Origin of the sequence: Streptomyces sp. ATCC 21386 (assembly GCF_018728545.1) — a bacterium.
In the GTDB taxonomy this organism is placed as follows: domain Bacteria; phylum Actinomycetota; class Actinomycetes; order Streptomycetales; family Streptomycetaceae; genus Streptomyces.
On the sequence record NZ_JAAVVL010000001.1, the window covers coordinates 1,655,448 to 1,711,740 of the forward strand.

A 56,293-nucleotide genomic window follows, 5' to 3' on the forward strand; every position below is an offset into this window, starting at 1 on the left:
GCCGGGACGCTGCTGATGTCGTCCGCGAGCGCGGCCGGCGCCGACAGCACCTCTACACCGGACGAGGCGGATGTACGGATCGCCAGGGCGATGGCGGCGGACGACACCGTGGCCGTGACGCGGGAGCCGTCCTCGACCGAGAGCGCGGACACCGACAGCGACAGCGGCCTGAAGCCGTCCGCCCAGATCATCGGCGGCTCGGAGACGACCATCGCCAACGCGCCCTGGATGGCGCAGCTCTGGTACTACGACGAGACGCAGGACCTCGGCTTCTTCTGCGGCGGCACGGTCGTCTCGCCGACGAAGATCCTCACCGCCGCGCACTGCGTCGACAAGAACCACTTCGACTGGGTCAAGTACGGCGAGGTCGTCACCGGCACCGACCAGCTGCCCACGAGCGTCTACAAGCCCGACGGCAGCTTCGACCACCTCGACTACCACGGCGGCACCCCCAGCAAGGTCTCGCGGCAGTGGAACCACTCCTCGTGGGACGAGGAGGCGATCGACAACGACGTCGCGGTCCTCACGCTGTCCGCGCCCGTCAAGGCCACGCCGATCAAGATGACGACGTCCGGCGACACGGCCTCGTACACGGCGGGCACCAGCGCCAAGGCCTACGGCTGGGGCCGTACCAGCTCCACCAACCAGAACATCTCGCAGACGCTGAAGACGGCCACGCTGCCGATCGTCAGCGACACGACCTGCGCGAACACCTGGAGCCCCTGGTTCGTCAAGGGCCACATGGTCTGCGCGGGCAAGCCCGCCGGCGGCACCGACGCCACGACCACCGCCACCTGCAACGGTGACTCCGGTGGCCCGCTCGTCGTCAACAACAAGCTCATCGGCGTCGTCTCGTGGGGCGTCGAGGACTGTGTGTACAAGGGCGCCTACCCGGTCTTCGCCAAGGTCAGCACCTACGTCGGCGCGATCCAGCCGAGGGTCGACGACGCCGCCATCACCCGGGACGGCAAGGCCGACGTCTTCCTGCGCAACAAGGAGACCGGCACGGGCTACGTCCGCGCCTCCACGGGCTCCGCGCTCGGTGACCGTCAGGCCCTGACCGCCGAGGGCAGCTGGAAGGGCTACAACCTGGTCCAGCAGACCGACCTGAACCGGGACGGCTACCAGGACTACATCCTGCGCCGCTCCTCCGACGGTGACGTCTTCTGGCGGCGGCGCTCGGCCTCGTCCAGCACCTGGACGACCACGCAGATCTTCGACAACTGGGCGACCCGCACCCGGATCCTCACCCCCGGCGACGTCACCGGGGACGCCCTGCCCGACCTGCTCTCGGTCGACTCGGCGGGCGCCCTGTGGATCTACCCGGGCAAGGGCAACGGGACGTTCTCGACCCGCGTGAAGGTCGGCACGGGCTGGAACACGTACAACGCGGTGCTCGGGCACGGCGACTTCACCGGCGACGGCAAGGCCGACCTGATCGCGCGCACCAAGACCGGCTCGGACGTCTACCTCTACAAGGGCGCCGGCAAGTCCGGCACGGGCGCCTTCGGCACCCGGATCAAGGTCCGCTCGGACTGGAGCGCCTACAACACGCTCATCACTCCCGGTGACGTGAGCGGCGACGGCAGGGCGGACCTGCTGGCCCGTACGCCGGCCGGCACGCTGTACCTCTACAAGGGCACCGGCAAGGCCACGAGCGAGATCTTCAGCACACGTATCTCGGTCGGCACCAGCTACGCCCAGTACGACCTGCTCGGCTGAAACACCAGGTGAGCCCGGTCCCGCCGGGCTCATCCGTCACACACGGTGCCCATCGCGCTTTGCGCGATGGGCACCGTTCGTTGTGCAACCCTTTCCCGGCATATCCCGTCTGACCGGGCGGAGCGGCCATGGAGCGGCGACGTCGTGTCATGGCCGTGTCCGACCTGACAGGCCTGGGCCTGAGCGCAGGGGGTAACCGACCGGAGAGAGAACGAGGAGCAGATGTCCGCCGAGAGCACGCCGGACGCCGGCATATCGGGGAAGACCGGCACCACAGGTCCGCGCCACCGCGCGGCCAAGGGCCGCCGCCGCAAGTCACGCGACGGGCACAGCAGAGCGGCGCTCGCCGTCGTCTGGACCGCCGCGGGAGTCCTGGTGCTGGGCGGCACCGGCATCGGCTACCTCTACTTCAAGCTCAACGGCAACATCAAGAGCGTCGACATCAACCAGGCCCTCGGCACCGACCGGCCCCTCGACGTCGACAACGGCTCGCAGGACATCCTGGTCCTCGGCTCCGACACCCGTTCGGGCAGCAACAAGAAGCTCGGCGGCGGCGTCGACGACGGCAGCGCCCGCTCCGACACGGCGATGGTCGTGCACGTCTACGAGGGCCACAAGCGGGCCAGCGTGGTCTCCATCCCCCGCGACACCCTCGTCGAGCGGCCCGAGTGCACGGACACGAACGGCACGACGCACCCGGCGGCCCCGTACGCGATGTTCAACTCCGCGTACTCGACGGGCGGCGCGGCGTGTGCGGTGAAGACCGTCGAGTCCATGACCGGGATCCGGATGGACCACTACATCGAGGTGGACTTCGCGGGCTTCGAGAAGCTGATCGACGTCCTCGGTGGGGTGCCCGTCACCACCACGAAGGACATCAAGGACCCCGACAGCCATCTGAACCTCAAGGCCGGGGAGCACACGCTCACGGGCAAGCAGGCGCTCGGGCTCGTGCGGACGCGGCACGGGGTGGGCGACGGGTCGGACCTGGGACGTATCCAGCTCCAGCAGGCGTTCATCAAGGCGCTGATCGAGCAGGTCAAGTCGGTCGGGATCTTCAGCAACCCGACGAAGCTCTACGATCTCGCCGACACCGCGACCGATGCCGTGACCACCGACTCCGAGCTGAAGGACGTCAAGGACCTCGCGTCGTTCGCGAACGGTCTGAAGGGCATCGGCTCCAAGAACATGACCATGGTCACGATGCCGGTGCAGTACGACCCCGACGACCTGAACCGGGTGCTGGTGGACGAGGCCAAGGCCAAGCGGGTCTGGGCCGCGCTGAAGGCCGACAAGACCATCCCGAAGTCGGCGACGAAGGGGACGGCCACGGGGGCCGCCGAGGGCGTGGTGACCGCCGGTACCTGAAGGCGCGCGGGGAACTGCGCGACCGGCCCCGTACGGCCCTGCGGTCGCGTATGGCGCTGACGGGACACCCCGTGGCGCAGCCGGCCGGACCCAGGAGGCGCGTACCGGCGCTGACAGGGTGCCGCCTGCGCCCAACCGTGCCGCCCCGGCGGCACGATTGCCCGCAGCTCGGGGGAGGGGAGCGGAGGGGGCGCCCCGGCTGCAGCGAGGCTGTCGAGGGCTGGGGAATACCTGGGGCCACCCCCTGGTTTTGGGAGATGACGCCAGTGCTGGCAGACTGGTACGTCGGCTCCGGTTCACGCGCTCGCACCCCGCGGACGCGACCCGGCGCCCTCCCGAAACTAGGAGACACCTTGAAGCGCGACATCCACCCCGAGTACGTCGAGACGCAGGTCAGCTGCACCTGTGGCGCGTCGTTCACCACCCGCAGCACGATCGAGAGCGGCACCATCCGTGCCGAGGTCTGCTCCGAGTGCCACCCGTTCTACACGGGCAAGCAGAAGATCCTCGACACCGGTGGCCGCGTGGCCCGCTTCGAGGCCCGCTTCGGCAAGGCTGCCGCTGCCAAGAAGTAGCGAGCCCCCAGCGCCGGTCCGCGGCGCCCCCATCGGGGGCGTCGGGACCGGCGCTTTGCGGTGCGGCACACAGCTGCGCAGCCCAGGAGTGCAGCCCACTCACAACGTCGTACGTCGTACAGGGAGCCGGAGAAGATGTTCGAGGCGGTCGAGGAACTGGTCGGGGAGCACGCCGACCTGGAGAAGAAGCTCGCCGACCCGTCGGTCCACGCGGACCAGGCCAACGCGCGCAAGCTCAACAAGCGCTACGCGGAGCTGACCCCGATCGTCGGCACGTACCGCTCCTGGAAGCAGACCGGCGACGACATCGACACGGCCCGTGAATTCGCCGCGGACGACCCGGACTTCGCCGCCGAGGTCAAGGACCTGGAGAAGCAGCGCGAGGAGCTGACGGAGAAGCTGCGGCTGCTGCTCGTGCCCCGGGACCCGTCCGACGACAAGGACGTCATCCTGGAGATCAAGGCCGGGGCCGGGGGAGACGAGTCCGCGCTGTTCGCCGGCGACCTGCTCCGGATGTATCTGCGGTACGCCGAGCGCGTCGGCTGGAAGACCGAGATCATCGACTCCACCGAGTCCGAGCTCGGCGGCTACAAGGACGTCCAGGTCGCCGTGAAGACCAAGGGTGGCCAGGGCGCCACCGAGCCCGGCCAGGGCGTCTGGGCCCGGCTGAAGTACGAGGGCGGCGTGCACCGCGTCCAGCGCGTGCCGGCCACCGAGTCCCAGGGCCGTATCCACACCTCCGCCGCCGGTGTGCTGGTCACGCCCGAGGCCGAGGAGGTCGACGTCGAGATCAACATGAACGACCTGCGGATCGACGTCTACCGCTCCTCCGGGCCCGGCGGCCAGTCCGTCAACACCACCGACTCCGCCGTGCGCATCACGCACATTCCCACCGGAGTCGTCGCCTCCTGCCAGAACGAGAAGAGTCAGCTGCAGAACAAGGAGCAGGCGATGCGTATCCTGCGCTCCAGGCTGCTCGCCGCGGCACAGGAGGAGGCGGAGAAGGAAGCCGCCGACGCCCGCCGCAGCCAGGTCCGTACCGTCGACCGCTCCGAGAAGATCCGCACGTACAACTTCCCGGAGAACCGCATCTCGGACCACCGTGTCGGCTTCAAGGCCTACAACCTGGACCAGGTGCTGGACGGTGAACTCGACGCGGTGATCCAGGCCTGTGTCGACGCGGACTCGGCCGCGAAGCTGGCAGCCGCGTAAGGCCGTTACGGGCACGAAGAGTACGACGGAGGACTTGCGTGAACCTGCTGCTCGCGGAAGTGGCCCAGGCCACCCAGCGCCTGGCCGACGCCGGCGTGCCCTCGCCGCGCAACGACGCGGAGGAGCTCGCCGCGTTCGTGCACGGCGTCAAGCGGGGCGAGCTGCACACCGTCAAGGACGCCGACTTCGACGCCCGGTACTGGGAGGTCATCGCCCGGCGCGAGCAGCGTGAGCCGCTCCAGCACATCACCGGGCGCGCCTACTTCCGCTACCTCGAACTTCAGGTCGGGCCCGGGGTGTTCGTGCCCCGGCCCGAGACCGAGTCGGTGGTCGGCTGGGCCATAGACGCCGTGCGCGCGATGGACGTCGTCGAGCCCCTGATCGTCGACCTGTGCACCGGCTCCGGTGCCATCGCCCTCGCCCTGGCCCAGGAGGTGCCGCGCTCGCGCGTGCACGCCGTGGAGCTGTCCGAGGAGGCGCTGACGTGGACCCGCAAGAACATGGCGGGCTCCCGTGTCGACCTGCGCCAGGGCAACGCCCTGGACGCCTTCCGCGACCTCGACGGCCAGGTCGACCTCGTCGTCTCCAACCCGCCGTACATCCCGCTCACCGAGTGGGAGTACGTGGCGCCCGAGGCACGCGACTACGATCCCCAACTCGCCCTGTTCTCGGGGGAGGACGGCCTGGATCTGATCCGCGGTCTGGAGCGCACCGCACACCGGCTCCTGCGCCCGGGCGGTGTCGTCGTCATCGAGCACGCCGACACCCAGGGCGGCCAGGTGCCCTGGATCTTCACCGAGGAGCGGGGCTGGGCCGACGCGGCCGACCACCCGGACCTCAACAACCGGCCGCGGTTCGCGACCGCCCGCAAGGCGCTGCCGTGAGCACGCGCCCGACGACAACCCCCCAGCAGCAGTACGTGTACGAGGAGGCCCGCTAGATGGCACGGCGATACGACACCAACGACGCGACCGACCGCGCCACCGGTCTGCGCGAGGCCGCGTCCGCCATTCGCCGGGGCGAGCTCGTCGTGCTGCCGACGGACACCGTGTACGGCATCGGCGCTGACGCGTTCACGTCGGAGGCCGTGGCCGACCTGCTGGAGGCCAAGGGCCGGGGGCGCAACATGCCCACGCCCGTGCTCATCGGCTCCCCGAACACCCTGCACGGCCTCGTCACTGACTTCTCCGAGATGGCCTGGGAACTCGTCGACGCGTTCTGGCCGGGCGCGCTCACGCTCGTCGCCAAGCACCAGCCGTCGCTGCAGTGGGACCTCGGCGACACCCGGGGCACCGTTGCCGTGCGCATGCCGCTGCACCCGGTCGCGATCGAGCTGCTGACCGAGGTCGGCCCCATGGCGGTCTCCTCGGCCAACCTGACCGGCCACCCGGCGCCGGAGAACTGCGACGCCGCCGAGGCGATGCTCGGCGACTCCGTCTCCGTCTACCTGGACGGCGGCCCGACCCCGAGCAACGAGCCGTCGTCGATCGTCGACGTCACGGGCAAGGTGCCGGTGCTGCTGCGTGCCGGGGCCCTGTCGGCGGAGGAGCTCCGCAAGGTCGTACCCGACCTTGAGGTGGCGAATTGACGGCCCCTGACGCGGGGCGTGGCATATGGGACGGGGAAGAGACGCGGACCTTCACGGGGCTGCCGCGGGACACCTTCCGCATCCTCCACGTCAGCACCGGCAACGTGTGCCGCTCGCCGATCACCGAGCGGCTGACCCGGCACGCCCTGGCGGACCGGCTCGGGGACCCGCTGTGGGGCGGTCTGATCGTCGAGAGCGCGGGGACGTGGGGGCACGAGGGGGCGCCGATGGAGGCGAACGCGGAGGCCGTCCTCGCGGACTTCGGCGCGGACGCCTCCGGCTTCACGGGGCGTGAGCTGCTGGACGAGCACGTCATCCGAGCAGACCTGGTGCTGACGGCCACCCGCGACCACCGGGCGCAGGTCATCTCCATGGGGCACTCCGCGGGGCTGCGCACCTTCACCCTGAAGGAGTTCACCCGCCTGGTCCGCGCGATCGACCCGACCACGCTGCCCCCGCTGGAGGAGGGCATGGTCGTCCGCGCGCGTGCGCTGGTCCGTGCGGCGGCGGCTCTACGCGGGTGGCTCCTCGCCCCGACCGCCGAGGCCGACGAGGTCTACGACCCGTACGGCGCCCCCCTGCCGTTCTTCCGGTCGGTCGGCGACGAGATACACCAGGCCCTGGACCCGGTGGTGACGGCACTGACGGGGGTGCCGGCTCGGGCTTAGCCGCCGCCGGGCCTTGGTGATTCGGCACCCGGCGCTGTCCGCTGTGCCCACCCTCCCCCACTCTCGGCTTCGCTCGAGCGGGAGGTGCCCCCATCGCCCCGCGGAACGATTGCCCACAGCACAAGGGGCACATCACGCGCACCCTCGGCGTACCGGGCCTACATTGGTGCTACGTCATCGTCGACGCCCCGGAGCGCATCATGTCGGTCACCCCTGTCCTCGAGGCCGATGTCCTGCGGCGGCAGGACCCCGAGCTGGCCGACATCCTGCTCGGTGAGTTCGATCGGCAGTCGACGACGCTGCAGCTCGTCGCCGCGGAGAACTTCACCTCGCCCGCGGTGCTGGCCGCGCTCGGGTCACCGCTCGCGAACAAGTACGCCGAGGGGTATCCGGGGGCCCGGTACCACGGCGGCTGCGAGATGGTGGACGTCGCCGAGCGGCTCGCCGTGGAGCGCGCCAAGGCCCTGTTCGGGGCCGAGCACGCCAACGTCCAGTCGCACTCCGGTTCCTCGGCCGTACTGGCCGCCTACGCCGCCCTGTTGCGCCCCGGCGACACCGTCCTCGCGATGGGCCTGCACTTCGGCGGCCATCTCACCCACGGCTCACCCGCCAACTTCTCCGGCCGCTGGTTCGACTTCGTCGGGTACGGCGTGGAGGCCGAGTCGGGGCTGGTCGACCGTGAGCAGGTGCGCACCCTGGCCCGCACCCACCGGCCCAAGGCCATCGTGTGCGGGTCCATCTCCTACCCCCGGCATCTCGACTACGCCTTCTTCCGCGAGGTCGCCGACGAGGTGGGCGCCTATCTCATCGCCGACGCGGCTCATCCGATCGGGCTGGTCGCCGGGGGAGCGGCGCCCAACCCGGTGCCGTACGCCGACATCGTGTGCGCCACCACGCACAAGGTGCTGCGGGGCCCGCGCGGCGGGATGCTGCTGTGCGGGAGCGAGCTGGCCGAGCGGGTGGACCGGGCGGTGTTCCCGTTCACCCAGGGCGGCGCGCAGATGCACACCATCGCCGCGAAGGCCGTGGCGTTCGGGGAGGCGGCAACCCCGGCGTTCACCGCGTACGCCCATCAGGTGGTCGCGAACGCCCGCGTGCTGGCCCGGGGGCTGGCCGAGGAGGGGCTCGTGGTCGTCACCGGCGGCACCGACACGCACCTGCTGACTGTCGATCCCGCGCCATTCGGTGTCGACGGCCGCACGGCCAAGGGGCTGCTCGCGGCTGCCGGGATGGTCCTGGACTGCTGCGCGCTTCCGCACGGCGACGCCCGTGGCCTGCGGCTCGGTACGGCCGCGTTGACCACGCAGGGCATGGGCGAGGCGGAGATGGCGCGGCTCGCGGCGCTGTTCGCCGGGGCCCTGCGGGACGGCGGCGACGGCAAGCGGACCCGTGAAGAAGTGCGGGACCTGGCCGGAAGATTTCCGCCGTATCCGCGCTGAGGTGGGGTAGACGCACCACCAGGCACAGCATCACGTGCAACCATCGTCGCTACCCGGATGTCCTCCACCGTATGCGTGCACCGTCGCGCGCATCGCTAGGGTGTGAGGCTGTGATGGCCAGCGAGACCTGTGGGGAAGCCCGTGCGTGAATACCTCCTGACGCTCTGCATCACGGCCGCGGTGACGTACCTGCTGACAGGGCCGGTGCGGAAGTTCGCGATCGTGGCCGGAGCCATGCCGGAGATCCGTGCGCGCGATGTCCACCGTGAACCCACGCCCCGCCTCGGCGGCATCGCGATGTTCTTCGGGCTGTGCGCCGGTCTGCTGGTCGCCGACCATCTGACCAACCTCAGCGAGGTCTTCGCCGAGTCCAACGAACCGCGCGCGCTGCTCTCCGGGGCCGCGCTGATCTGGCTCATCGGCGTCCTGGACGACAAGTTCGAGATCGACGCCCTGATCAAGCTCGGCGGCCAGATGATCGCCGCCGGTGTGATGGTGATGCAGGGTCTGACGATCCTGTGGCTGCCCATCCCCAGCGTGGGGATCGTCGCGCTGACCCAGTGGCAGGGCACCCTCCTCACGGTCGCCCTGGTCGTCATCACCATCAACGCGGTGAACTTCGTCGACGGTCTCGACGGTCTCGCGGCCGGCATGGTCTGCATCGCCTCCGCCGCGTTCTTCATGTACGCCTACCGCCTCTGGTACAGCTACGGCATCGAGGCCGCGGCCCCCGCCACCCTGTTCGCGGCCGTCCTGATGGGCATGTGCCTGGGCTTCCTGCCGCACAACATGCATCCGGCGCGGATCTTCATGGGCGACTCGGGGTCGATGATGATCGGCCTGGTGCTGGCGGCCGGCGCGATCTCCATCACGGGGCAGGTCGACCCGGACGTGATGAACCTGTACGGCTCGGAGCGCAACACGGTCTACTCGATGGTGCCCGTCTACATCCCGCTGCTGATGCCGCTGAGCATCCTGGCGATCCCGGCGGCCGACCTGATCCTCGCGATCGTGCGCCGCACCTGGCGAGGCCAGTCGCCGTTCGCCGCCGACCGGGGGCATCTGCACCACCGGCTCCTGGAGGTCGGGCACTCGCACAGCCGGGCCGTGCTGATCATGTACTTCTGGTCCGCGGTGATCGCGTTCGGCACCCTGGCGTACACGGTGAACTCCGCGTCCATGTGGATCGTCCTCGCCATCGCCATGTTCAGCGGGGTCGGTCTCTTCCTCCTGCTGCTGCCCCGCTTCACGCCGCGCGCGCCGCGCTGGGCGGAGCGTTTCGTACCGCCCCGCTACCGTCGCCGTGCGGTCCCGGCGCCCGCGCCGGAGCCCGTCGCCGACTGGGCGCCCTCCCTCAACGGCGCGACGGCGATCGGCGGCCGCAGCCACGAACCGGAACGCAGCCCGGCGGGCGCGCGCCACTGAGCGACGGCTCCGCGCGGCGCCGTCCTCGCCCCCTTCGCAGAACCGGCCGGAGGCCGTGCGCGACCCCTCGCGCACGGCCTCCGGCCGTCCGTCGTGCGGGCGGAGGGCCGCGGCGTCGCGCTGACGGCAAGGTAAGAATCTGACTAACACTTTGCCGACGCCATGCGAGGCCGTGACGCCGCAAAACGGCCTTATACCAGACAAGTCGGCGTGGATTTTGCACAGACGGGCAGCTTCACCCTCATGTGTGACACCTGGCACAGCATTCAGGTAAAGACCTCATCAAATAGTTTGTGATACGGTTCACGAGAACCCGGGACAGAGTCGAAGGACCGCACTGCGACGGTCCGTTGGCGCGAGATTCTCGCTCGCCCCCGGGGTCTACGCTCGTCCATGACGACACCCTGCCCCCTTAGCAAGCGGAGTTGCCGCCATGCCGTCCAATGACGTCCGGACCCTCCTTCAGGCCGCCGTACCCACGGCAGCCGCCGGCGCGATCGCCGCTGTCGTCAGCGGTGTGGTCGTCGGAGGCAAGGGGGCTCTCGGCGCCGTCGTGGCGGCGGTGATCACGATCCTCTTCATGGGAATCGGGCTCTACGTTCTGCAGCGCACTGCCAAATCGCTTCCTCATCTGTTCCAGATGATGGGCCTCATGCTTTACGCGGCACAGATCCTGCTCTTGTTCATCTTTCTGTCCGCGTTCAAGAACACCACTCTGTTCCACCCCAAGGCCTTCGCGTTCACGCTTGTCGCCACCACCCTCGTGTGGATCGCCGCACAGACGCGCGCGCACATGAAGGCCAAGATCCTCTATGTCGAACCCGATGCGCCGACGGGCAGCAAGCCCGAAAAATCGGGGCACTCGTCGTGAGGAGTAGGGCCGGGATAAGGGCGTGTGCGAACTCCTGCTATCGTCCGGTGCCAACTGCGGCATCGCGGGCGCGGGCATCTGAGCTGACGCCTGCTCAATCGCGAGGCTTGATGCCCCCCAGCCGCCCCCACATCCGTAACACCAGTCCAGTGCCGACCCGCGGCTGCGCGCCGCGCCGACACAACGAGGTTGCCGTACCCATGCGTCACGCCGAAGGAGCCCGTGGTGAGTGCTGACCAGACCCAGCTCGCCTTTGACTGGAGCTGTCGGATCATGTCCGACAACGGCTGTGGCTTCCCGGCTCCGGGCCTGCACTCGTTCCTCTTCAAGCCGATCGCCACGGTCGGCGGGTTCGAGTTCAACAAGGTGATGCTGCTCGCCCTGATCACCACCCTCCTGGTGATCACCTTCTTCACCCTCGCCTTCGGCAAGGCCAAGGTGGTCCCGGGCAAGCTGCAGATGATCGGCGAGGCGGGCTACGACTTCGTACGCCGCGGCATCGTCTACGAGACCATCGGCAAGAAGGACGGGGAGAAGTTCGTCCCCTTCATGGTCTCCCTGTTCTTCTTCGTCTGGATCATGAACATCTGGTCCGTGATCCCGCTGGCCCAGTTCCCGGTGTCCTCGATCATCGCCTACCCGATGGTGCTGGCCGCTGTCGTGTACGTGGTGTGGGTCTCGGTGACCTTCAAGAAGCACGGTTTCGTCGGCTTCTTCAAGAACGTCACCGGCTACGACAAGTCGCTCGGCCCGGTGCTGCCGCTGGTCATGGTCATCGAGTTCTTCTCGAACCTGCTGGTCCGCCCCTTCACGCACGCGGTGCGACTGTTCGCCAACATGTTCGCCGGGCACCTGATGCTGGTCATGTTCACCATCGCCTCCTGGTACCTGCTCAACAGCTGGATGATTCCGGCCGCCGGCGTCTCCTTCGTGATGACCGTGGCCATGATCGGCTTCGAGCTCTTCGTCCAGGCGGTCCAGGCGTACGTGTTCGTGCTGCTGGCCTGCACCTACGTTCAGGGCGCTCTCGCCGAGCACCACTGAGCCCTGCCGCTTCACAACCCCCAGAACGTCCGGTGGCCAACCCCCGCCGGTCCATGAAAGAGAAGGAAGAATCAGCATGGCTGCCATGGAGACCCTCGCCGCCCTCGAAGGCAACATCGGTTCCGTCGGCTACGGCCTCGCCGCCATCGGCCCCGGCGTCGGCGTCGGCATCATCTTCGGCAACGGCACCCAGGCGCTCGCCCGCCAGCCTGAGGCGGCCGGCCTGATCCGTGCCAACCAGATCCTCGGTTTCGCGTTCTGTGAGGCGCTCGCCCTCATCGGCATCGTCATGCCGTTCGTCTACTAGGCCGACGCACTGACGATCGAAACCTTTCAAGGAAAGGCACTGATGTGATCGCCAACCTGGTACAGCTGGCGGCCGGGGAAGAGCAGAACCCGCTCGTCCCGCCGGGCCCCGAGCTGCTCGTGGGCGCCATCGCCTTCGCCATCGTGTTCTTCTTCTTCTGGAAGAAGCTCCTCCCGAACATCAACAAGGTTCTGGAAGAGCGCCGCGACGCGATCGAGGGCGGTATCGAAGAGGCCGACCGTATGAAGGTCGAGGCCCAGAGCGTGCTGGAGCAGTACAAGGCTCAGCTCGCCGAGGCTCGGCACGAGGCCGCGCGGCTGCGCCAGGAGGCGCAGGAGCAGGGTGCCACGCTCATCGCCGAGATGCGGGCCGAGGGCCAGCGTCAGCGCGAGGAGATCATCGCCGCCGGTCACTCGCAGCTCGAGGCCGACCGCAAGGCCGCCGCTTCGGCGCTGCGTCAGGACGTGGGCAAGCTCGCCACCGACCTGGCCGGCAAGCTCGTCGGCGAGTCCCTCGAGGACCACGCCCGCCAGAGCCGTGTGATCGACCGCTTCCTCGACGACCTCGAGGAGAAGGCCGAGGCCACGCGATGAACGGAGCGAGCCGCGAGGCCCTGGCAGCCGCACGTGAGCGTCTCGACGCGCTGACGGACTCCACGTCCGTGGACGCGGCGCGGCTCGCCGACGAGCTGGCCGCCGTCACCGCTCTGCTCCACCGCGAGGTGTCGCTGCGTCGGGTCCTGACCGACCCGGCGCAGTCCGGCGAGGCCAAGGCCGAGCTGGTCGTCCGCATCCTCGGCGGGCAGGTCGGCTCGACCACCGCCGACCTGGTGTCGGGCCTGGTGCGTTCCCGCTGGTCGCAGCCCCGCGACCTGGTGGACGCACTGGAGCAGCTGGCCGATGTCGCCGACCTCACGGCCGCGCAGCAGTCGGCCACGCTCGACGACGTCGAGGACGAGCTGTTCCGCTTCGGCCGGATCGTCGCCTCGAACACCGAGCTGCGGTCCGCGCTGACCGACCGGGCCGCCGGCGCCTCGGCCAAGGGTGAGCTGCTGCGCAGCCTGCTCGGCGGCCGCGCCAAGGCCACCACCGAGCGTCTGGTGACGCGCCTCGTGACCGCGCCGCGTGGACGTAGCCTGGAGGGGGGACTCGAGTCCCTGTCCAAGCTCGCCGCCGAGCGCCGGGACCGCATGGTCGCCGTCGTCACCTCCGCGGTCCCGCTGAGCGACCCCCAGAAGCGACGCCTCGGCGCCGCCCTGGCGAAGCTCTACGGCCGTTCCATGCACCTCAACCTCGACGTGGACCCCGGCGTCCTCGGCGGGATCCGGGTGCAGGTCGGCGACGAGATCATCAACGGCTCGATCGCGGACCGACTCGAGGACGCCGGCCGCCGCCTGGCGAGCTAGCTCAAACTTCATAGCAGTACGTACGTATTCCTACGGCCCGGTTGGGCCGTGCAGAGGATTCACCTCGTTCAGGGGGGAGTCCGGGAGTTTACGCATTCCCCCCAAGTGAAACTTCGGGCCCAACAAGGAGAGCAGGGAACCCAGATGGCGGAGCTCACGATCCGGCCGGAGGAGATCCGGGACGCGCTGGAGAACTTCGTCCAGTCGTACAAGCCGGACGCGGCCTCGCGCGAGGAGGTCGGTACGGTCACCCTTGCCGGCGACGGCATCGCGAAGGTCGAGGGTCTTCCCTCGGCCATGGCCAACGAACTGCTGAAGTTCGAGGACGGCACCCTCGGCCTCGCGCTCAACCTGGAAGAGCGCGAGATCGGCGCCATCGTCCTCGGTGAGTTCAGCGGCATCGAGGAGGGTCAGCCGGTCACCCGTACCGGCGAGGTCCTGTCGGTCGCCGTGGGCGAGGGCTACCTCGGCCGCGTCGTCGACCCGCTCGGCAACCCGATCGACGGCCTCGGCGAGATCGAGACCAGCGGTCGTCGTGCCCTGGAGCTGCAGGCCCCGGGCGTCATGGCCCGTAAGTCGGTGCACGAGCCGATGGAGACCGGCTACAAGGCCGTCGACGCGATGACCCCGATCGGCCGTGGTCAGCGTCAGCTGATCATCGGTGACCGCCAGACCGGCAAGACCGCCCTGGCCGTCGACACGATCATCAACCAGCGCGACAACTGGCGCTCGGGCGACCCGAAGAAGCAGGTCCGCTGCGTCTACGTCGCCATCGGCCAGAAGGGCTCGACCATCGCGTCGGTCCGCCGCGCGCTGGAGGAGAACGGCGCGCTGGAGTACACGACCATCGTCGCCGCCCCGGCGTCCGACCCGGCCGGCTTCAAGTACCTGGCGCCCTACACCGGTTCGGCCATCGGTCAGCAGTGGATGTACGAGGGCAAGCACGTCCTCATCATCTTCGACGACCTCTCGAAGCAGGCCGACGCCTACCGCGCCGTGTCCCTGCTGCTGCGCCGCCCGCCGGGCCGTGAGGCCTACCCGGGTGACGTCTTCTACCTGCACTCCCGTCTGCTGGAGCGCTGCGCGAAGCTCTCCGACGAGCTGGGCGCGGGCTCGATGACCGGTCTGCCGATCGTCGAGACGAAGGCCAACGACGTCTCGGCGTTCATCCCGACCAACGTCATCTCCATCACCGACGGCCAGTGCTTCCTGGAGTCGGACCTCTTCAACGCCGGTCAGCGCCCCGCGCTGAACGTCGGTATCTCCGTCTCCCGAGTCGGTGGTTCCGCCCAGCACAAGGCGATGAAGCAGGTCTCCGGCCGTCTGCGCGTGGACCTCGCCCAGTTCCGTGAGCTGGAGGCGTTCGCCGCCTTCGGTTCCGACCTGGACGCCGCGTCGAAGGCGCAGCTGGAGCGCGGCCAGCGCATGGTCGAGCTGCTGAAGCAGGCCCAGTACGAGCCGATGTCCACCGAGGACCAGGTCGTCTCCGTGTGGGCCGGCACCACCGGCAAGATGGACGACGTCCCGGTCGCCGACATCCGCCGCTTCGAGAAGGAGCTGCTGGAGTACCTGCACCGCAAGGAGCAGGGCCTCATGACCTCCATCAAGGAGGGCGGCAAGCTCTCGGACGACACGCTGACCGCTGTCGCCGACGCGATCGCCGACTTCAAGAAGCAGTTCGAGACCGCGGACGGCAAGCTGCTCGGCGAGGACGCTCCGGCCGTCAACGTCTCCAAGTGACGTAAGGAAGGGACCTGACTCATGGGAGCTCAGCTCCGGGTCTACAAGCGTCGCATCCGATCCGTCACCGCGACCAAGAAGATCACCAAGGCGATGGAGATGATCGCCGCCTCGCGCGTCGTCAAGGCGCAGCGCAAGGTGGCGGCCTCCACGCCCTACGCGACCGAGCTCACCCGCGCGGTCACGGCGGTGGGCACTGGTTCGAACACCAAGCACCCGCTGACCACGCAGGCCGAGAAGGTCACGCGTTCCGCAGTGCTGCTGCTGACGAGTGACCGCGGTCTCGCCGGTGCCTTCAACTCCAACGCCATCAAGGCCGCGGAGCAGCTGACGGCACGCCTCGAGGCCGAGGGCAAGCAGGTCGACACGTACATCGTCGGCCGCCGCGGTGTCGCCCACTACAACTTCCGCGAGCGCAAGGTCGTGGAGCAGTGGACCGGCTTCACCGACGAGCCCACGTACGCGGACGCCAAGAAGGTCGCGGGCCCGCTGATCGAGGCCATCGAGAAGGACACGGCGGACGGCGGGGTGGACGAACTCCACATCGTCTACACCGACTTCGTCTCGATGATGACGCAGCAGGCGCTCGACGCGCGTCTGCTGCCGCTCAGCCTCGAAGAGGTCGCGGAGGAGGCGCCCAAGGGCGAGATCCTCCCGCTGTACGACTTCGAGCCGTCGGCGGAGGACGTCCTCGACGCCCTGCTGCCGCGCTACGTCGAGAGCCGCATCTACAACGCGCTGCTGCAGTCGGCTGCCTCCAAGCACGCCGCCACCCGCCGCGCGATGAAGTCGGCGACCGACAACGCGGGTGAGCTGATCAACACGCTCTCCCGCCTTGCCAACGCGGCCCGCCAGGCCGAAATCACCCAGGAAATCAGCGAGATCGTCGGTGGCTCCGCAGCCCTTTCCGACGCGACCGCGGGGAGTGACAAGTAATGACGACGACTTCTGAGACGGCCGTTGCCACGGGCCGCGTCGCCCGGGTCATCGGCCCGGTCGTCGACGTGGAGTTCCCCGTCGACGCGATGCCGGAGATCTACAACGCCCTTCACGTCGAGGTGGCCGACCCGGCCAACGCCGGCGAGCTGAAGACGCTGACCCTGGAGGTCGCCCAGCACCTGGGTGACGGCCTGGTCCGCACCATCTCCATGCAGCCCACCGACGGTCTGGTCCGCCAGGCCCCGGTCACCGACACCGGCGCCTCCATCACCGTGCCGGTCGGCGACTTCACCAAGGGCAAGGTGTTCAACACCCTCGGTGAGGTGCTGAACGTCGACGAGCAGTACACGGGCGAGCGCTGGGGCATCCACCGCCAGGCCCCGAACTTCGACGAGCTCGAGTCGAAGACCGAGATGTTCGAGACCGGCGTCAAGGTCATCGACCTTCTCACCCCGTACGTCAAGGGTGGAAAGATCGGTCTGTTCGGTGGTGCCGGCGTCGGCAAGACGGTGCTCATCCAGGAGATGATCTACCGCGTCGCCAACAACCACGACGGTGTGTCGGTGTTCGCCGGTGTCGGTGAGCGCACCCGTGAGGGCAACGACCTCATCGAGGAGATGTCCGACTCGGGCGTCATCGACAAGACCGCGCTGGTCTTCGGCCAGATGGACGAGCCCCCGGGCACCCGTCTGCGTGTGGCCCTGGCCGGTCTGACCATGGCGGAGTACTTCCGCGATGTGCAGAAGCAGGACGTGCTGTTCTTCATCGACAACATCTTCCGCTTCACCCAGGCCGGTTCCGAGGTGTCGACCCTGCTCGGCCGTATGCCCTCCGCGGTGGGTTACCAGCCGAACCTGGCCGACGAGATGGGTCTCCTCCAGGAGCGCATCACCTCGACCCGTGGTCACTCGATCACCTCGATGCAGGCGATCTACGTCCCCGCGGACGACCTGACCGACCCGGCCCCGGCCACCACCTTCGCCCACCTCGACGCGACGACGGTGCTCTCCCGTCCGATCTCCGAGAAGGGCATCTACCCGGCCGTGGACCCGCTGGACTCGACGTCCCGCATCCTCGACCCGCGGTACATCGCGGCGGACCACTACACGGCCGCGATGCGCGTGAAGAGCATCCTGCAGAAGTACAAGGACCTGCAGGACATCATCGCGATCCTCGGTATCGACGAGCTCGGCGAGGAGGACAAGCTCGTCGTCCACCGTGCCCGTCGCGTGGAGCGCTTCCTGTCCCAGAACACCCACGTCGCCAAGCAGTTCACCGGCGTCGACGGGTCGGACGTGCCGCTGGACGAGTCGATCGCCGCGTTCAACGCGATCATCGACGGTGAGTACGACCACTTCCCGGAGCAGGCGTTCTTCATGTGCGGTGGTATCGAGGACCTGAAGAAGAACGCGAAGGAGCTCGGCGTCAGCTGACGTCAGGCACATCGTGATCAGTGGGGGGCGAGGCCACACCTCATGGGGTGCGTCCCGCCCCCCTCTGTACTCCCTCTAGAATTGACCCAACACCCGGCCGAGGCGCCGGGTGGTGACCCGAGGAGCCACCTTGGCTGCTGAGCTGCACGTCGCGCTGGTCGCGGCCGACCGAGAGGTCTGGTCGGGCCAGGCCACCCTGGTCGTCGCGCGGACCACGTCCGGCGACATCGGCGTCATGCCCGGTCACCAGCCGCTGCTCGGTGTGCTGGAGTCGGGCCCGGTGACCATCCGTACGAGTGAGGGCGGCACCGTCGTCGTCGCTGTGCACGGCGGTTTCATCTCGTTCGCGGACAACAAGCTGTCCCTGCTGGCCGAGGTCGCCGAGCTGGCCGACGAGATCGACGTCCAGGGCGCCCAGCGGGAGCTGGAGCGCGCGAAGGCGGAGGGCGACGCCGCCGCCGAGCGCCGCGCGGATGTACGACTGCGTACGGCGGGTGCGCGCTGAGCGCAGACGCCGTGTGATGCTGTACCCCAGCCGCGGCCGGGTCCGGATGACTTCATCCCGACCCGGCCGCGGCTGAGGCGAATATGGGTGTTTTTTACGTTCCGTTACCTAGGAGACGAGGAGGTCGGTGTCGATGGTCCTCGCTCTGACTGTGTGCGGTTCGGTGATCGCGCTCGTGGTGGTCGGGCTCTTCGTCTTCGGACTGCGCCGCCGGCTCATCCAGCGCTCCGGGGGCACCTTCGACTGCAGCCTCCGCTGGGACGCCCCGGAGAAACCCGGCAGCGACGAGAACGGCAAGGGCTGGGGGTACGGCGTCGCCCGCTACAACGGCGACCGCGTCGAGTGGTACCGCGTCTTCTCGTACTCGTTCCGCCCCCGCCGCGTCCTGGAGCGCGCCTCGATCGAGGTGGCCGGCCGCCGCACCCCCGAGGGCGAGGAGGAGCTGGCGCTTCTCTCCGACGCCGTGATCCTCGCGTGTCTGCACCGCGGGACCCGGCTGGAACTGGCGATGAGCGAGGACGCGCTGACCGGTTTCCTCGCGTGGCTGGAGGCCGCCCCGCCCGGACAGCGAGTGAACGTGGCGTAGCCGCGTTCACTCGCCGGGTGGGGTCCCCCGGGGCGCGAGCCCCGCTTACTTCAGCCCGTTGCTGATCGCGTTCACCAGCTCTCCGTTGCTCGTGTCGCCGCTGAACTCCCAGAAGAACGCGCCGCCCAGGCCCTGGTTCTTCGCCCAGGTCATCTTTCCGGCGATGGTGGACGGGGTGTCGTAGCTCCACCAGTTGCTGCCGCAGTGGGCGTACGCCGTGCCCGCGATGGTGCCGGTGACCGGGCATGAGTTCTTGAGGATCTTGTAGTCCTCGATGCCCGCCTCATAGGTGCCGGGGGCCGCCCCGGTCGCCGTGCCGCCGGGGGCGGACTGGGTGACGCCGGTCCAGCCGCGGCCGTAGAAGCCGATGCCGAGCAGCAGCTTGGCGGACGGGACGCCCTTCGACTTCAGCTTGGCGACGGCGTCGGCCGAGTTGAAGCCGGCCTGCGGGATCCCCGAGTACGAGGTGAGCGGGGAGTGCGGGGCGGTCGGGCCGTCCTTGTCGAAGGCGCCGAAGTAGTCGTACGTCATCACGTTGTACCAGTCGAGGTACTGGGCGGCGCCGCCGTAGTCGGCCGCGTCGATCTTGCCGCCGGAGGAGCCGTCCGCGGTGATGGCCGCGGTGACCAGGTAGTTCGAGCCGAACTCGGCACGCAGTGCCTGCGAGAGGGTGCGGAAGGCCGCCGGGCCCGAGGTGTCGCAGGTCAGACCGCAGGCGTTCGGGTACTCCCAGTCGATGTCGATGCCGTCGAAGACGTCGGCCCAGCGCGGGTCCTCCACGACGGCCTTGCAGGACTTGGCGAACGCGGCCGGGTTCTGCGCGGCCTGGCCGAAGCCGCCGGAGTAGGTCCAGCCGCCGAAGGAGTACAGCACCTTGATGTGGGGGTACTTGGCCTTGAGCTGTCGGAGCTGGTTGAAGTTGCCGCGCAGCGGCTGGTCCCAGGTGTCGGCGACGCCGCTGACGGACTGGTCGGCGGTGTACGCCTTGTCGTAGGCGGCGTAGGTGTCGTCGACGGTGCACTGACCGTTCTTGACGTTGCCGAACGCGTAGTTGATGTGGGTGATCTTGGCGGCGGAGCCCGAGGTGACCAGGTTCTTCACGTGGTAGTTGCGGCCGTAGACGCCCCACTCGGTGAAGTAGCCGAGGTTGATCTTCGAGCCGGGGTTCGGGTTCGTGCCGCCCCCGGTCGTCCGCACGGCCGCCGCGCCGCTGACCGGGCCGGTCTGGTCGGCGGTGTCACGGGCCTGGACGGTGTACGAGTAGTCGGTGCCGGCGGTCAGGCCGGTGTCCGTGTAGGTGGTGCCGGTGACGGTGGCGACCTTGGTGCCGCCGCGCAGGACGTCGTAGTTCTTGACGCCCTTGTCGTCGGTGGCGGCGCGCCAGCTCAGCTTCACCGAGGTGTCGGTGACGTCCGAGGCGGTCGGCGTGCCGGGGGCGGAGGGTGCCGCGTCGCCGGGGACGGTGGGGCCGCCGTCACAACTTCCGCCGTTGAGCTTGCAGTTGGCCGGGGAGCCTGAGCCGCTCCCGTTGAAACCGAAGGAGACGGAGGCGCCGGGGGCGAGGGTGCCGTTCCAGGACTTGTTCCTGGCGGTCCAGTGGGTCCCGGACGAGGTGACGTCCGCGTCCCAGGCGGAGGTGACCGACGTGCCGGAGGGGAAGTCCCACTCGACGGTCCAGGAGCTGATGGTGGTGGTGCCGGTGTTCTTCACCGTCCACTTGCCTTCGAAGCCGGAGCCCCAGTCCTGGGGCTTGGCGTAGGTGGCGGTCGCCTCCGTGGCCGCCTGGGCGGGGGTGGCGAGACCGACCAGGCCGGCGAGGGGGAGCAGCAGGGTCGCGAGACCCGCTATGGCTCTGTGCCTGAAGCGCATGTGCGCCTCCTTGTGGGGTGTCTTGTTGCATGAGCATGACGTGGCGCAGTGGGCCGAGAATAGAAAGGTCTGGACCATAGGTCAATGGGTCTGGACCACTGCGCCCGCGCCGACACCCCTGGGCGAGGCAGACCGGGGTCAGACACCCAACTCCTGCGCCAGTACCGCCGCTTGCACGCGACTGCGCAGATCGAGCTTCCCCAGCAGTCGGCTGACGTGCGTCTTCACCGTCGCCTCGGCCATGTCCAGCCGCCCGGCGATCTCCGCGTTCGACAGCCCCTCGCCCAGACAGGAGAGGACCTCCCGCTCCCGCCGGGTGAGGGAGTCGAGGACGGACGGATCGACCGCCGGCTCCCGTACGGGCTTGGCGGCGAACTCCGCGATCAGCCGCCGGGTGACCGCCGGGGCGATCAGACCCTCGCCGCGCCCCACCGCCCGCACGGCCTCGATCAGGTCCCTCGCCTCCGTGTTCTTCAGCAGGAACCCGGCGGCCCCGGCCCGCAGCGCCCCGAACACGTACTCGTCGAGGTCGAAGGTGGTCAGCACGAGGACGTCGGCCAGTCCCTCGGCGACCACCTGCCGGGTTGCCGACACCCCGTCCAGGCGCGGCATCTGCACATCCATCAGCACCAGGTCGGGCCGCAGTTCACGGGCGAGCGCCACCGCCCGTTCGCCGTCCGCCGCCTCGGCCACCACCTCGATGTCCGGCGCGCTGCGCAGGATGAGCACCAGCCCGGCCCGTACGGCGGACTGGTCCTCGGCGACGAGCACACGGATCATGCGGGTTCTCCTTGGGTGACGGGCAGGGTGGCGCGGACGCTCCAGATCTTGCCGTGCACCAAGCTCTCGGGGCCCGCCTCGAAGGTGCCGCCCAGCAGGGCGACCCGCTCCCGCATCCCGACCAGACCAGCGCCGGAACCGGGTGCGCTCGGCCCGTCGCGGTCGCCGTACGGGCTGGTCACGGAGATGGCGAGGGAGCCGTCCGGCTGCCGCAGCACCACGCAGACCCGGCCGGGGGAGGCGTGTTTGAGGGCGTTGGTGAGTGACTCCTGGACGATGCGGTAGGCCGCCAGCTCTACGGGGGCGGGGAGGGCGGCGGCGTGGTCGGCGTCAAGGGTGACGTCGAGACCGTTGGTGCGGGCGCCCTCGACGAGGGAGCCGAGGCCGTCGAGCGTGGGTGCGGCGGACGGCTCGGTGTCGTCGCTCGAATCCCGCAGGATGCCGATCAGCCGGCGCATCTCGGCGAGCCCCGCGACGCTGTTCTCACGGATGACCCCGAGGGCCTCCTTGGAGGTGCCGGGGTCGTCGAGGGAGAGCGCGGCGGTGGAGTGGATCGCGATCGCCGAGAGGTGGTTGGCGACCATGTCGTGCAACTCCCTCGCCATGCGCGCCCGTTCGGAGACGACGGCCTGGGCCCGGTCCATCTCCGCCAGCAGGGCCGTCTGCTCGGCACGCAGCCGGGCCGCCTCGGCGGCATCGCGGTGGTTGCGCACGATCCAGCCGGTGGCGGCGGGCATGAGGGAGACCAGGCCGACGACCACCCCGATCAGCAGCGCCTCCGGTTTCCGGAAGGCCGCGATCGGGACCACGGTGAAGGCGATGGTCACCAGTCCGGAGACCCAGGGCACCCGGCGGGCCGTGCTGGGCGGGCCGTACAGCACGGCCGCGTAGACCAGGTCCGTGAACATCAGGACCGTGATCAGGCTGCCCTGGGTGATGGTGTCCAGGGTCAGCGCGGCCCAGCCCACCAGCAGGGCCGTGCGGGGCATCACGCGGCGCAGTGCCTCGCAGCCGGCGGTCACGACGAGGGGCGGCAGGACCCACCAGGGGCTCTCGAGCACCACGATGCCGTCGCGGGGCGTGCGGGTGTCGAGGCCGAGGCCCCACAGCAGCAGGCCGCCGAGGAGTCCGGCGGCGGCGATGTACAGGTCCACGCGGTGCGGGCGGGGCGGTCGTACGGCCATGCCCTCCATCCAACACGGGACGGGAGCCCGTCGCCTGGTGCCCGGGAACGGTCCCGCACTGCATCTTTCGATGTACCGCGACTTCGTCACCGCCGACGACGATTCCGGGGGCGACGGCCGGGAGCCTGGAAGGGTGAACGAGAGGAGCGCATCGTGATCGTCGCGTTGATCATCGCCTGCGAGGTCGGCTTCTGGGTGCTGCTGGCCCTGGCCCTGGCCGTCCGCTACCTGTTGAAGAAGCGCCGGGCCAGTGTCGTGCTGCTGCTCTGCGAGCCCGTGCTGGAGCTGGTGCTGTTCGTCGTGACCGCGATCGACCTGAAGAACGGGGCCGAGCCGAGCTGGGAGCACGGGGTGGCGGCGCTCTACATCGGCTTCACCGTGGGCTACGGCCACTACATGATCCGGTGGCTGGACGGCCACGCGGCACATCGCCTGGCCGGCGGGCCCAAGCCGACCGGGCCGCCCAAGTACGGCCTGGCCAGGGCCCGCCACGAGGGCAGGCTCTGGGTCCGGACGCTGGTGGCGACCGGAGTGGCGCTGGCCCTGCTCCAGCTGGCCGTCTGGTACGTCGGCGACGACGGGAACGTCGAATCGCTGAGGTCGTTCCAGTGGGTCGCCCTGCGGGCCGCCGGCATCCACGGTCTGGTCGCGCTCGCCTACACGATCTGGCCGAAGAAGGAGCCGGACGGGCGGGGGGACGGGGACCGGGACTCCGGGTACGCGAAGGAGCGGATCGGACGATGAGCGGCGCGCGGGGCGGGACGGTCGGCCGGGCGGCGAGGAACCTGGTGGAGAGGGCCGCCACCTTCGCGATCAGCCTGGTGCTGTGCGCGTGGGGACCGCTGCCGCTCCGCGAGAGCCGTTGCCGCTTCGCGTGAGCGCGACAAGGAGTGGCTACCGGTCGCCGCCCGGGACCCACAGCACGTCCCCGACCTCCTTGTTCGCCGTCCTCGCGAGGATGAACAGGAGGTCGGAGAGACGGTTGAGGTAGGTCGCGGTGAGAGGGTTCATCGCGTCGGCGTGATCCTCCAGCGCGGCCCAGGTCGAGCGCTCGGCGCGCCGGACCACCGTGCAGGCCTGGTGCAGCAGGGCCGCGCCGGGGGTGCCGCCGGGCAGGATGAAGGAGCGCAGCTTCTCCAGCTCCCCGTTGAAGCGGTCGCAGTCCGCCTCCAGCTTGTCGATGTAGAACTGCTCCACCCGCAGGGGCGGGAACTCGGGGTTCTCGACGACGGGCGTGGAAAGGTCGGCGCCCACGTCGAAGAGATCGTTCTGCACCCGCACGAGGACCTTGACGACCTCCTGGTCCAGGCCGCCCAGTGCGATCGCCGTCCCGATCGCCGCGTTGGCCTCGTTGGTGTCCGCGTACGCCGAGATCCGCGGATCGCTCTTGGGCACCCGGCTCATGTCGCCGAGGTTGGTGGTGCCCTGGTCGCCGGTCCTGGTGTAGATGCGCGTCAGATTGACCATGTGACCAGCGTAGTTACGACGGGCCCGTCCGGACGACCCGTGTGCCCACCGTCACGGGGTGCGGTGGGGGAGCGGCCGCCGGGACGCCGTCCGGCCGGCGACCGGGGGCCAGGGGCGCGGCGGGACCCGCGGGACATCGGTGAGCCGTGAGCCGGGGAGAAGCCACAGGGCCTCCTGGAGTGCGGCGTCGGTCGAGCCGCCGTGCCGCGGCGGGAGCGCACTCGGGATGTCGTCCGCCGTGCCCGCCCCACCGGCCACCATGTCCGGACCCCCGCGGACGGCGATCCGGTCAGGTGCCCCGCCCCGCGGCAAGAGCCCGCGCCGCCGACTCCCCTCCCTCGCTGATCGCCGGTCAGATCGCCTGGATCAGCCGGACGGTGACGGCCGTCATAGGGCGTGCCACGCTCTCCCGGTGCAATCCGGACGAAGTGTGACGAGGGGTGCTTCTTCTCCTGTGTGGCGGGGAGGGCCTGTTGGGCGGGCGGATGCCCAACTGGGCCGTACAACCCTTCGAGTGAGTGTCGCCGGTGTGATGTCCGTCTGTTGAGACGTGACTCGCGTTACTAAGCGGTCACACGGCCCCTCACGGGCGCTAGTGTCCGCCGGAGAGGCAACACATCAACAGCGCGTACCAGGGGAGTCGCACAGTGGCACGGAAGCTCGCCGTGATCGGAGCCGGACTCATGGGGTCCGGGATCGCCCAGGTGTCCGCGCAGGCGGGCTGGGACGTCGTCCTGCGTGACGTCACCGACGAGGCGCTCGACCGTGGCATCGGCGGCATCGAGGCGTCGTACGACAAGTTCGTGAGCAAGGGGAAGTTGGCGGCCGGGGACGCCGAGGCGGCGCTGGGGCGGATCACCGCCACCACCGACCTCGACGCGGCGGCCGACGCGGACATCGTCGTCGAGGCCGTCTTCGAGAAGCTGGAGGTGAAGCACGAGATCTTCCGGGCCCTCGACAAGGTCGTCCGCGAGGACACCGTGCTCGCCTCGAACACCTCCGCCATCCCGATCACCAAGATCGCGGCGGCCACCGAGCGGCCCGAGCGGGTCGTCGGCGTCCACTTCTTCTCGCCGGTGCCGATGATGCAGCTCTGCGAACTGGTGCGCGGCTACAAGACGAGTGACGAGACGCTCACCACCGCGCGGGAGTTCGCCGAGTCGGTCGGCAAGACCTGCATCGTCGTCAACCGTGACGTCGCCGGGTTCGTGACGACCCGTCTCATCTCCGCCCTCGTCGTCGAGGCGGCGAAGCTGTACGAGTCGGGCGTCGCCACCGCCGAGGACATCGACCTCGCCTGCAAGCTGGGCTTCGGCCATGCGATGGGGCCCCTGGCCACGGCCGATCTGACGGGCGTCGACATCCTGTTGCACGCCACGAGCAACATCTACACCGAGTCGCAGGACGAGAAGTTCGCCCCTCCGGAGCTGATGCGCCGGATGGTGGACGCCGGTGACATCGGACGCAAGAGCGGGCAGGGCTTCTACACCTACTGACGCAGGTCCGGCCGACGCCGGCCCACGCTTCACGGGCGGCCCCTCCCACGCATGTGAACGCATGAGCCTCTCCGGCTTCACCCCTTGAGGTGAATTCGGTATCGGTTCGCTCACAGACGGCAACCTCTCGGTGTCAAACGCCGTCAGACGTTGCATCACCCACATCACGGAGTACGAGACGCACTCACGGGGAGCGCTTATGTACATCAGGGGCGACCACGCCGAGCTGGTCGTCGGGGGCCGCCTCGACGTACGCAGCGCGGCGGACGCCCGTACGGTCCTGCACTCGGCCGTCGACGACGGAGCCGGCGACCTGGTGCTCGACCTGTCAGAGCTGGACTCCTGGGACGCCACCGGACTCGGGGTGATCATGGGAGCCCACCGGCGGGCGGGACGGTGCGGACGGCGGCTCGTGCTGCGCGATGTGCCGCCGCAGATGCAGCGGCTGCTCGTGGCCACCCGGCTGCACCGCATCCTCGCGATCGAGGGCGGAATCGGTCTGGAGTCACTGCCCCGCGTGTGAACGCGTGTGCGGGTTCGTACGTATGGCTCCGTGTGTGCGGGACACCCGGTCGGCATGACCCTCCGGTCGGCCTGACCCCTCCGGTCGTCATGGGGGTCATGAGACCTCGTGGACCAGTGCGGACCATGAGGGCGAAACGCACCACGTTCGCAATCCTCACGAGACTGTGATGTCTCGGACGGCGCGGGACCCCGGACTGTCGGAGATACTGTGCGAAGGTTTAGGGTTCGGCTGCCCGCTGCCAGCTACCCTCGAGCGGGTTCCGGACCAGAAGCGACAGCGCGGTGTGCGACACGGCCGGGAGGGGCTCCAGCACACGAGACGCTTTTGGGGGGCTAGGACCGATGGACCCGAACAACCCGGGACCCGAAGAGTACGGCCATGACGACGGACAGGCGCCGAGCAAGCGTCCGCCACGCGACGCGCTGACACAGGACTTCGACCGGCACGCCCCGGCGCTCGCCCGCACCGTCCAGCTCGTCTCCGGCGACTTCCTGCTGACCGTCAACCCCGTCGACGGCAGCGAGATAGAGAACTGCCCACCGGGCGAACTGCCTGGTCAGCCCGTGAAGCACGCACCCGCCGAGCGTGCCGCCGTCGACCGCGCCGCCCGGCCGCCGGTGCCCCCGGGCCCCTCGCTGCCCCGGCTGCCCCTGCTCCGGCGCGACGAGGAGAGAGCACGCCTCGTACGGCTGCTCGCGCGCGGCCGCTCCGTGCGCCTGACCGGAGCACGCGGCTCCGGTCGCACCACACTCCTCGACGCGGTCGCCGAGGACTGCGCGGATCTGGCCCCCGACGGTGTCGTCCGGCTGAGCGGTTTCCGGCGCACGGTCGACGACCTGCTGTACGAACTGTTCGCAGCCGTGTACAGCACACCCCTGTACCGGCCCGCCCGGCAGCAGATCCTCGACATCGTGAAGGACATCGGCGCGGTCGTCGTCCTGGACGACCTGGAGTTCGGTGGGATCGCGCTCGACGAACTGCTCGACGCCACCCCCGAGTGCGCCTTCCTGATCGCCGCCACCCCCGACATCCCGCTGCCCTCCAACGACGCGCCCCTGGAGGAGATCCTCCTCGGCGGCTTCGACCGGGCCGGCAGCGAACAGCTTCTGGAGCGTGCCGTCGGGCGGCCCCTCACCGAGGACGAGTCGAACTGGGCCGGTGACCTCTGGTTCGAGTCCGAAGGCCTGCCCCTGCGCTTCACCCAGGCCGGGGCGCTGCTCAGGCAGCGGGACCGGCAGCGGGCCGGTGCCGACGCCGTCGACGAGTTCGGGGTCTTCCAGGAGGCACCGCCCGTCGACATGCCCGTCGACGCCGTCCCGGACGGGCACGACCTGCCCCTGCCCTCGCTCGCCGAGGGTGCCGCGCCCGCCGCGCTGCTCGCCTCCCGGCTGAGCGCCTCGGCCCGCGAGACCCTCAGGTTCGCCGTCGCGCTCGATGGCGAGATCCCGCACCAGGCCCACCTGCCCGCCCTGGTGGGTGACACCCACGCCGACGCCGCCCTCGGCGAGCTGGTCGGCTGCGCCCTGGTGACACCTGTCGGCGCCCGCTACCGGCTCGCCGCCGGGGTGCGGACGCAGCTGGAGGCCGCCGGGTACGCCGACGACACGGAGGCGCGCGCCCACACCGCCGCCCAGCACTACGCCTGGTGGGCCGGGCACCCCTCGGTCACCCCCGAGCGGGTCTCGGCCGAGGCGGACGCCGTCCTGGCCGCCCTCACCGCGCTCGTGCCGACGACGGTCCCGGTCGGCGAGGACGACGAGAGCGCCGCCGTGGTGCTGGCCCGCCAGGCGGCGCCCGCGTTCGCCGCCGGGCTGCGCTGGAACGCCTGGGAGCGTTCGCTGCGGGCAGGCGCCGAGGCGGCCGGTCTCGCCGGTGAGACCGGCGAGCAGGCCTACTTCCACCACGAGCTGGGCGTCCTCGCGCTCTGCTCCGGGCAGCTGGAGCGGGCCCGGGCGGAGCTGGAGGCCTCCATCGGGCTGCGCAACGTCCTCGCCGACAAGCGCGGCACCGTCGCCGGACGCCGGGCCCTCGCCCTGGTCGCCGACCGCTCCGGGGCGACACCGCCCGGCGGGCGCACGGCGGCGGGGGAGGAGGTGCCGAACGCCCGGCACGAGGAGTCGGCCTCACCGCCCGGGGGCGTGCCGTCCGCGTACCCGCCGGCCGGCTCGACCGGCGCGGGACTCGGTACGGCGGGCCTCGGCGCGGTCGGCTACGGGGCCACGGCGTCGCACGGTGCCGGTCTCGGTACGCCGACCGGATCGGGGGCGTGGGGATCGGGCGCGGCCGGGTACGGCGGAGCCGCCTCCGCCCCTGCGGCCAAGGAAACGACGCTCGTCACCCAGCGGATCGGCTCCACGTCGCCCGCGCACCGGCTGAGCAGCCTCAAGAGCCTCGTCGGCGGTGCCCGGCGCAACATGGTCGCGGCGGGTGCGGGTGCGCTCCTCGCGGCCGTCCTGGGCACCGTCGTGACCCTCGGCGCGACCTCCGACCGCAACGGCGACACCCCGGCCGAGCGGGTCGGCGTCAACCCGTCCGCCAGCGAGGGCACCGACGACGGCGGCCTCGTCGCGGACCGCCCCAAGGCCGGGGACGAGGACGACACCCCGGGCGCCCTGCCCGAACCGACGGACCCGGGCCCCGACGGCACCTACGGCACCTCGGACGACCCGACACCGACCGACACGGCGGGGCCGTCGGACGACCCGAGCGGCACGAAGGGGCCGTCGGGCAAGCCGACGCCGTCCCCGTCGAAGACCTCGCCGAAGCCGACGCCGTCCGACGACCCGACGACGGACCCCACGGGCGATCCGACGGACGACCCCACGGGCGATCCGACCGACGATCCCACCGGTGACCCGACGGACGATCCCACGGACGACCCGACGGACGATCCGACCGACGACCCGCCGCCGCCCGGCACCACCGACACCGCGACCGCCCCCACGGGGACGGGCACCTCGGCAAGCGCACCCGTGCCGCCGGCCGACACGGTGGCCTGACGGCTACGGATGCGGCCGTCTCCCACGTGCACGAGATGCCCTCGTGGGAGACGGAGGGCCGGTGGCCGGGCGGAGCGTCGACGCGGACCGCGCATGCCCCGGAGCAGGGGTCGACGTGCCGGCCACCGCGCCTCGCGGGGAGGGCTGTTGGGCCTGGCGGGGACGGCGGCCTGCGCCACGGAGTCGACCTGGCCCGCTGGGACTGCGGCCGCCCGCAGTGCTCGGCGCCCGAGCGCGACACGCGTGGATGGACGGCCTGGGTCTCGCGGGCACGGCGTCCGGGCCCCGCGGGGTCGCCCGTCGGCCTCGCCGGGTCGGCTCAGTCGCCGTCGGGCGATGTCGTCGCGGGCGGGCGCGGGTGGCGGGGGATGGCGAGGGCGCACAGGGCGCCGCCGAGGACGACGGCCACGCCGACCCACACCGCGGGCTGCAGGCCGTCGACGAACGCGTGCGGGGTGCGCATGCTGCCGTGCGCCACGAACACGGTGCTGAGCACGGCGATACCGAGCGCGCCGCCGATCTCGCGGACGGTGCTGTTGGCGCCGGACGCCTTCCCCGCGTGCTCCTTGGCGACCGAGCCGAGGACGACCGCGGCGGTGGGGGCGAAGACGAAGCCCATGCCGATGCCCGCCACGATCATCGGGCCGACCAGGGCGGCGTAGGCCGTGTCGGTCTCCGCGACCAGGTTGATCCAGCCCAGCCCCACGCCTTGGAGGAACAGGCCGAGCGCCATCAGACGGCCGCCGCCGACCTTGTCGGTGAGGAGCCCGGCGACGGGGGCGACGAACATCGGCATGAGGGTCCAGGCGAGGGTGCGGACACCGGCCTCCAGCGGGGTGCGCTCAGGCACCAGCTGGAGGTACTGGGCCAGCAGGAACAGGGAGCCGAAGACGCCGAAGTACATCGTCGCCGAGACGATGTTGGTGAGGGTGAAGGCACGCACCCGGTAGAAGGACAGCGGCAGCATGGGATCGGCGGACCGGGCCTCCCAGGCGACGAAGGCGACCAGCAGCACGCCGCCGCCCGCGAAGGCGCCCAAAACCCTCGTCGAGGTCCAGCCGTCCGGCTCGCCGTGCACGATCGCCCACACCACGGCGCACAGTCCGGCCGCCGCCAGCAGCATGCCGACCAGGTCGAGGCGCGAGCCGGGCAGCGAACTCTCCCGCAGGGTCACCAGGACGAGCGGTACGGCGACCAGGCACACCGGCACGTTGATCCAGAAGATCCACCGCCAGTCGAGGCCGTCGACCACCGCGCCGCCCACCACGGGGCCCATGGCCACGGCCAGGCCGCTCACGCCGGACCAGATGCCGAGCGCCATCCCGCGCAGGCGCTCGGGGACAGCCTGGGAGAGCAGGGTCAGCGACAGCGGCATGACCGCGGCCGCCCCGAAGCCCTGGAGGGTGCGGAAGGTGATCAGCTGGGCGCTGGTGTCGGACAGGCCGCAGCCGATGGAGGCCAGCGTGAACGCGACGATGCCGGCGACGAAGACCGTGCGGCGGCCGAACCGGTCGCCGAGCGCAGCGCCGGTCATCAACAGGCAGGCGAAGCTCAGGACGTAGGCGTTGACGAACCACTGGAGCTGCTGGGTGTTCGCCTCCAGGTCGACCGCCAGGGTCCGCAGGGCCGTGGAGACGACGAGGTTGTCGAGCGCGACCATGAACATGGGCAGGCTGCACGCGACGACGGCGAGCCACAGGGGTGCGCGCCGCTCGCCGGGGGCGGCCGGTTCCGGGGCGGGACTGTCGAGAACCGCCTGTTCCTCGGACAACGTCATGGTGGGTCTCTCCTCATGGAAGGGGCGCGGAAGGCGTGGCCGGTGAGGATCAGGAAGCGCTCCGCGCCTGCTCCTCGGCGAGGCGGCGGCGGGCTTCCGACCAGGCGATGGGCAGCTCGGCCGCGGGGGCCTGCCAGAAGGTGAAGACCGAGTCCTTCACCGTGGACCGCAGGCCGCTCATGATCGACCGGTGCGGTTCGGTCCTCGCGTACGCGTAGAGCGCGTCCTTGTCCTCCCACGCCGACAGGGTCCAGAACGTGCGCTTCAGGGGCTCGGCGATCAAGGAGGCGCCGTAGGCCCCGGGGGCGCGGGAGACCTGCTTCCACGCGGACAGGGACTGGAGGAAGAAGCGCGGTACGTCCTGGAACGAGCGGACCTCCAGCCGGGAGGCCATGACGAACGCCTCGGTGTCCGGTGCGGGGGTGCTGATCGTGGTCCAGCGCAAGGTGGGCATGGCTGTGTCCCTCTCCGGAGAGATGTTGGATACCTTCACTATCTATGTTAGACAGTGAAGGTATCCAACTTCTAGTGCGGGGGACGACCGATGCGAATCTCCGAGCTGAGCCGCCGCAGCGGTGTCTCTGTCGCGACGATCAAGTACTACCTGCGCGAGGGGTTGCTCCCGGCCGGACGGCAGATCTCCGCGACACAGGCCGAGTACGACGAGAGCCATGTCCGCAGGCTCCGGCTGATCCGTGCGCTGATCGGTGTGCGGGGGCTGTCCGTGAGCACCACCCGGGAGCTGTTGGGCGCCCTGGCGGAGCACGCCGGGGACACCCACGTCCAGTTGGGCTTCGCCCTGGGGGCCATCCGGCTTACCGAGGAACCCGCCGAGGCCCCCTCGGAGACGGGGAAGGTCGACGCCCTGGTCGAGGAGCTGGGGTGGAACGTGCATGAGGCGGCGCCCGCGCGCGCGGTGCTGGCCGAGACCCTGTCCACGCTGCGCACCCTGGGCGCCCCGCTCGACTGGCAGGTGCTGCTGCCGTACGCCCGGCTCGCGGAGCGCACCGCGACCCTCGACCTCGACCAACTCGACGGGATCGAGGACCCGTTGGAGGCCGCCGAGCGCGCCCTGCTGCTGACCGTCCTCTTGGAGCCCGCGCTGCTGGCACTGCGGCGCATGGCCCAGGAGAACGAGTCCGCCCGCCGGTACGCCGGCGACTAGCCCCCCAGCTGGCGGCGCGGTTGTGCGGCGACCTCGCGGCCGGAGGGGGCCACGATGCCGACGTCGAGCTCGTGGATCGTCTGTCGCGCCATGAGGCCCCGGGGGGAGGGCGCCGCCGGGGAACGGGGCCTCCATGCCCACCGGTCGTTCCCGGGCGGCCCCGGTGACCGCCCCTAGAACAGGCGCAGTTTGTCGTCCTCGATGCCGCGCAGGGCGTCGTAGTCGAGGACCGCGCAGCCGATGCCGCGGTCGGTGGCGAGGACCCGCGCCTGGGGCTTGATCTCCTGGGCGGCGAAGATGCCGCGGACCGGCGCGAGATGCGGGTCGCGGTTCAACAGCTCCAGGTAACGCGTGAGTTGCTCCACGCCGTCGATCTCACCGCGCCGCTTGATCTCCACCGCCACGGTCGCGCCGTCGGCGTCGCGGCACAGGATGTCGACGGGGCCGATCGCCGTCATGTACTCGCGGCGGATCAGGGTGTAGCCCTCGCCCAGGGTCTCGATGCGGTCGGCGAGGAGCTCCTGCAGATGCGCCTCGACGCCGTCCTTGATCAGCCCGGGGTCCACACCCAGCTCGTGCGAGGAGTCGTGGAGGACCTCCTCCATCGTGATGATGAGCTTCTCGCCCGCCTTGTTGATGACGGTCCAGACGCCCTGCTCGTCCCCGGAACCCTCCTTCAGGGTGCAGGGCGGCGACATCCAGTTGAGGGGCTTGTAGGCCCGGTCGTCCGCGTGGATCGAGACGCTGCCGTCCGCCTTCACCAGGATCAGGCGGGGGGCCGAGGGGAGATGGGCGGTGAGCCGGCCCGCGTAGTCGACGGAGCAGCGGGCAATGACGAGACGCATGGTCGGCAACGCTACTCGACGCCGAGGGGTGCGCGCGATTCGACCGCCGCGACGGCCGACGCCCGAGCCCCCTCCTTTGCCGGCGCGCCCCGGCGGGCGCCGTGCGACGGACCCGGCGCCCCCGCCCGGCGCCTGTCGCACTCCGTCACGTTCTCCCGCCTCTCACGTGGGCCTTCGTCGTCCCCCGGCATGTGCCGCTGTCAACTCCTGTTCGGCATTGGCTGATTGTGTGCGTCACACGCCCTGTCGGTGCGCGCAATCTCCTGGTGCGGTCACGTTCGGTTGCTTACCGTAGAAACTGGAGGTCGCGAAGCGTGCACTCTGCGTGTTCGCCGACCCGATCTCCGCCCTTGTCCGTCAACCCCTGTTGTCGTGGGGGTGCGAGAGGAGTACCCATGTCGCTCGACGTCTCACCGGCCCTACTCGAACAGGCCGAGCGAGGCGAGGTCGACGAAGCCGCCTTCGTCGACTGCGTCCGGACCTCCCTTCCTTACGCGTGGGAGATGATCAGCTCTCTGGTGGCACAGCTGAAGGTCGACGGCGGAGAGTTCGCCGACAACCAGACGCCCCCGCCGGACGAGCAGGCGCGCGGGCAGTTGCTGCGCGCGCTCGCCAGTGACGCGATTCGCGGCGCGCTGCAGCGGCACTTCGGTGTACGGCTGGCCTTCCAGAACTGCCACCGGGTGGCGGTGTTCCCACTGGACCCGTCGGTGGACGACAGGCTGGCCCGCTTCACCTCGATCCGCGGCCAGCTCCTCAACCAGTCCCCGGAACTCCGGGACTGCTGAGGGCATGACGCGCCACAGCTTGCCGCTCCCATCGCGGGAGGTGCATCGGTAACCGGGGCGGCAAGCTCCTCGCAGTGGCTCAGCCGAGGTGAGGCAGCACCTCGGCACCGAGTCGCCGTACGTTCTCCTCCGTCGCCGCCAGATCGCCGGAGCCCTCGACGAGCAGGGCGAAGCGGGAGATGCCCGTCCGCTCGCTCGTCGCCGCCAGCCGGTCGGCGCACAGCCGCGGAGTGCCCACCGGGTGCAGCCCGCAGAGGAGTTCGGTGTAGGCCAGCGGGTCCCGCATCGCGCGGGCGCGGCCGTCGACGGTCACATGCGCGTCGAGGCCCTGCTTCAGCCAGCCCGGCATCGCCTTGGTGAGCGCCTCCACGGCGTCGGTGCGCCGGTCCGCGATCTGGCAGACGCCGGCCGAGACATGGGCCGCGCCGGAGATCTCCTCCGGCGAACGGCCCGCCGCCCGGGCGCAGTTGCGCCACAGCGCGACCATCTCCGCCTTCTCCTCGTCCCCGACGTGCATGCCGAGGAGCATCGAAAGACCGCGCTCGGCCGCCAGTTTCACACTCGTCGGTGAGGTGCAGGCGACGACGACCTCCGGGCCCGGGGTCTCGTCCAGGTCCTCCGCCGGCCTCGGGACGACCGTCACCTCGCGGAAGCTGAATCGTTCCCCCGAGGCCGACACCGAGGGCTCACGCAGCCAGCGCATGAGCAGATCGAGTGATTCCGGGAAGCCCTTCTCGTACGCCCCGAGACCGGAGCCGAACACCTCCAGATCGACCCACGGCCCACCGCGCCCCACGCCCAGGGAGAAGCGTCCCCCGGAGGTCACGTGGAGCAGCGCGGCCTGTTCGCCCAGGGCCACGGGGTGCGTCGTGGGCAGCACGCTGACCGCGGTGCCGACCCGGATGCGCCGGGTGCGCCCCAGCAGTAACGCGGCGAGGGTGATCGCCGACGGACAGGTGCCGTACGGCACGAAGTGGTGCTCGGCCAGCCAGACCGCGTCCAGGCCCGCCTCGTCGGCCACTTCCGCGGTCCGTACCGCCCGGTGGAGCGCCTCCCCCTGGCCCTGGCCGGGGAACTGGGCGCCCAGTACAAATGTTCCTACGTGCATCGCTCTTCCTGCTTCCTCGGCTCCGACTCGGGAGCTCCCCCACCGGCATAACCCCGTGACACGTGCCGAAGACACGGCCTGGCGACGAGATTTGCGGATTGTCTGCAGAATGCGCCGGGCGGAGGGCGTTCTGAGGGGATTGGCGACGTACGCGTACCCCCACCGGGCCCGCGTAGGCTGGACACCAACCCTGCTCCCTGTATAGCCCCGTGAGGTGTCCCGTGTCCCCGCGTCGCAACCGCCCCAAGGACAATGCCTCGTCGGGGCAGTCGGGTCCGTCAGGCCGCAGCGCGGAGGAGGACCGGTCGGACCGGTACGGCGGCTGGCAGACCAGCGAGCCCTGGCGGGGCGAGGAGTGGAGCGTGCGCCATGTGGCGGGCGCCAGTGCGGCCGGCAAGACCTACCGCTGCCCCGGTTGCGACCAGATGATCGCCTCCGGGGTGCCGCATGTCGTCGCCTGGCCCGAGCACTCGGGCGTCGACGAGCGCCGGCACTGGCACAAGGCCTGCTGGAACGCGAAGGACCGCCGCACCTCGCGGGTGCAGCGGTCCCGTAACGCGCCGAGGTTCTGACACCTCGCGGACTTCCGTCGTCGTCCTCGGTCAGACGTCCCGCTTCTCCAGCAGGGCGTACGCGCCGACGAACGCGGCCGTCACCAGGACGAGCATGATCCACAGCGGGTCCCAGCCCGACGGGCCGGACTGGCTGAGCTCCGCACCGTAGAAGACGCTGAGCTGACTCGGGATCGAGTACTCCAGCAGGAACTCCTGCACGTCCTTCAGCGACTCCGAGAACATGAAGATCGCGATGACCAGCGGCGCGAGGAAGACTCCGAGCATGATGGTGATCGCGCCGGCGGAGTGCCGGATCAACGAGCCCATCAGCAGCGACAGCAGCCCGAAGAGCGCGAGGAAGAGACTCACGCCGACCGTGGCCTTGAACCACTCCTCGCCGTCGGGGCTCACCGCGCCGCTGTCCTCCAGGATCGCCACCTGGACGAAGCCGACGAACGCGGTGGTGACCAGGGTGACCGTGAAGGTGAGCGCGAAGAACACGATGGCCTTCGCGAGCAGCACCCGGCCCCGGCTCGGGCAGGCCGTCATCGTCGTCCGGATCATTCCCGTGCCGTACTCGGACGCGGTGGTCAGCACCCCGAGCGTGATGATGCAGACGCTGCCGATCATCAGCCCGAACAGACCGAGACCCAGCGGCGACTCGCCCTCCAGGTTCATGTCCGTGGAGGCGGCGATCAGGGCGAAGAGCAGACCGAGGCCGATCACCAGGACGACGAAGACGCCCAGCGTCCACATCGTCGAGCGGACCGACTTGATCTTCGTCCACTCGGAGGAGATCGCGTGCCCCAGGTGGGTGCGCACGATCGGGATCGGCGAGGTGTACGACGTGCCCGGCGCGCCCTGCCAGGCGGGGGCGGGCGGCTGCTGCGCGAGGTGCGGCTGGGGCGTGCTCATCGGGCGTCCTCGGACTTCGTCAGGTCGGCGGCGGGCGCGGGGGCCGCGGGTGCGGGGGAGGGGGCGGGCGCCGGCGCGGCGGCGGGCTGCGCGGGGGCCGGGGGCGCGACCGGGGGCGCGGACTGGGCGTACGGGTTCGGCTGGGGCTGCGCGGGCGCCTGAGCGGGCGCCCCGGGCGCCGGAGCGCCGTACGGACCGGCCGGCGGCTGGCCCTGCGGCGCCGGCTGGCCCTGCGGCGCGTAAGGCTGACCGCCCTGCTGCGGTGCCGGAGGCGCGTACCAGCCCGGCTGGCCCTGTCCGGGCACCGGCATCGGCGGCTGCGCGCCGGGCGGCAGGGGCTGCTGGAGACCGGCCTTCTGGTCGGTCGTCGAGCGGTAGTCGACGGCGCCCTGCGTCATCCGCATGTACGCCTCCTCCAGCGAGGCCTGGTGCGGCGACAGCTCCCACAGCCGCACGTCGGCGCCGTGCGCGAGGTCGCTGATCCGGGGCAGCGGCAGACCCATGACACGCAGTGCCCCGTCCTGCTCGGGCAGCACCTGGCCCCCCGCCTCGGTCAGCGCCGCCGTCAGCTTCTCGCGCTGCTGCGGCTCGCTGTCCGGGGTGCGTACGCGCGCGAAGTCGGCGGAGTTCGCCGAGATGAAGTCCTTGATGCTCATGTCGGAGAGCAGCTGCCCGCGCCCGATGACGATGAGGTGGTCGGCGGTCAGTGCCATCTCGCTCATCAGGTGCGAGGAGACGAAGACCGTGCGGCCCTCGGCTGCGAGCGCCTTCATCAGGTTGCGGACCCAGAGGATGCCCTCGGGGTCGAGGCCGTTGACCGGCTCGTCGAAGAGCAGGACCTGGGGGTCGCCGAGCAGGGCGGCGGCGATGCCGAGCCGCTGGCCCATGCCGAGGGAGAAGCCCTTGGAGCGCTTCTTGGCCACGTCCTGGAGGCCGACGACACCGAGCACCTCGTCCACCCGGCGGGCCGGGATGCCCGACAGCTGGGCGAGGGACAGCAGGTGGTTGCGGGCGTGCCGGCCACCGTGCACCGCCTTGGCGTCGAGGAGGGCGCCGACCTGGCGGGCCGCGTTGGGCAGCTTGCGGTACGGGTAGCCGCCGATCGTCACCTGCCCGGAGGTGGGATTGTCCAGGCCGAGGATCATGCGCATCGTCGTCGACTTGCCCGAGCCGTTGGGGCCCAGGAAGCCGGTGACGGCCCCCGGCCGCACCTGGAAGGAAAGGTTGTACACGGCTGTCTTGGCGCCATAGCGCTTCGTCAGGCCGACTGCCTCGATCATGCTCCGCACCCATCGAACGGTTCGTGACGTCTCGGACTCGTCTCAGGACGTCGGGGCGCACGCCCCCGTAAGGATTAGGAGCTTATCGGGGCGCTGACGGTTCCGCCCAAGAGGAAGTAAAACCTCGCAGGTCACGGGCCGGTCGCTTTGGCATGTACGTAACCGCTGGTCAGATGCCTGATCGCCCGATCACGCGATCACGCGATCGCCCGAGCGCCCGATCACGCGTCGCGTCGCTTCAGCGTCAGATATCCGCCGAGCAGGGCCGCGGCCACCCACAGCGCCATGACGGCGAGACCGCCCCAGGGCCCGTACGGGGTGTCGTCGTCCACCGGCATGACCACCTGCATGATCTTGCTGCCGGCCTGGTCGGGGAGGTAGCGGCCGACCTTCTCGGTGGCGCCGACGTTGCCGAGGATGTTGGAGATCAGGAAGAAGAACGGCATCAGGATGCCGAGCGACAGCATCGGGCTGCGCAGCATCGCCGCGACGCCCATCGAGAACATCGCGATCAGGGTCATGTAGAGCCCGCCGCCGAAGACCGCGCGCAGGACGCCCGGATCGCCGATCTCGGCCCGGTGCGGGCCGAGCATCGCCTGTCCCAGGAAGAACGTCACGAAGCTGGTCACGAGCCCCACCGCGAACGCGAGTGCGGTGGCCACCGCGATCTTGCCGAAGAGGAAGGTGCCGCGCTGCGGCACGGCGGCGAGTGAGGTCCGGATCATGCCGGTGCTGTACTCGTTCGACACCACCAGCACACCGAACACGATCATGGCCAGCTGGCCGAGGGTCATGCCCGCGAAGCTGATGAAGGTGGGGTCGAACGAGAGCCGGTCGTCGCGGCTCAGATTGTCGAACTCGTTCTTCGACAGCAGGGAGATCAGCACGCCGAGCGCGACGGTGACGAGCCCGGCCAGCGACAGCGTCCACACCGTGGACGCCACCGAACGGATCTTGGTCCACTCCGAGCGGACGACCTGGACGGCGGCCATGGTCAGCCCTCCCGCTTCCAGCCGGCGCCCCAGGCGGGGGCGGGCGACGGGCTCGCCACCGGGGTGCCGTCGTGCGCGTGGTACTCCACCGACTCGGCGGTCAGCCGCATGAACGCCTCCTCCAGCGAAGCCTGTTGAGGGCTCAGCTCGTGCAGCACGATGCCGTGCCGGCCGGCCAGTTCGCCGATCTGCTCCGGTTTCCCGCCGTCCACCTCCAGCGCCCCGTCGCCCGTCTGCACGACCATGACACCGACGGTGTGCAGAGCGTCGAGCAACTGTTCGCGCTGGGGAGTGCGGATCCGTACGTACGACCGTGAGTTCTGCTGGATGAACAGCGCCATGGAGGTGTCGGCGAGGAGCCGTCCCTGTCCGATCACCACGAGGTGGTCGGCGGTCAGCGCCATCTCGCTCATCAGGTGCGACGACACGAACACGGTCCGGCCCTGGGCCGCGAGGGACTTCATCAGGTTGCGGATCCAGTGGATGCCCTCGGGGTCGAGGCCGTTGACGGGCTCGTCGAACATCAGGATCCGCGGATCGCCGAGCAGTGCGCCGGCGATACCGAGCCGCTGCCCCATCCCCAGCGAGAACCCCTTCGCCTTCTTCCGCGCCACCGACGTCAGTCCGACCGTGTCCAGCACCTCGTGCACGCGGGCCCGGGGGATCCCGTTGCTCTGCGCGAGGCACAGCAGATGGTTGAAGGCGCTGCGGCCACCATGCATGGCCTTCGCGTCCAGGAGCGCGCCGATGTACGTCAGCGGGTCCCTCAGGCGGTCGTAGTGCGTGCCGTCGATCCGGACATCCCCGGCCGTCGGGCGGTCCAGCCCCAGGATCATGCGCATCGTCGTCGATTTCCCGGCACCGTTCGGCCCGAGAAAACCGGTCACGACCCCGGGCCGCACGGCGAAAGTCAGATTGTTCACCGCGACCTTCTCGCCATACCGCTTGGTCAGCCCGTCGAGCTCGATCATGCGGCCACGCTAGAACGGGGGTCGGGTGCCTGCCACCTGAGTACTGACAGCCCCCACAAGGGGCGCGGGGAACTGCGCGACCAGCCACGTACGGCCGTCAGACGCGCGACAGCAGAAGCCCCCGGGCTCTTGGGCATCGCCATCACGGCTGGGCGGCGGCTGTCACCACCCCCGGAACACCGAAGGCCCGCGCCCCCCGGAGGGGAGACGCGGGCCCGAAGGCGCCTCGTCCGGCCGCGGCCGTCAGGCGACCGTGTTACCGGGACTGCTGGGCCGGCACCCCGCGGGAGATCGGCTCGTCGTCGGTGACCGGCGTGCCCGCGGCGGCGACCGCCGCACCCGTGAGGGTCGCCAGCATCTCGCGCACGTTCGTCAGCTGGGCGTTGATCGAGTCGCGGCGGTTGGTGAGCGCCGCCAGCTCGCGCTCGGATTCCGAACGGATCCGGTCCGCCTTGGCGTTCGCGTCCGCGACGATGTCCTCGGCCTGACGCTGCGCGGTCTCCACCGTCTGGCGGGCACGGCGCTCGGCGTCGGTGCGCAGCTTCTCGGCCTCCAGCCGCAGCTGCTCCGCGCGGTGCTCGATCTCCGCGAGACGCTTCTCGGCCTTCTGCTGCCGCGACGCCAGGTCGCGCTCGGACTGCTCGCGACGCTTGGCGAGGTTCGTCTCGAAGTCGGCGGCGGCCTGCGCGGCCTTCGCACGGGTCTCCTCGAAGAGGGCGTCCGCCTCCTCGCGCTTGGACTGCGCGTCCTTCTGCGCCTCGGCACGCAGCTGCGAAGCGTCGCTCTTGGCCTTCTCGACGATCCGGACGCCCTCGTCCTCGGCCTTGGCCTTGCGCTCGGCCGCGAAGGACTCGGCGTCGTTGCGCACCTGCTGGGCCGCCGACTCGGCGAGCTCACGGTGCTGCTCGGCGGCGCGGCGGGCCTCCTCGCGCAGGTCCTTCGCCTCCTCCTCGGCGAGGCGGAGGATCTTCTCGACGCGCGCGCCGAGCCCGGCGTAGGACGGCTCGGCGTCGGTCACCGCCGCCTGGGCGTTCTGCGTCTCGAGGTGGAGCTCCTCGATGCGCTTCTCCAGAGCGGTGATGCGGGCGAGAGCGGAGTCACGGTCGGAGACGAGCTTGGAGATACGTTCGTCCACCTGAGCGCGGTCGTATCCACGCCGCACAAGCTCGAAGCCGTAGGGGGAAGTGTCGCTCATGGGGTTCCTGTCGAATGAGACCGGTGAGGTGATAGGTGGAATCCTAGGGGGCGAAGCGGCGTGTCATCGAGCAGATGCACGTTTGATCTGGAGAATGACACCCCTTTTGAGTGGCCGACCATCGGAATACTTGCCAGAAACTTTGCGTAAAGGCCCTGAAAGCACAGACGGCACAGATGGCAAGCACAGAACGAGCACAAATCGGTGTCCGTGACGCCAGGGCGGGGCGGGAAGATACCCGCAACACCCCGGCACCGCTAGCCCTCTGACGACTTGCCACCCGAACGAGTCGCACCCGCCGCGGCACCCGTCTTGACTCCACCGTCCTTGCCGCTCGACGGGGCCTCAAAAGACTCCAACGCCACCAGGACGTCCTGGACACGGGAGATCTCGGCATTGATGTCCTCGCGGCGGCGGACCAGCACCTCCAGCTCGCGCTTGCCCTCCTCGACCGTCCGGCGGGCCTCGCGGATCGCCTCGGCCTTCAGCTCCTCGGCCTCACGGACGAGCGTGGACTTCTTCTGCTCGGCCTCCTTCAGCAGGCCCTCGGCCTTCTTCACCGCGGCGATACGCACCTTGCCCGCCTCGGAGTTCGCCTCGGAAACGATCTCCTTGGCCTTGGCCGTCGCCTTCTCCAACTGCTCCTCAGCGGCCTTGATGAGCGCGTCGCAGCGATCACCGGTGGATTTCATCGTCTCGGCGGCCTCACGACGGGCCCGTGTGTGCAGCGCCTCGATCTCGGCCGTGATGCGGTCGCGCAGCTCCTCGGCCCGCTCCCTTATGGCGGTCGCGTCCCGGCGCGCGCCGACGAGCAGCTCGTCGGCGTCCGTACGGGCCTTCTCCACCCTGGAGTTGCCCTCGACGGTCGCCTCGGCGACCAGCCGCTCGGCCTCCTTGCGGGCCGCGCCGACCATGGAGTCGGCCTGCCCCTCGGCGTCCGCGGTGGTCTGCAGGGCCTGCGTCTGCGCCTCGCTGAGCAGCTTGTCGGCCTCGGCCGCCGTCTCCGAGATGAGCTTGTCGACCTGCTCGGCGGCCTCGGAACGCCGCTTGTTGGCGTCCTTGCGGGCCTGGTCGAGGGTGTTGTCGGCCTCCTCGCGGGCGTGCGCCATGAGCCGGTCGGCCTCCGCCTCCGCCTCGGCCCGCACGCGCTCGGCGTCGGCCCGCACGCGCTCGGCGTGCGCTTGCGCGGAGCCCACCGTCTCGGCGGCCTCGGCCCGCAGCCGTTCGGCCTCGTCGGTGGCCTCGCCGACCAGCCGGTCGGCCTTGGCGACGGACTCGGCCCGGACCCGCTCGGCCTCCTCGTTGGTCTCCCGGGTGAGCCGCTCCGCCTCGGCCGTCACCTCGGTGATCAGGGTGTCGGCCTGGGTCGCCGCGTCCGAACGGATGCGGTTGGCGTCGTCGCGGGCCTCCGCACGGGTGCGCGAGGCGTCCTGGTCGGCCCGCGCGACGGTGTCCGAGGCCTCCGTACGGACCCGCTGGGCGTGCTCGGACGCGTCGCTGCGCACCCGCTCCGCCTCGGCGATGGCCTCCGCGACCGTGCGCTCGGCGAGCGCCTTCGCCGCCTCCGACTCGTCCCGGGCCTCGCGGCGCACCCGGTTGGCGTCCTCGGTGGCCCGCTCCCGCTCCGCGTAGGCGTCGGCGCGGACCCGGTCCGACTCCTCCTCGGCCTCGCGGCGCATCCGGTCCGCCACGTGCTCGGCCGTGTTGCGCAGCCCGGCGATCTCCTCCTGGGCCTGCTCGTGCAGCCCGGCGACGGAGTCCCGCACCTGCTGCGCGTGCTGCTCGGCCGCCGACACCATCTCGCCGGCCCGCCGCTCGGCCTCCTCGACCAGGCGCACGGCCTCGGTCTGGGCCTCCTCGACGCGCTTGCGCGCCGAGGCCAGCAGCTCCTCGCTCTGCTCGCGGGCCCGCAGCCGCTCCTGGTCGGCCTCCTGCCGGGCCGCGCCGAGGAGTTCCTCGGCCTCGCGGCGGCGCCGGGCGGCCTCCTCCTGCGCGGCGGCCAGCGTCTCCGAGGCCTCCGTGGCGAGCCGCTCGGCCGCGGCCTGCGCCTCCGCCCGCACCCGGTCGGCGGTGTCCTGCGCCTCGGACTTCAGCCGCTCGGCCTCGGCCGCCGCCTCCGAGCGCAGCCTTACGGCGACGGCCTCGCCCTCGGCGCGGGACGCCGACGCGTCGGACGCGGCCTCGTCGCGCAGCCGCTCGGCCTCGGCCTCGGCCTGTGCCTGGAGCGTACGGATGCGCTCGGCGGCCTCGGTGCGCAGCCGGTCGCTCTCCTCGCCGGCCTCGCGGCGGATCCGCTCGGCCTCGGCGCGGGCGTCGGCGAGGGCCTCCTCCGCGGAGGCCAGCCGGGCCTCTGCCTCGCCCTGCAGCCGGGTCAGTTCCTCGGCCGCCTCCGCCTTGCGGGCCTCGACACCGCGCTCGGTCTCCTCGCGCAGCTCACGGGCGGCCCGCTCGGCCTCGGCCTTCAGCTCCTCGGACTGCTCCTCGGCCTCGGCGCGGTGCCGCTCGGCCTCCTTGCGGGTGCGCTCCAGCGTCTCCTCGGCCTGACGGCGCAGCGTCGAAGCGCGTTCGATGGCCTCGGTACGGACCTTCTCGCTGTCCGCGGTGGCCGTCTGCCGCAGCTCGTCGGCGTCCGTGCGGGCCTTGGCGAGCAGCTCCTCGGCGGTCTTGGCCGCCTCCTCGATCTGCTGGACGGCCTCACGCCGGGCCTCGGAACGGATGCGCTCGCCCTCGGCGACCGCGTCGGAGCGCAGCTGCTCGGCCTCGCCGCGCAGCCGGCGCGCCTCCTCCTGCAGCTCGACGGTCTTGGCCCGGTACTCCTTGGTGTCGTCCTTCGCCGAGCCCTTGAGCTGTTCGGCGAGGTCGTGGGCCTCGGCGCGCAGCCGGTCCGCCTCCGCCTCGGCCTCGGCGCGGATGCGCTCGGCCTCCTCGGCGGCGGCCTTGGTGGTGTTGCGGGCCTCCTCGGACGCCTTGTTCAGCACGTCCTCGGCGGTCTTGGCCGTCTTGGCGAGCTGGGAGGCGGACTCCTCCGCGGTGATCGAGCGGGCCTTCTCGGCGGCCTCGGCGAGCAGCTTCTCCGCCTCGGCCCTGGCGTCCGCGACGACCTCTTCGGCGGACGCCTTGGTGGCTTCGGCCTCCTTGGTGGCCTCCTCGACCAGCCGGGCGACCTGCTCCTTGGCCGTACGGGTGCGCTGCTCGTTGGTCGACTCGGCGGCGGTGACGGTCTTGGCCGCGTTCTCCTTGGCCTCCGCGACCAGTTTCTCGGCCTCGGCGCGCGCCTCGCGCAGCGCCGCCTCCGCCTCCGCCATGCGCTGCTCGGCGGTCCGGCTCAGCTCGGCGGCCTGGCGGCGCGCGGAGTCCGACTCGGTGGCGGTGGAGGTGCGCAGCTGCTCGGCGTGCTCGGTGGCCTCCTGGGCCTGCGTGGACGCCGCGTTCAGCAGCCGTTCGGCCTCGGCGCGGGCCCGGCGCAGGATCTGGTCGGCCTCGCTGCGGGCGGCCTCCGAGTCGCTCTGCAGCCGCTGGCGGGCCTCGGCGGCGAGCCGCTCGGCCTCGGCGCGGGCGGCGGCCAGCGCCTGCTCGGCCTCCGCGCGCGACTCGTCGACGAGCCGACGGGCCTGGGACTCGCTGCGGGCGCGCAACTGCTCGGCCCACGCCACGTTCTCGTTGACGTGCGACTCGACCGTCTGCCGGCGCTCGGAGAGCTCCTGGTCGAGCTGCTGGCGGCGGGTGACGGCCTCCTGGTGCAGCTCCGCCTGGAGCCGAGCGGCCTGCTCGGCGTGCTCCTGGAGGATGCGCTGCGTCTGCGCGCGGGCCTGGCTCAGCTCGCGCTCGGCGTCCGCGCGCAGCTGGTCGGCCTGCATCTGTGCCTGGCGGAGCATCTGCTCGGCCTGGTACCCGAGGTCGCCGCCAGTGTCGTAGGCGGGTCGGGACATGAGGGTGCGGCGCGCCTCGTGCAGCTTGGCGCGCAGCACCTCGACCTGGTAGCCGAGGTCCTCGGCGTGCTGGATCGCCTTTTCCCGCTCGGTCTTCAGCCGCTCCATCTCGGCCTCGAACCGAGAGAGGTGGTCGACGTCAGCCGCCGGCTCTCGCTCCTGGCGTTCGTAGCCCCGCACTGCGCGGTCCCATCCGTCCCCTGGTCGCAACCTCTGGCAAACGAGCTCCGTCCAACCGCCGAACGGGGCCCCCGGGGCATGGTGTCAGATCAACGGCGGAGCACGGGCTGCCGCCCTCACCCTCGTCCCCCGAAACCTGGACCCCGGCCCTAGGACAGGCACTGATGGATCTCCGCGCTGCCCTTGGATCCCGCTCCTCGGAAGGCGGCAGGACCCGGGCCGTCCCCCTCGAAGGCGACGGCCGACCCCAACCCTACCGGCCCATATGTACGGGGGTCAGTGCTCAGGTGACTCAACTGGCGCCGAAGTGACCAGTTCTGTCAGTACGCCATGACAATCCTTGGGGTGCAGGAACGTGATCCGTGACCCCATGGAACCGATTCGCGGCTCCTCGTACAGGACGCGTACGCCCTTGTCCTTGATCGCGGCTGCCTCGCCGTCGACATCCGCCGTACCGAAGGCGATGTGGTGGACCCCCTCGCCGTTCTTGGCCAGCCACTTCGCGACGGTGGAGTCCTCGCGGGTCGGCTCCAGAAGCTGCAGGTAGGAGGCACCACCGTCGTCCGTGCTGTTGATCTTGAGCATGGCCTCGCGCACGCCCTGCTCCTCGTTGACCTCGGAGTGGTACACCTCGAAGCCGTACGTGGCCCGGTAGAACTCGACGGTGGCGTCGAGGTCGAAACAGGCGATCCCGATGTGGTCGATTCGCGTCAGCATGGTGTCAGTGCAGCGCTCATACGACGGTTACGCAACGTGCGCGCGATCACACCGACGGCCCGGTGACGGCACGGAGTGCCACTCAGTACATTCGAAGTAAACCCTCGTTCACTCACTCCTCGGCTGTGCAAGCTGGAAGGGGATCGCACCTCATGACTGGAACGAACGGCACGACCTCGGTGATCGTCGCGGGCGCCCGTACGCCCATGGGACGGTTGCTCGGTTCGCTGAAGTCCTTCTCCGGAGCCGACCTCGGCGGTTTCGCGATCAAGGCCGCCCTGGACCGTGCGGGGATCGGTGGCGACCAGGTGCAGTACGTGATCATGGGCCAGGTGCTCCAGGCCGGGGCGGGGCAGATCCCGGCGCGCCAGGCCGCGGTCAAGGCCGGCATCCCCATGAACGTGCCCGCGCTCACCATCAACAAGGTGTGTCTGTCGGGCCTCGACGCCATCGCGCTCGCCGACCAGCTGATCCGCGCCGGCGAGTTCGACGTGGTCGTGGCGGGCGGCCAGGAGTCCATGACCAACGCCCCCCACCTGCTCCCGAAGTCCCGTGAGGGCTACAAGTACGGGGCGATCCAGATGCTCGACGCGATGGCGTACGACGGGCTCACGGACTCCTTCGAGAACATCGCCATGGGCGAGTCCACCGAGAAGCACAACACCCGCCTCGGCATCCTCCGCCCCGAGCAGGACGAGATCGCCGCGCAGTCCCACCAGCGCGCCGCCGCCGCCCAGAAGAACGGCCTCTTCGACGCCGAGATCACGCCGGTGGAGATCCCGCAGCGCAAGGGCGAGCCGGTCGTCTTCAGCCAGGACGAGGGCATCCGGGGCGAGACGACCGCCGAGTCGCTGGGCAAGCTGCGTCCGGCCTTCGCCAAGGACGGCACGATCACGGCCGGCTCCGCCTCGCAGATCTCCGACGGCGCCGCCGCCGTGGTCGTGATGAGCAAGGCCAAGGCGGAGGAGCTCGGCCTCACGTGGCTCGCCGAGATCGGCGCCCACGGGAACGTGGCCGGGCCGGACAACTCGCTCCAGTCCCAGCCGTCGAACGCGATTCGGCACGCCCTGAAGAAGGACGGGCTGGAGGTGGCGGACCTGGACCTCATCGAGATCAACGAGGCTTTCGCCGCCGTCGCCGTGCAGTCAATGAAGGACCTCGGCGTGTCCCCGGAAAAGGTGAACGTCAACGGTGGCGCGATCGCCCTCGGCCACCCCATCGGCATGTCCGGTGCCCGGCTCGTCCTGCACCTCGCCCTGGAGCTGAAGCGGCGCGGCGGCGGGGTCGGCGCGGCGGCGCTGTGCGGTGGCGGCGGTCAGGGTGACGCGCTGATCGTGCGGGTACCCAAGGCCTGAGTCCCCGTCGGTTCCAGGTGTACGCGCTACTCGGATCGGAGCTGTGATGCAGGACGTCCCCACGCTGGTGGCACAGGCCAGGGAAGGGCGGCCCCGGGCCGTCGCCCGGCTGATCTCCCTGGTGGAGGGGGCGGCCCCGCAACTGCGTGAGGTCATGGCGGCACTGGCGCCGCTCACGGGAGGCGCGTACGTCGTGGGCCTCACCGGCTCACCCGGCGTGGGCAAGTCCACGTCCACGTCGGCGCTGGTGAGCGCGTACCGCAGGGCGGGCAAGCGGGTCGGCGTGCTCGCCGTCGACCCGTCGTCGCCCTTCTCGGGCGGCGCGCTGCTCGGCGACCGCGTCCGGATGTCGGACCACGCCTCCGACCCCGGCGTGTACATCCGTTCGATGGCGACCCGTGGCCACCTGGGCGGCCTCGCCTGGGCGGCCCCGCAGGCGATCCGGGTCCTGGACGCGGCGGGCTGCGACGTGATCCTCGTCGAGACGGTCGGGGTCGGCCAGTCCGAGGTGGAGATCGCCTCCCAGGCGGACACGTCCGTGGTGCTCCTCGCCCCCGGCATGGGGGACGGCATCCAGGCGGCCAAGGCGGGGATCCTGGAGATCGGCGACGTCTACGTCGTCAACAAGGCCGACCGGGACGGCGCGGACGCGACCGCGCGCGAGCTGAACCACATGCTGGGGCTCGGTGAGAGCCGTGGGCCCGGGGACTGGCGGCCGCCGATCGTCAAGACGGTGGCGGCGCGGGCGGAAGGGGTCGACGAGGTCGTCGAGGCGCTGGAGAAGCACCGGGCCTGGATGGAGGAGCGGGGAGTCCTGGCGGAGCGGCGTCGGGCTCGTGCGGCTCGTGAGGTGGAGACCATCGCGGTGACCGCTCTGCGGGAGCGGATCGGGGATCTGCACGGGGACCGGCGGCTGGATGCGTTGGCCGAGCGGATCGTGGCGGGGGAGCTGGATCCGTATCGGGCGGCGGACGAGCTGGTGGCGGGCCTGACGGAGGGCTGACTCTCTCGCGCTGCTAACTTGGCCGTATGTTCCCTCACATGGCGTAGAGGCGGCTCCGCCCCGCACGCGACCTCGCGTCGCCCCGCGGGGCTTCGGTGTCCCCCGATACGCCTCCCGTGAGGAACCCTTCGCATGTCCGCGACCTCTTCGCGGCCGTCGTACGCCGCGGTGCTCCGCATCCCGTACGCCCGTCGCACCTTCGCCGCCGCACTCGTCGGCCGGCTCTCCTACGGCATGGTGCCGCTCGCCGTGCTGCTCGCCGTGACCCGTGCGACGGGGTCGTACGCCCTCGCAGGCACCGTCATGGCCCTGTTCGGGGCCACCAGTGTCCTCCTGTCGCCCGCGAGGGCGGCGCTCGTCGACCGGTACGGCCCCCGCCGCGCACTGCCACCGATGGCCTTGCTGTACGCCGTGCTGCTCGGTCTGCTGGCGGTGGCTGCCTGGCGGCCGGGCGCCTCGGCCCCGGTGCTCGGCGCGGTCGCGGTGGCGGCGGGCGCCTGTACGCCTCCGCTCGGGCCGACGATGCGCACCGTGTGGAGCGAACTCGCCGTGGAGCGGGGGCTGTTGCCGCGCGCGTACAGCCTCGACGGCGTCGCGGAGGAACTGCTGTTCGTGTCGGGGCCGTTGGTGGTGGGCGTGGTGGTGGGCCTCGCCCCTCCGGCCGCCGCCGTGGTCCTGGGCGCCGTGCTGGTGGCGGTCGGGACGTTCGGGTTCGTCGCCTCCCCGGCCGTGGCGCGCCTTCCGGGGCGGGGCGCGGTGTCCGAGAAGCCGACGGGCCGACGCCGGTCGGTCGTCACCGGCATCGTGCCGCCCGTCGTCGCGGCCGGCGGTGTCGGGCTGGCGCTCGGGGCCCTCGACCTGCTCGTGCTGGCCTTCGCCGAGCAGCGGGGCCACGGGGACGACGTGGTGGCCTGGATCTTCGCCGCGCTGTCCGCCGGGAGCGCGGTGGGCGGGCTGCTGTACGGCGCGGTCGAGTGGCGCTCCGGTGCCCGCGTACGGCTCGCGCTGCTGACGGCGGGGCTGGGTCTCGCCCTCGCGGGTGCGGGGCTTGCCCCGAACCTCGCCGTCCTCACCGGCGCCGTCGTCTGCGCGGGCCTCTTCGTCGCCCCGGCCCTCACCACCGCGTACCTGGTCGCAGACGCCTCCGCCCCGCCCACCGCCCGCACCCGCTCCGGCGCCTGGGTCAACGCGGCCGTCAACGCGGGTGTCGCGACGGGGGCGGCGGCCTCCGGGCTGCTGGTGTCCCGCCTCTCTCCCGCCCTCGGCTTCGCCCTGGCGGGTGCCACGGCCCTCTTCGCGGCGACCGCCGTGGGAGTGGGGAGCCGACGGGGCCGCGCGACCGGGACGGAGATGAGAGCGGAGGAAAGCGCGGAGGAAAGCCTGAGGGGGCAGGCCACGCGGGCTGAGGCGAGCGCCGCCCGCGCGGGGGCGAGCGAGCATCAAGGAGCGTGAGCCGTCCTGCGATCGGGTGCTCCGTCGGTCGCGGGGCGGCTCACGCGGCGGCCCCCTCGGTCGCGGCGCTTTCGTGACGGGCCATGGGGGCCATCCCCTTCAGGCGTGCGCGGGCGAGGCGGCCCCGGCCGCGCGAACGGCTGTAGGGGCACCCGGTGTCGGGTGCCCCTACCTGGGGTGAGGAAGTCCGCGCCCTCGGGGGGAGAGAAGGCGGCGGGCTTCCCGGCGTGGAGGAGGGGTCGGGCTTCAGGAGTGGGGGAGAGAGCGCCGGTCCTCCTGGGGGTGACGTCCGGCCGAGGGGTCGGCCGGGACGTTCCTCCCGGTGGTTTCGTCGGACCCGAGGTGTCAGTCCTCCGTGCGGTCGGCGGTGAGCTTGCCGGAGTCGAGGTTCACCCTCCAGTCGCTTCCGGTGCCGTCGGCGGCGGTGGTGTCCACCTCCCAGGCCTGGTCCGTGCTCTCCTCGTCGAGGTCCACGGAGGTCACCGTGCCCTTGTCGGCGGCGGCCTCGGCGGCCTCGGCGGCGGTCACGGAGGCGCCCTTCAGCGCGGTCCGGATCTGCTGGGTCTCGGCGGCGTCGTCACCGTCGTCGTCGCGGTCGGCGTGCGAGCCGAGGACCTTGCCGGTGCTCGGGTCGACCTGGACGCTGAACCACTTGTCACCGGCGGTCAGGACGTCGACGTCCCACACCAGGTTCGTGCCCTCGTCGTCGAGGTCGGCGGAGACGGCCGTACCGGCCTTGGACTTCAGCGCGGTGGCGATCGCGTCGGCGGCCGTGACCTGACCGGCCTTCGCCTCGGCCGCGTTCTCGGCCTTGTCGTCGGCGTCCTGGTCCGTGTCGCGGGCGGCCCGGTCCTCGGCCTTGTCGTCTGCCTTGTCGTCCGCCTTGTCCCGGGCGGTGTCGTCTGAGTCGTCGTTCAGGTCGTCGCGGTCGTTGTCGTCGTTCGACACCGACACGGTCTTCTTCGTCGGCGCCTCGTCGTCACCCGCGACCGCGATGGCGGTCGCGGTGCCGCCGCCGATCAGGGCGACGGCCGTGATGGTGGCGATGACGATGTTGCGCTTCATGGGGTTCCTCCAGGATGCGACTGGCTGCAACCAGTAACGGATGGTGTCGCCGGTTGCAGATGGCTTGTCCGGCTCATCGGCCTCGTCTGCTTTCGACGGGAACCAATCTGGCCGACCGACGCTGAAGCGGACCTGAAGCCCCCTGAAGACCGCTTCAGGTTGGGTTTGCCAAGCTGAACGCATGCGCCTGTTGATCGTGGAAGATGAGAAGCGGCTCGCGGTGTCGCTGGCCAAGGGCCTGACGGCCGAGGGGTATGCCGTGGACGTCGTCCACGACGGGATCGACGGACTGCACCGGGCGAGCGAGGGGTCGTACGACCTCGTGATCCTCGACATCATGCTGCCCGGGATGAACGGCTACCGGGTCTGCGCCGCCCTGCGTTCCGCCGGCCACGACGTGCCGATCCTGATGCTCACCGCCAAGGACGGCGAGTACGACGAGGCCGAGGGCCTGGACACGGGCGCCGACGACTATCTGACGAAGCCCTTCTCGTACGTCGTCCTCGTCGCCCGGGTGAAGGCGCTGCTGCGGCGGCGCGGCCCCTCGGGCGGCGCCTCGCCCGTGCACGAGGTCGGCACGCTGAAGCTCGACACCGCCGCCCGGCGCGTGTTCCTCGCCGAGGACGAGGTCTCCCTCACCACCAAGGAGTTCTCCGTCCTGGAACAACTCGTGCTGAGAGCCGGTGAGGTCGTCTCGAAGGCCGACATCCTGGAGCACGTCTGGGACTTCGCCTACGACGGCGATCCGAACATCGTCGAGGTCTACATCAGCGCGCTGCGCCGCAAGCTCGGCCCCACGCTCATCAAGACCGTGCGCGGGGCCGGATACAGACTGGAGGGCCGCTCGTGAAGCGCCGCCTGGGCTCGGTACGGGCCCGTGCCACCCTCGCCGCGACCGTCGTCGTCGCCGTGGCCCTGGTCGCCGCGGGCGCCGCCGTCCTGCTGTCGCTGCGGTTCACCCTCACCGACAAGGCGGACGCGGAGGCCGACTCCGTGGCCCGCAACGCCGCCTCGGCACTGGCGAACGGGTTCGCCTACGCGGAGCTGAGGCTGCCGGACGGAGACGAGAACCCGGTCGAGGTGCTGGACGTCGACGAGAGGCCCGTCGCGGTCGGCGAGGACGTCGAGGGCATGGACGTGACCGCCATCGACTCGGACCGGCTGAACTCCGAGACCAACGACGACGCCGACGACCGCGCGGAGGGCGACCGGGACGCCGAGGACGGGGGCAGCCTGAAGGCGGGCGATGTCGCCGACGAGACCTGGTACGGCGAGGGCACCGCGACCGTCGAAGGGGCCACGGCGGACTACCGGTTCGCCGGGGTCGAGGTGGTGACGCCGGCGGGTGTGCCGCTCACCGTCTACGCGGGTGCCCCGCTCTCCACCGAGGAGGACGCCGTCGGCACCGCGCTGACCACGATGCTCATCGGGCTTCCGCTGCTGCTGCTGACCGTCGGCGGGGTGACGTACGTCGTCACCGGGCGGGCACTGCGACCCGTCGAGGGCATCCGGGCGGAGATGGCGGCGATCACGGCCTCCGAGGACCTCTCCCGGCGCGTCCCCGAGCCGGACACGCACGACGAGGTCGCCCGGCTCGCACGGACCACGAACGAGACGCTGGCCGCGCTGGAGGCCTCGGTGGAGCGGCAGCGCGCGTTCGTCGCGGACGCCTCGCACGAACTGCGCAGCCCCATCGCCTCGCTGCGCACCCAGCTGGAAGTGGGCGCCGCGCACCCGGAGTTGCTGGACCTGGACGGGGCGGTCGAGGACACCGTGCGACTGCAGAGCCTCGCCGCCGACCTGTTGCTGCTCGCCCGCCTGGACGCGGGGGAGCGGCCGCCGCCGGACGCCCGGTTCGACCTGGCGCGGGTCGTACGGGAAGAGGTGGCGTCCCGGGAGGGAGTGACCCTGGACGGGGTGGACTCGGTGGAGCTGCGCGGCTCGCGCAACCAGATCTGCCGTGTCCTCGGCAACCTTCTGGACAACGCGTCCCGCCACGCCCGCGACCGGGTCGCCGTCACGCTGCGCACCACGCCCGACTGGGCAGTCCTGCAGGTGGCGGACGACGGCACGGGCGTGCCGCCCGCCGACCGCGAGCGCATCTTCGAACGTTTCGTCCGCCTGGACGAGTCCCGGGCGAGGGACGACGGCGGCGCGGGCCTGGGGCTCGCCATCGCCCGGGACATCGCCGTACGCCACGGAGGCACCCTGACGATCGGTGACGCCCCGGACGGCGGAGCCCTCTTCGAACTGAGGCTCCCCTTGTGACTCCCGAGCTCCTGAAAGGGGCGCGGGGAACTGCGCGACCAGCCACGACGAACCCGCAGCCGACACTCGACCCGCAGTCCCCCGGTTCGCCCCGAAAGAGGGTTACGGCTTGCCGCGGTGACTCCGGAGGTGTTCGGCGATCGGGACCAGGGACTTGTGCAGCTCCGCCATCGCCTCCTCCGACAGCAGGTCGATGAAGTGCCGCCGCACGGAGGCGACATGATGCGGCGCCACCCGCTGCATCGTCTCCATGCCGTGCTCCGTGAGCACCGCGAACAGGCCGCGGCGGTCGGACTCGCAGTTCTCCCGGCGCACCAGGTCGGCGTTCTCCATCCGGGTGATCTGGTGAGAGAGGCGGCTCTTGGACTGGAGTGTGGCGGCGGCGAGGTCACTCATCCGCATCCGCCGCCCCTCCGACTCGGAGAGGTTCACCAGGATCTCGTAGTCGTTCATTGTCAGGCCGAACGGCTGCAGGTCCCTTTCGAGCTGGTGCGTCAGCAGCCTGTTGACGTCCAGATGGGTGCGCCAGGCGCACTGCTCCGCATCGGTCAGCCAGCGCGTGGCCGTTTCGGTCTCCATGAATGAAGTCTACCTAAAATGTTGAAAGGCGAACTAGTGAGGGTTCGTCAGTGTCGCTCGTGCGGACAGGTCGGGTCTTACGGGTGTGGAGCATGACAACGCGCACACGTTCGATGTCACACTCCGCAGACTACCGCTCACAGCCCGAAGCGACGCTGGAGGTCCCCCAGCTGTCCGGGAAGGCGCGGTGCCCCCGCCGGCTGTCCGTGATGCCCGGGTACCCCACCGCCACCGGGTACGCCCGGCTCGTGCGGGACCATGCCCGTGGCCTGCTCGGCCATGAGGGTCTCGGACGACTGGAGCAGCACCGTGCCCGCCCCGACGAACTCGAACTGGTGCTCCTCGCCGGACGCCCCGCCGATGCCCGTCATCGCACGTAGACCGCCCATGACACCGGCCATGTAGCCGTGGTCGTAGTGGTGGCACGGCGAAGGGCAGTCGGCCCACCCGACCAGGGCCTGCGGGTCGACCCGGATGGGGGGTTCCATGAACACCACCGGGCCGTTGGAGGCCGCCACGAACTTGCCCGTGCCGATGAGGGTCAGAAAGCCCGGGACGATGGACTGCTTCAGCGAGAGACTTGGCTGAAAAGCGAGGAGGTTGCCCGAGCGAATGGTGAGGTTGCCGTCCTCCAAGTCATATGAATTGACGTCGAAGGCCCGGTCGGCGAGGAGCATCTTGCCGGACCCCTCGGCCACGACCCAGTCGCTCGCGTGCAGAGGCGAATGGAACGACGTACGGACGAGACCGCCGAGACGGCCGTGCCCGATGCCGTTGAACTCCATCTGGCCGTAGTAGGCGATCATCTTGCCCTTCTGCAGGAACCACTGGCTCCCCTTGAGCTCCACGCAGAAGGTGTAGTTGTTGACGTTGTCGTCGGACGGCAGCGTCATCGGGTCGTGGACGGTCGGTCCGGCGACCGGGGCCCCGTACATGCTCACAGCTTCTCCTCCGAGGCCTGGACGTACACCGCACCACTGCCGCTCAGCTCCAGCTGGAACGCCTCGCCGGAGCCCCGGCCCACCATGTCGCGCCAGCCGAGCGCGGTGGACAGCTTGTTGCGTACGTCGCCGTGGTGCGCCACGTACGCCTGCGGGTCGACATGGACCGGGCGCTGGGGCGTGATCGGGACCTCGATCACCCCGCCGTGCGCCATGACGGCGACGGCGCCGTGGCCCTTGAGGGTGGTGGTGAACAGGCCCTGGCCCGTCACCTGACCCCGGACCATGCCCATGACGCCGCCCTGCGAGCCCATGAACATCGTGCCCTGCTGGAGGGTGCCGTCGAAGGCCAGCAGGCGGTCGGCCTCGACGTAGAGGGTCTCGCCGGTCAGGTTGATCACCTGGATGTGGTGACCGCCGTGCCCGAACAGGACCGTGCCGCTGCCCTCGACGGTCATCAGCGGGGTCGCCTCGCCGGCCACCCGGCGGCCGATCATCGACGCGATGCCGCCCTGGCCGCCCTGCATGTTGGGGGTGAACGACACCTCGCCCTTGTAGGCGAGCATCGCGCCGCGCTGGCTGAACAGCCGCTGGCCCGGCATGACGGTCGCCTCGATCATCTTCGAGTTGATCTCACGGAAGGCCATGTCAGACGTCCCCCGCCACCGTGTTGCGCTCGCTGGGCTGGACGTACACGAGTCCGTCGCCCTCGAAGCGGATCTGGAACGCCTCGCCGCCGCCCTCGCCCATGAACGTGCGGAACGTCACACCGGACTGGAAGGACTGCTGAAGGTTGCCCTGGTGCGCGATGTACGCCCCCGGGTCGACCGTCAACGGGTACTGGTGGCTCACCCGCAGTACCACCGCCGGGCCGTCGGACATGATCGCCGCCTGGCCGTGCCCCTCGACGGTCGTGGTGAACAGGCCGTTGCCCTGCGAGGCGCCGCGCAGCCCCGTGAAGCTCGTGCCCGTACGCAGCCCGGAGTCCGTCGCGAGCAGATTGCTCGACTCCACGAACAGCTTGTCCCCCTGAAGATTCACCAGGTTGATCTCGGAAGCCCGGTCCGCGAACCAGCAGGTCCCCTGTCCGGTCACCTCCATCAACGTCATCTGTTCACCCGTGAGGCGGCGCGTCACCATCCCGCGCAGGCCCTCACCGCCGCCGCTCAGCTTCTTGAACGACATCTGACCGTCGTAGGCGACCATCGAGCCGTTCTTCGCCTTGACGGCGTCCCCGGTCATGTCGACGGCCAGCACCTTGCTGCCTTGAAGTCGGAACATTGCCACGGGGTGACGTTAACCGGCCGATGGCCGGACAGGACAGGGCCCAGAGGTGGATCTCGCCCCTGAAGGGACCCTAGGGGGCCTCCCGGAGGCGGCGGATGTCAGAATGGGCCGAGCTTGTGCTTCCGTTCACAAAGACCGAAGGTGACCCGTGGACATAAAGACCGCCTCCGCCCTCCGCCGCCTGCGCCTCGTCTCCGCCCCCGAGGCCGTCTCCTTCCTGCTGCTTCTCGTCTGCTCGGTGCTGAAGCGGACCACGGAGTTCAACGCGGTGCCCGTGATGGGCTGGGTCCACGCCATCCTCTTCATCCTGTACCTGATCTTCTGGGCCGACGCCTGGAACCGCACGAAGTGGTCGCTGAAGACCGCAGCGCTCTACTTCGCCCTCGCTGTCCTGCCCGCCGGCGGCTTCTTCGCCGAGCGCAAGCTGCGCCGTGAGGCCGAGAACGCGGTGATCGCCGGCCGCGCCCGCAAGGAAGGGGTCGTGAACGCGTGATCGTCGCCTTCTCCGTGACCCCCCTCGGGGTCGGCGAGGACGTGGGGGAGTACGTCGCCGATGCCGTACGGGTCGTCCGCGAATCGGGACTGCCGAACCGGACCGACGCCATGTTCACCTCGATAGAAGGTGACTGGCAGGAAGTGATGGACGTCGTGCGCCGAGCCGTCGCCGCCGTCGAGGAGCGCGCGCCCCGTGTCTCCCTCGTCCTCAAGGCCGACATCCGCCCCGGCGTGACGGACGGTCTCACCTCCAAGGTGGAGACGGTGGAACGGCACCTGTCCGG

General features: G+C 70.6%; 54 protein-coding genes (1 of these 54 running past the window's edge). 34 read left to right on the top strand and 20 right to left on the bottom strand.

Features of this window, described 5'->3' with window-relative positions; translation table 11 throughout:
- Positions 1-15: 15 nt before the first annotated feature.
- The 19 genes from GWK25_RS07295 to GWK25_RS07385 all read left to right on the top strand — a co-directional run bounded on the left by GWK25_RS07295 (position 16) and on the right by GWK25_RS07385 (position 18,827).
- Positions 16-1,722 (top strand): trypsin-like serine protease, encoded by a 1,707-nt coding sequence (locus tag GWK25_RS07295; RefSeq protein WP_215457247.1) that lies wholly within the window; start codon positions 16-18, stop codon positions 1,720-1,722.
- 222 nt (positions 1,723-1,944) lie between these two features.
- Complete coding sequence (locus GWK25_RS07300; protein WP_215449020.1) at positions 1,945-3,090, top strand: LCP family protein; 1,146 nt, start codon at positions 1,945-1,947, stop codon at positions 3,088-3,090.
- Positions 3,091-3,443: 353 nt separating this feature from the next.
- Positions 3,444-3,665 (top strand): 50S ribosomal protein L31, encoded by a 222-nt coding sequence (gene rpmE, locus GWK25_RS07305; protein WP_028804216.1) that lies wholly within the window; start codon positions 3,444-3,446, stop codon positions 3,663-3,665.
- A gap of 135 nt (positions 3,666-3,800) precedes the next feature.
- On the top strand, positions 3,801-4,877 hold the full coding sequence (gene prfA / locus GWK25_RS07310; RefSeq protein ID WP_215449021.1) for a peptide chain release factor 1: 1,077 nt from the start codon (positions 3,801-3,803) through the stop codon (positions 4,875-4,877).
- Between the two features lie 38 nt (positions 4,878-4,915).
- A complete protein-coding gene (gene prmC, locus GWK25_RS07315; protein ID WP_215449022.1) occupies positions 4,916-5,761 on the top strand; it encodes a peptide chain release factor N(5)-glutamine methyltransferase in 846 nt (281 codons plus the stop codon).
- Between the two features lie 56 nt (positions 5,762-5,817).
- Positions 5,818-6,465 carry an L-threonylcarbamoyladenylate synthase gene (locus GWK25_RS07320; protein WP_184899436.1) on the top strand — a complete coding sequence of 216 codons (648 nt, stop codon included), beginning with the start codon at positions 5,818-5,820 and terminating at the stop codon, positions 6,463-6,465.
- On the top strand, positions 6,462-7,133 hold the full coding sequence (locus tag GWK25_RS07325; protein WP_033526518.1) for a low molecular weight phosphatase family protein: 672 nt from the start codon (positions 6,462-6,464) through the stop codon (positions 7,131-7,133). Before GWK25_RS07320 ends, GWK25_RS07325 begins: the two co-directional genes overlap by 4 nt.
- A gap of 200 nt (positions 7,134-7,333) precedes the next feature.
- The gene (gene glyA / locus GWK25_RS07330) at positions 7,334-8,572 is read left to right on the top strand and encodes a serine hydroxymethyltransferase (RefSeq protein ID WP_215449023.1); all 1,239 of its coding nucleotides are present in this window, start codon (positions 7,334-7,336) and stop codon (positions 8,570-8,572) included.
- Between the two features lie 141 nt (positions 8,573-8,713).
- On the top strand, positions 8,714-9,997 hold the full coding sequence (locus tag GWK25_RS07335; protein ID WP_215449024.1) for an MraY family glycosyltransferase: 1,284 nt from the start codon (positions 8,714-8,716) through the stop codon (positions 9,995-9,997).
- A 433-nt stretch (positions 9,998-10,430) separates the two neighbouring features.
- Positions 10,431-10,868, top strand: a complete 438-nt coding sequence (locus tag GWK25_RS07340; protein ID WP_215449025.1) for a hypothetical protein — start codon at positions 10,431-10,433, stop codon at positions 10,866-10,868.
- 273 nt (positions 10,869-11,141) lie between these two features.
- Positions 11,142-11,912: a F0F1 ATP synthase subunit A gene (atpB, locus tag GWK25_RS07345; RefSeq protein WP_215457248.1), complete on the top strand. Its 771-nt coding sequence runs from the start codon at positions 11,142-11,144 to the stop codon at positions 11,910-11,912.
- Positions 11,913-11,988: 76 nt separating this feature from the next.
- Entirely contained in the window at positions 11,989-12,219 is a 231-nt protein-coding gene (gene atpE / locus GWK25_RS07350; protein WP_215449026.1) for an ATP synthase F0 subunit C, read from the top strand.
- 44 nt (positions 12,220-12,263) lie between these two features.
- Positions 12,264-12,812 carry a F0F1 ATP synthase subunit B gene (locus GWK25_RS07355; protein WP_215449027.1) on the top strand — a complete coding sequence of 183 codons (549 nt, stop codon included), beginning with the start codon at positions 12,264-12,266 and terminating at the stop codon, positions 12,810-12,812.
- Positions 12,809-13,624, top strand: a complete 816-nt coding sequence (locus GWK25_RS07360) for a F0F1 ATP synthase subunit delta (RefSeq protein ID WP_215449028.1) — start codon at positions 12,809-12,811, stop codon at positions 13,622-13,624. Before GWK25_RS07355 ends, GWK25_RS07360 begins: the two co-directional genes overlap by 4 nt.
- Positions 13,625-13,768: 144 nt before the next feature.
- Positions 13,769-15,364: a F0F1 ATP synthase subunit alpha gene (gene atpA, locus GWK25_RS07365; RefSeq protein WP_215449029.1), complete on the top strand. Its 1,596-nt coding sequence runs from the start codon at positions 13,769-13,771 to the stop codon at positions 15,362-15,364.
- 21 nt (positions 15,365-15,385) lie between these two features.
- Complete coding sequence (locus GWK25_RS07370; protein WP_215449030.1) at positions 15,386-16,300, top strand: F0F1 ATP synthase subunit gamma; 915 nt, start codon at positions 15,386-15,388, stop codon at positions 16,298-16,300.
- Positions 16,300-17,736, top strand: coding sequence for a F0F1 ATP synthase subunit beta (atpD, locus tag GWK25_RS07375; RefSeq protein ID WP_215449031.1), 1,437 nt, complete (start codon positions 16,300-16,302; stop codon positions 17,734-17,736). Before GWK25_RS07370 ends, atpD begins: the two co-directional genes overlap by 1 nt.
- Before the next feature lie 130 nt (positions 17,737-17,866).
- Entirely contained in the window at positions 17,867-18,241 is a 375-nt protein-coding gene (locus tag GWK25_RS07380; protein ID WP_033526509.1) for a F0F1 ATP synthase subunit epsilon, read from the top strand.
- A 133-nt stretch (positions 18,242-18,374) separates the two neighbouring features.
- Complete coding sequence (locus GWK25_RS07385; protein ID WP_215449032.1) at positions 18,375-18,827, top strand: DUF2550 domain-containing protein; 453 nt, start codon at positions 18,375-18,377, stop codon at positions 18,825-18,827.
- Positions 18,828-18,872: 45 nt separating this feature from the next.
- Here the strand turns inward: GWK25_RS07385 and GWK25_RS07390 are convergent, their stop codons facing one another.
- The 3 genes from GWK25_RS07390 to GWK25_RS07400 form a co-directional block, all read right to left on the bottom strand.
- On the bottom strand, positions 18,873-20,696 hold the full coding sequence (locus tag GWK25_RS07390) for a glycoside hydrolase family 18 chitinase (RefSeq protein ID WP_215449033.1): 1,824 nt from the start codon (positions 20,694-20,696) through the stop codon (positions 18,873-18,875).
- 138 nt (positions 20,697-20,834) lie between these two features.
- The gene (locus tag GWK25_RS07395; RefSeq protein ID WP_215449034.1) at positions 20,835-21,476 is read right to left on the bottom strand and encodes a response regulator transcription factor; all 642 of its coding nucleotides are present in this window, start codon (positions 21,474-21,476) and stop codon (positions 20,835-20,837) included.
- Complete coding sequence (locus tag GWK25_RS07400; protein WP_215449035.1) at positions 21,473-22,660, bottom strand: sensor histidine kinase; 1,188 nt, start codon at positions 22,658-22,660, stop codon at positions 21,473-21,475. The genes GWK25_RS07395 and GWK25_RS07400 overlap by 4 nt, the downstream gene beginning before the upstream one ends.
- Positions 22,661-22,813: 153 nt before the next feature.
- Here GWK25_RS07400 and GWK25_RS07405 point away from each other — a divergent pair, with 153 nt between their 5' ends.
- Both GWK25_RS07405 and GWK25_RS07410 read left to right on the top strand, forming a co-directional pair.
- The gene (locus GWK25_RS07405; protein ID WP_215449036.1) at positions 22,814-23,404 is read left to right on the top strand and encodes a hypothetical protein; all 591 of its coding nucleotides are present in this window, start codon (positions 22,814-22,816) and stop codon (positions 23,402-23,404) included.
- Positions 23,401-23,538: a hypothetical protein gene (locus GWK25_RS07410; RefSeq protein WP_215449037.1), complete on the top strand. Its 138-nt coding sequence runs from the start codon at positions 23,401-23,403 to the stop codon at positions 23,536-23,538. Before GWK25_RS07405 ends, GWK25_RS07410 begins: the two co-directional genes overlap by 4 nt.
- Positions 23,539-23,554: 16 nt before the next feature.
- Here the strand turns inward: GWK25_RS07410 and GWK25_RS07415 are convergent, their stop codons facing one another.
- Positions 23,555-24,127 (bottom strand): cob(I)yrinic acid a,c-diamide adenosyltransferase, encoded by a 573-nt coding sequence (locus GWK25_RS07415; RefSeq protein WP_215449038.1) that lies wholly within the window; start codon positions 24,125-24,127, stop codon positions 23,555-23,557.
- A 647-nt stretch (positions 24,128-24,774) separates the two neighbouring features.
- Between GWK25_RS07415 and GWK25_RS07420 the strand changes: the two genes are divergently transcribed.
- The 3 genes from GWK25_RS07420 to GWK25_RS07430 all read left to right on the top strand — a co-directional run bounded on the left by GWK25_RS07420 (position 24,775) and on the right by GWK25_RS07430 (position 29,148).
- The gene (locus GWK25_RS07420; RefSeq protein WP_215449039.1) at positions 24,775-25,623 is read left to right on the top strand and encodes a 3-hydroxyacyl-CoA dehydrogenase family protein; all 849 of its coding nucleotides are present in this window, start codon (positions 24,775-24,777) and stop codon (positions 25,621-25,623) included.
- 199 nt (positions 25,624-25,822) lie between these two features.
- The gene (locus GWK25_RS07425) at positions 25,823-26,146 is read left to right on the top strand and encodes an STAS domain-containing protein (RefSeq protein ID WP_033526497.1); all 324 of its coding nucleotides are present in this window, start codon (positions 25,823-25,825) and stop codon (positions 26,144-26,146) included.
- 344 nt (positions 26,147-26,490) lie between these two features.
- Positions 26,491-29,148, top strand: coding sequence for an ATP-binding protein (locus GWK25_RS07430; protein WP_215449040.1), 2,658 nt, complete (start codon positions 26,491-26,493; stop codon positions 29,146-29,148).
- A gap of 319 nt (positions 29,149-29,467) precedes the next feature.
- Here the strand turns inward: GWK25_RS07430 and GWK25_RS07435 are convergent, their stop codons facing one another.
- Positions 29,468-30,925, bottom strand: a complete 1,458-nt coding sequence (locus tag GWK25_RS07435) for an MFS transporter (protein WP_215449041.1) — start codon at positions 30,923-30,925, stop codon at positions 29,468-29,470.
- A gap of 49 nt (positions 30,926-30,974) precedes the next feature.
- Positions 30,975-31,379 (bottom strand): DUF3291 domain-containing protein, encoded by a 405-nt coding sequence (locus tag GWK25_RS07440; protein WP_215449042.1) that lies wholly within the window; start codon positions 31,377-31,379, stop codon positions 30,975-30,977.
- A gap of 90 nt (positions 31,380-31,469) precedes the next feature.
- On the opposite strand from GWK25_RS07440, the gene GWK25_RS07445 reads away from it, so the two are divergent.
- On the top strand, positions 31,470-32,090 hold the full coding sequence (locus tag GWK25_RS07445) for a MerR family transcriptional regulator (RefSeq protein WP_215449043.1): 621 nt from the start codon (positions 31,470-31,472) through the stop codon (positions 32,088-32,090).
- A gap of 173 nt (positions 32,091-32,263) precedes the next feature.
- Here the strand turns inward: GWK25_RS07445 and nucS are convergent, their stop codons facing one another.
- Positions 32,264-32,935, bottom strand: coding sequence for an endonuclease NucS (nucS, locus tag GWK25_RS07450; protein ID WP_184899481.1), 672 nt, complete (start codon positions 32,933-32,935; stop codon positions 32,264-32,266).
- Positions 32,936-33,330: 395 nt separating this feature from the next.
- On the opposite strand from nucS, the gene GWK25_RS07455 reads away from it, so the two are divergent.
- Positions 33,331-33,723, top strand: coding sequence for an SCO5389 family protein (locus GWK25_RS07455; protein ID WP_005480204.1), 393 nt, complete (start codon positions 33,331-33,333; stop codon positions 33,721-33,723).
- Between the two features lie 79 nt (positions 33,724-33,802).
- Here the strand turns inward: GWK25_RS07455 and GWK25_RS07460 are convergent, their stop codons facing one another.
- Entirely contained in the window at positions 33,803-34,831 is a 1,029-nt protein-coding gene (locus GWK25_RS07460) for an LLM class flavin-dependent oxidoreductase (protein WP_215449044.1), read from the bottom strand.
- A gap of 221 nt (positions 34,832-35,052) precedes the next feature.
- Here GWK25_RS07460 and GWK25_RS07465 point away from each other — a divergent pair, with 221 nt between their 5' ends.
- Complete coding sequence (locus GWK25_RS07465) at positions 35,053-35,403, top strand: ATP/GTP-binding protein (protein ID WP_215449045.1); 351 nt, start codon at positions 35,053-35,055, stop codon at positions 35,401-35,403.
- 30 nt (positions 35,404-35,433) lie between these two features.
- Here GWK25_RS07465 and GWK25_RS07470 read toward each other — a convergent pair whose 3' ends face one another.
- The 7 genes from GWK25_RS07470 to mce all read right to left on the bottom strand — a co-directional run bounded on the left by GWK25_RS07470 (position 35,434) and on the right by mce (position 45,564).
- Positions 35,434-36,300: an ABC transporter permease subunit gene (locus GWK25_RS07470; RefSeq protein ID WP_215449046.1), complete on the bottom strand. Its 867-nt coding sequence runs from the start codon at positions 36,298-36,300 to the stop codon at positions 35,434-35,436.
- A complete protein-coding gene (locus tag GWK25_RS07475; RefSeq protein ID WP_215449047.1) occupies positions 36,297-37,580 on the bottom strand; it encodes an ABC transporter ATP-binding protein in 1,284 nt (427 codons plus the stop codon). The genes GWK25_RS07470 and GWK25_RS07475 overlap by 4 nt, the downstream gene beginning before the upstream one ends.
- Before the next feature lie 221 nt (positions 37,581-37,801).
- Positions 37,802-38,572 carry an ABC transporter permease gene (locus GWK25_RS07480; RefSeq protein ID WP_215449048.1) on the bottom strand — a complete coding sequence of 257 codons (771 nt, stop codon included), beginning with the start codon at positions 38,570-38,572 and terminating at the stop codon, positions 37,802-37,804.
- 2 nt (positions 38,573-38,574) lie between these two features.
- Positions 38,575-39,543: an ATP-binding cassette domain-containing protein gene (locus GWK25_RS07485; RefSeq protein WP_215449049.1), complete on the bottom strand. Its 969-nt coding sequence runs from the start codon at positions 39,541-39,543 to the stop codon at positions 38,575-38,577.
- Positions 39,544-39,799: 256 nt separating this feature from the next.
- A complete protein-coding gene (locus GWK25_RS07490; protein WP_215449050.1) occupies positions 39,800-40,738 on the bottom strand; it encodes a cellulose-binding protein in 939 nt (312 codons plus the stop codon).
- Between the two features lie 257 nt (positions 40,739-40,995).
- Positions 40,996-44,847 (bottom strand): polarized growth protein Scy, encoded by a 3,852-nt coding sequence (scy, locus tag GWK25_RS07495; RefSeq protein ID WP_215449051.1) that lies wholly within the window; start codon positions 44,845-44,847, stop codon positions 40,996-40,998.
- 276 nt (positions 44,848-45,123) lie between these two features.
- Positions 45,124-45,564 carry a methylmalonyl-CoA epimerase gene (mce, locus tag GWK25_RS07500; RefSeq protein WP_184899498.1) on the bottom strand — a complete coding sequence of 147 codons (441 nt, stop codon included), beginning with the start codon at positions 45,562-45,564 and terminating at the stop codon, positions 45,124-45,126.
- A gap of 152 nt (positions 45,565-45,716) precedes the next feature.
- On the opposite strand from mce, the gene GWK25_RS07505 reads away from it, so the two are divergent.
- From GWK25_RS07505 to GWK25_RS07515, 3 genes are all read left to right on the top strand, one after another.
- Positions 45,717-46,919 (top strand): acetyl-CoA C-acetyltransferase, encoded by a 1,203-nt coding sequence (locus GWK25_RS07505; protein ID WP_215449052.1) that lies wholly within the window; start codon positions 45,717-45,719, stop codon positions 46,917-46,919.
- Positions 46,920-46,965: 46 nt separating this feature from the next.
- A complete protein-coding gene (gene meaB / locus GWK25_RS07510) occupies positions 46,966-47,922 on the top strand; it encodes a methylmalonyl Co-A mutase-associated GTPase MeaB (protein WP_215449053.1) in 957 nt (318 codons plus the stop codon).
- Positions 47,923-48,054: 132 nt separating this feature from the next.
- Positions 48,055-49,374 (top strand): MFS transporter, encoded by a 1,320-nt coding sequence (locus tag GWK25_RS07515; protein WP_215449054.1) that lies wholly within the window; start codon positions 48,055-48,057, stop codon positions 49,372-49,374.
- A gap of 345 nt (positions 49,375-49,719) precedes the next feature.
- Here GWK25_RS07515 and GWK25_RS07520 read toward each other — a convergent pair whose 3' ends face one another.
- Entirely contained in the window at positions 49,720-50,439 is a 720-nt protein-coding gene (locus GWK25_RS07520; RefSeq protein ID WP_215449055.1) for a PepSY domain-containing protein, read from the bottom strand.
- A 181-nt stretch (positions 50,440-50,620) separates the two neighbouring features.
- Between GWK25_RS07520 and GWK25_RS07525 the strand changes: the two genes are divergently transcribed.
- A complete protein-coding gene (locus GWK25_RS07525; protein ID WP_215449056.1) occupies positions 50,621-51,289 on the top strand; it encodes a response regulator transcription factor in 669 nt (222 codons plus the stop codon).
- Positions 51,286-52,707 (top strand): HAMP domain-containing sensor histidine kinase, encoded by a 1,422-nt coding sequence (locus GWK25_RS07530; RefSeq protein WP_215449057.1) that lies wholly within the window; start codon positions 51,286-51,288, stop codon positions 52,705-52,707. Before GWK25_RS07525 ends, GWK25_RS07530 begins: the two co-directional genes overlap by 4 nt.
- 102 nt (positions 52,708-52,809) lie before the next feature.
- Here GWK25_RS07530 and GWK25_RS07535 read toward each other — a convergent pair whose 3' ends face one another.
- The 4 genes from GWK25_RS07535 to GWK25_RS07550 all read right to left on the bottom strand — a co-directional run bounded on the left by GWK25_RS07535 (position 52,810) and on the right by GWK25_RS07550 (position 55,508).
- Positions 52,810-53,286: a MarR family winged helix-turn-helix transcriptional regulator gene (locus GWK25_RS07535; RefSeq protein ID WP_184899511.1), complete on the bottom strand. Its 477-nt coding sequence runs from the start codon at positions 53,284-53,286 to the stop codon at positions 52,810-52,812.
- Positions 53,287-53,423: 137 nt separating this feature from the next.
- Positions 53,424-54,221: an AIM24 family protein gene (locus GWK25_RS07540; RefSeq protein WP_215457249.1), complete on the bottom strand. Its 798-nt coding sequence runs from the start codon at positions 54,219-54,221 to the stop codon at positions 53,424-53,426.
- Between the two features lie 2 nt (positions 54,222-54,223).
- On the bottom strand, positions 54,224-54,874 hold the full coding sequence (locus GWK25_RS07545; RefSeq protein WP_033529327.1) for an AIM24 family protein: 651 nt from the start codon (positions 54,872-54,874) through the stop codon (positions 54,224-54,226).
- Between the two features lies 1 nt (position 54,875).
- Positions 54,876-55,508: an AIM24 family protein gene (locus GWK25_RS07550; RefSeq protein WP_215457250.1), complete on the bottom strand. Its 633-nt coding sequence runs from the start codon at positions 55,506-55,508 to the stop codon at positions 54,876-54,878.
- A 154-nt stretch (positions 55,509-55,662) separates the two neighbouring features.
- Between GWK25_RS07550 and GWK25_RS07555 the strand changes: the two genes are divergently transcribed.
- Positions 55,663-56,007 carry a DUF3817 domain-containing protein gene (locus tag GWK25_RS07555; RefSeq protein WP_215449058.1) on the top strand — a complete coding sequence of 115 codons (345 nt, stop codon included), beginning with the start codon at positions 55,663-55,665 and terminating at the stop codon, positions 56,005-56,007.
- Positions 56,004-56,293: the 5' portion of an MTH1187 family thiamine-binding protein gene (locus GWK25_RS07560; protein ID WP_215449059.1), read on the top strand. Its footprint extends 10 nt past the window's final position; 290 of the gene's 300 nt are visible here — the first part of the coding sequence; it begins with the start codon at positions 56,004-56,006; its stop codon lies off the right edge, out of view. Before GWK25_RS07555 ends, GWK25_RS07560 begins: the two co-directional genes overlap by 4 nt.

Bases quoted from the DNA above. Each gene is read 5' to 3' on its own strand.
- GWK25_RS07400 (WP_215449035.1), bottom strand. From the start codon at position 22,660: ATGGCCGTACGACCGCCCCGCCCGCACCGCGTGGACCTGTACATCGCC.
- glyA (WP_215449023.1), top strand. From the start codon at position 7,334: ATGTCGGTCACCCCTGTCCTCGAGGCCGATGTCCTGCGGCGGCAGGAC.
- GWK25_RS07385 (WP_215449032.1), top strand. From the start codon at position 18,375: ATGGTCCTCGCTCTGACTGTGTGCGGTTCGGTGATCGCGCTCGTGGTG.
- GWK25_RS07475 (WP_215449047.1), bottom strand. From the start codon at position 37,580: ATGATCGAGGCAGTCGGCCTGACGAAGCGCTATGGCGCCAAGACAGCC.
- GWK25_RS07525 (WP_215449056.1), top strand. From the start codon at position 50,621: ATGCGCCTGTTGATCGTGGAAGATGAGAAGCGGCTCGCGGTGTCGCTG.
- GWK25_RS07545 (WP_033529327.1), bottom strand. From the start codon at position 54,874: ATGGCCTTCCGTGAGATCAACTCGAAGATGATCGAGGCGACCGTCATG.
- GWK25_RS07390 (WP_215449033.1), bottom strand. From the start codon at position 20,696: ATGCGCTTCAGGCACAGAGCCATAGCGGGTCTCGCGACCCTGCTGCTC.
- GWK25_RS07540 (WP_215457249.1), bottom strand. From the start codon at position 54,221: ATGTACGGGGCCCCGGTCGCCGGACCGACCGTCCACGACCCGATGACG.
- GWK25_RS07550 (WP_215457250.1), bottom strand. From the start codon at position 55,508: ATGTTCCGACTTCAAGGCAGCAAGGTGCTGGCCGTCGACATGACCGGG.
- GWK25_RS07490 (WP_215449050.1), bottom strand. From the start codon at position 40,738: ATGAGCGACACTTCCCCCTACGGCTTCGAGCTTGTGCGGCGTGGATAC.
- GWK25_RS07295 (WP_215457247.1), top strand. From the start codon at position 16: ATGTCGTCCGCGAGCGCGGCCGGCGCCGACAGCACCTCTACACCGGAC.
- mce (WP_184899498.1), bottom strand. From the start codon at position 45,564: ATGCTGACGCGAATCGACCACATCGGGATCGCCTGTTTCGACCTCGAC.
- meaB (WP_215449053.1), top strand. From the start codon at position 46,966: ATGCAGGACGTCCCCACGCTGGTGGCACAGGCCAGGGAAGGGCGGCCC.
- GWK25_RS07440 (WP_215449042.1), bottom strand. From the start codon at position 31,379: ATGCCCACCTTGCGCTGGACCACGATCAGCACCCCCGCACCGGACACC.
- GWK25_RS07425 (WP_033526497.1), top strand. From the start codon at position 25,823: ATGTACATCAGGGGCGACCACGCCGAGCTGGTCGTCGGGGGCCGCCTC.
- GWK25_RS07535 (WP_184899511.1), bottom strand. From the start codon at position 53,286: ATGGAGACCGAAACGGCCACGCGCTGGCTGACCGATGCGGAGCAGTGC.
- GWK25_RS07430 (WP_215449040.1), top strand. From the start codon at position 26,491: ATGGACCCGAACAACCCGGGACCCGAAGAGTACGGCCATGACGACGGA.
- GWK25_RS07515 (WP_215449054.1), top strand. From the start codon at position 48,055: ATGTCCGCGACCTCTTCGCGGCCGTCGTACGCCGCGGTGCTCCGCATC.
- prfA (WP_215449021.1), top strand. From the start codon at position 3,801: ATGTTCGAGGCGGTCGAGGAACTGGTCGGGGAGCACGCCGACCTGGAG.
- atpB (WP_215457248.1), top strand. From the start codon at position 11,142: ATGTCCGACAACGGCTGTGGCTTCCCGGCTCCGGGCCTGCACTCGTTC.
- GWK25_RS07360 (WP_215449028.1), top strand. From the start codon at position 12,809: ATGAACGGAGCGAGCCGCGAGGCCCTGGCAGCCGCACGTGAGCGTCTC.
- GWK25_RS07415 (WP_215449038.1), bottom strand. From the start codon at position 24,127: ATGGTCAATCTGACGCGCATCTACACCAGGACCGGCGACCAGGGCACC.
- GWK25_RS07435 (WP_215449041.1), bottom strand. From the start codon at position 30,925: ATGACGTTGTCCGAGGAACAGGCGGTTCTCGACAGTCCCGCCCCGGAA.
- atpE (WP_215449026.1), top strand. From the start codon at position 11,989: ATGGCTGCCATGGAGACCCTCGCCGCCCTCGAAGGCAACATCGGTTCC.
- nucS (WP_184899481.1), bottom strand. From the start codon at position 32,935: ATGCGTCTCGTCATTGCCCGCTGCTCCGTCGACTACGCGGGCCGGCTC.
- GWK25_RS07370 (WP_215449030.1), top strand. From the start codon at position 15,386: ATGGGAGCTCAGCTCCGGGTCTACAAGCGTCGCATCCGATCCGTCACC.
- GWK25_RS07480 (WP_215449048.1), bottom strand. From the start codon at position 38,572: ATGGCCGCCGTCCAGGTCGTCCGCTCGGAGTGGACCAAGATCCGTTCG.
- GWK25_RS07460 (WP_215449044.1), bottom strand. From the start codon at position 34,831: ATGCACGTAGGAACATTTGTACTGGGCGCCCAGTTCCCCGGCCAGGGC.
- GWK25_RS07410 (WP_215449037.1), top strand. From the start codon at position 23,401: ATGAGCGGCGCGCGGGGCGGGACGGTCGGCCGGGCGGCGAGGAACCTG.
- GWK25_RS07340 (WP_215449025.1), top strand. From the start codon at position 10,431: ATGCCGTCCAATGACGTCCGGACCCTCCTTCAGGCCGCCGTACCCACG.
- GWK25_RS07395 (WP_215449034.1), bottom strand. From the start codon at position 21,476: ATGATCCGTGTGCTCGTCGCCGAGGACCAGTCCGCCGTACGGGCCGGG.
- GWK25_RS07470 (WP_215449046.1), bottom strand. From the start codon at position 36,300: ATGAGCACGCCCCAGCCGCACCTCGCGCAGCAGCCGCCCGCCCCCGCC.
- GWK25_RS07300 (WP_215449020.1), top strand. From the start codon at position 1,945: ATGTCCGCCGAGAGCACGCCGGACGCCGGCATATCGGGGAAGACCGGC.
- GWK25_RS07455 (WP_005480204.1), top strand. From the start codon at position 33,331: ATGTCGCTCGACGTCTCACCGGCCCTACTCGAACAGGCCGAGCGAGGC.
- GWK25_RS07320 (WP_184899436.1), top strand. From the start codon at position 5,818: ATGGCACGGCGATACGACACCAACGACGCGACCGACCGCGCCACCGGT.
- atpA (WP_215449029.1), top strand. From the start codon at position 13,769: ATGGCGGAGCTCACGATCCGGCCGGAGGAGATCCGGGACGCGCTGGAG.
- GWK25_RS07520 (WP_215449055.1), bottom strand. From the start codon at position 50,439: ATGAAGCGCAACATCGTCATCGCCACCATCACGGCCGTCGCCCTGATC.
- GWK25_RS07485 (WP_215449049.1), bottom strand. From the start codon at position 39,543: ATGATCGAGCTCGACGGGCTGACCAAGCGGTATGGCGAGAAGGTCGCG.
- atpD (WP_215449031.1), top strand. From the start codon at position 16,300: ATGACGACGACTTCTGAGACGGCCGTTGCCACGGGCCGCGTCGCCCGG.
- GWK25_RS07445 (WP_215449043.1), top strand. From the start codon at position 31,470: ATGCGAATCTCCGAGCTGAGCCGCCGCAGCGGTGTCTCTGTCGCGACG.
- GWK25_RS07505 (WP_215449052.1), top strand. From the start codon at position 45,717: ATGACTGGAACGAACGGCACGACCTCGGTGATCGTCGCGGGCGCCCGT.